The organism is Promicromonospora alba (assembly GCF_042654905.1).
Taxonomy (GTDB): domain Bacteria; phylum Actinomycetota; class Actinomycetes; order Actinomycetales; family Cellulomonadaceae; genus Promicromonospora; species Promicromonospora alba.
This window is the reverse complement of the sequence record NZ_JBHSFI010000008.1, coordinates 341,170-398,186: the sequence shown is the minus strand read 5'-3', so window position 1 is coordinate 398,186 and position 57,017 is coordinate 341,170. Positions and strand designations below refer to the sequence as shown.

Below are 57,017 nucleotides of genomic sequence, written 5' to 3'. Positions count from 1 at the left end.
TCGATGCGGTGCAGCCCCAGGAAGAACGCGTAGTCGATCGCCATCGCCACGCCTGTGGGGATGACGCCCCGGCCGGCCACGCTCTCGCTCACCCAGTACCCGATGCTCGCCGAGCACATCGATCCCCAGGTGATGGAGGAGACCGTCAGCTGCCCCACGAGCGCGCCGTCGAGCTCCACGCCGAAGGGGAGCGACGTCCCGGCGCGGGCCTGCGCGGAGAGCGAGCGCACGTACTCACCGAACGTCGAGGCGATGTACCGGTTCGCACCGGGCGCCGTCGCCTCCCAGCGCTCCAGCCAGGCCGCGTTCTCGGCCCGGAGCCGGGACCATTCGGTCGCGTCCCGCCGGCGGAGAGGGCGCAGCACGACTGCACCCGCCGACGTGTCCTCGCGCAGCGTCACCGGCCATGGCTTGGCCACCGTCCACCCCTTAACAAACTTTCCCGTCGTGCCTTCTGGCACGTCCGACTTGCTCGACGGCATCATCGTTCGCCCCTTGCCACGTCCCAAGACGAATCCCGGCGTTGGAGTGGGTCTACCACGCTCGGTGGTGTGGGACCCGTCGAGCAGCCGCTCGGTCATGTTCTCGCCTTCTTCGTACGCTGTTCGTAACAATCTTGTCTCGGAGTCTTGGCACAATAGCGGTCATGAGCGGCATCTCTGTTCCGACGCCACAGCCTTACCCCGTCATACCCGGGATGGAGACAGGTGACGCCAAGGAAGAGCTCCGCCGCGCCATCCGCGCACAACGCGGCCATCGGTCGGCCCGGCAACGGGCCCAGGCGGCTGAATCGCTAGCGGACATCATCGAGTCAATTCCCGACGTTCGCGATGCGGGCTGTGTTGCGGCCTACGCGGCGCGGAGCGCCGAACCCGGCATGCTGCCGCTCCTGGACCGCCTCATGGACCGCGGGGTCCGCGTGCTGCTTCCCGTGCTCGGGGCCGGCCTGGCCCGCGACTGGGCGGACTACACCGGCTCGCACGACCTCCTCGAACGTGCGCCGGGCCGGCCGCCCGAACCCGGCGGCGCCACGCTGGGCACCGACGCCATCAAGCTGGCCGACGTCGTCCTGGCGCCGGCTATCGCTGTCGACACCCGTGGGGTGCGGCTCGGGCAGGGCGGCGGCTGGTACGACCGGGCGCTCACGCACCTGCGGCCGGGGGCGAAGGTGATCGCCGTCGTCTTCCCGGAAGAGGTGTACGACGCCGCGGACCACCCGCTCCCGCTCGAGGAGCACGACATCCGCGTGGACGCCGTCGCGACGACGACGGACTGGCGCCTGCTCGGCGGCTAGGCCGCTCGCTCGGACGTCGTTGGTCGAGCTCGACGTCGTTGGTCGAGCTTGTCGAGACCCGGTTCGGCATACGGGGTCTCGACAAGCTCGACCAACGACGGGCGGGACTACCTCACGGGGTGAGGGTCAGCTCGTCCACCTGCGCGGCGGTCACCGCCTCGGGGCTGGACGGCCACGGGAAGGTCTCCCCCGCCGCCCACGCCTCGAGCTGGTCGTCGTAGTGCGCGGACGCCGGGTGCGCGGACGTGCCGGTCACCACCACCCAGGTGGAGGCGTCGAGGTCCGCGAGGTCGACGACCATGCGCATCGACGGGCCGCTCGTCACGTCGAAGCTGCCGCTGGAGGCGTCCCACGCGGTGGCGTTCACGACAGAGGATCCGCCGCCGACCTTGACCGGCGCCGGGTTCATGTACGCGGCCAGCGGCGTCGGGATGCTCGGCCCGCCGAGCACCAGGTGCTCCAGCTTGAGCTGGTGGAGCGTGCCCCACTCCCAGTCGCTGGTGTCCTTGCCGAGCTCGACCGTGAGGTCCTGGCGGGCGCTGACCAGCGCCTCCGTGAGCACCTGGTCGCGGCTCTCCACGACGGCCACCGTGGACTGGTCGTCCCAGAACGGGTCGCTCGGTTCGTCCAGCATGCCCTGGATCACGGCGAGCCAGCGGCTCCCGCCGTCGGGCCACATGGGCTGCGGCAGCTCGTCGTTGAACGTGATCTCCAGGAGGTTGCGCCACACCGCCGCGAAGTAGGCGGCGGCCGCTGAGTCCGGGTCCATGGTGTAGTCGGCCCAGTCGGCCAGGAGCTTCTGGCCGTCCGAGTCGTAGCCGGCCGGCAGCTCGACCTCGCGCAGCACCGGCACCAGGGTGTGGGCGAACACGCTCCACTGGTCCATCTGGATCTCCGACATGTCGGCGGCCGTGAGCTTGCGGCCCTCCGCGATCGCCTGGCTGATGAGCGTGCGGATGCGTTCCGACCGGTACCCGTAGTCCCAGTCACGGGTGATGAACGGCCCGGACCCGCTGGGCAGGACTGCCTGGTTGGCCGCGACGATGAACCCTTCCTTCGGGTCCACGACGCCGGGCATCTGTTCCGGAGCCACGTAGCCAGTCCAGTCGTAGCGGGCGTCCCAGCCCGGGCGCGGCCAGGAACCGTCGGACTCCACGGCGCCGGGGATGCTGGCGCGCACCGGGATCTTGCCCGGCGCCTGGTAACCGATGTGGCCGTCCGTGGTGGCGAAGACGATGTTCTGCGACGGGACCTCGAACTTCGCGGCGGCAGCCTTCATGTCCGCCGGGGTCTTCGCGCGGTTCATGTCGAACACGGCGTCGGCGGTGCGGCCCGGCTTGAGCGCCGTCCACTGCAGCGAGATCTCGTACTGGAGGCCCTGATCCGTGCCGATCTCGGTGGGTGAGTCGCGCACGGCGTCCATGGTGGCCTCGTCCATGACGGACGAGATGATCGGGCCGTGCACGGTCCGCTGAACCTCGAACTCGACCGGGCTACCGCCGTCGACCCGGATCACCTCGGTCTCCGTCTCCACGGGGACCCACTCCACGCCACGCAGGTAGCTCGGGCCCCCGTCGTAGGTGACCCGCTCGATGAAGAAGTCGGTGACGTCGGCGCCCATGTTCGTCAGGCCCCAGGAGATGTCCGCGTTGTGCCCGATGATCACGCCGGGGAAGCCGGAGAAGGAGAACCCGGAGACGTCGAAGGGGCACTCCGGGCCTACCTGGTTGCAGTGCAGGCCGACCTGCGCCCAGATACCGGGGGCGGCGAGGTCGAGGTGCGGGTCGTTCGCCAGGAGCGGCTTGCCCGACTCCGTGTACTTGCCCGCCACCGCCCACGAGTTCGAGCCGGTGCCCTCGCCGCGCGCGATCTGCACCGGAACGGCGTCCAGGGCCCGCTGCGCGGACTCCAGGGCCGCGGTGAGGTGCGGGCTCTCGTAGGCGACCCCGGTGCTCGACAACGTCTGGGTCGCCTGGCTCTCCTGGGTCTGCTGCGTCGACTGCGTGGCACCCGCCTCGGCCGGATCCAGGATCGGCGCGTTCTCGGTGACCGAGAATGCCGGGAACAGCTCGTTGACTCGCGACGCGTCGTCGAGCGTGCTGTAGGCCAGAGCCCGGTCCAGCTCGTCGTCGTAGTTGCTGCGCAGGTCCCAGGCCATGGCCTTGAGCCAGGCCAGCGAGTCGATCGGGGTCCACGTCTCCGGCTCGTTCACCTCGACGCTGACGTCGAGCACCGTGTACTCGAACGCCGTCTCGGCGGGGCTGCGGTTCTTGAGGTAGGCGTTGACGCCGTCCGCGTACGCCTGCAGGTACTGGCGCGTCGTGTCGTCGAGGATGTTGAACTCCTCCTCCGCGACGTGCCGCCAGCCGAACGTGCGGGTGACCATGTCCGCCTGGATCGCGTCGGGGTTGTTGCCCACGAGCTCGGCCAGACGGCCCGCGGTCACGTGCCGGCGGTAGTCCATCTCGAAGAAGCGGTCCTGCGCGTGCACGAAGCCCTGCGCGCGGAACAGATCCTCTGCCGAGTCGGCGTAGATCTGCGGGACACCCTGGGCATCGCGGCTGACGCGCACGTCAGAGCTCAGTCCCTCCACCTGGATCTCCCCGGAGTACTCCGGGAGCGGCCGGCGTGCGGTCAGCCAGCCGAAAGTCATCAGGGCGACGAGGACGAGCACCAGGATGACGGCGGTGCCGACGATGAACTGGCGGACACGAGTGGTACGAGTCCGACGGGGCTTGGTCGGTCCCGCACCGTCGGAGGTTGCTGTTTCGGCGGGCTCTACGGGCTCGGCGGCAGTGGTCGCGGACACGCACTGGAGACTACCGCTCGCCCCTGTGCTTGAGTGAACGCACGGGAGTGAACACACGCGGGACGTCCTGGGACTATCCCCCGCCACCGGGCCGTTACTATTGGCACTCGGAAACCCCGAGTGCCAGAGCCGGTTCCAGTGAGCGCGCGACGCTCCGCCCGGCCTGATGTCCAAGAGGAGTGCACGTGCCCACCTACGCGTACCGGTGTGCCGACTGCGGCCACGCGTTCGACATCCACCAGGAGTTCAGCGACTCTTCGCTGACCGTCTGCCCCGAGTGCCAGGGCAAGCTGCGAAAGGTGTTCAGCTCTGTGGGCGTCACCTTCAAGGGCTCCGGCTTCTACCGGACAGACTCGCGCAGCACGTCGACGAGCAGCACCGTGAAGCCGGGCAAGTCGGAGTCCTCCTCCGGCTCGTCGAGCGCCTCGTCCTCGGACAGCTCGGGGTCGTCGTCCTCGTCCTCCTCGTCGGGGTCGTCGAGCTCTTCCGGTTCGTCCGGGTCCTCTGGGTCGTCGTCGAGCGGGTCGAGCACGTCGAAGGCCGCCTCTGCCTGATCCCGCGGCCGGATTTCTTCGGCCGCGGCGCGGACCCGTTCGACGGGCCGCCAACGGTGCGAGCGTGACCACAGGTCGCGTTCTCCGCCTCTCGTGCACAGGCTGCCCGACGGCGGCGCCGTGCTCCCTCCCCTGCTGCATAACGTCGCAGGCATGGGACTTCTCGACACGATCGCCGAACCTGCCGCACGCCGCGGTTCGCCGCCCGGCTCCGACGTGCGCACGCCCTGGGACGTAGTCGTCGGAACCGCTCAGCCCACTGACCAGCCGGCTGGCCCAGGTGGTCTGCTGGCTCTGCCGGGCGGGTCCCGGTCACGTCCGGGCCGGCTGGGTCTGGTCCAACGGCGTCCAGGCGGGTCACGTCCGGGCAGGCCAGGACCGGGCGGCTCCCGTTCGACCGCGCTCCGGCGCGCCCGGCGGATCCTGTGGCGCTGGCGCTTCGCGCTGGCGGCCGCCCTGTTCGGTCTCGCGGCCTCGGTGACGGTGCACCTCCTGCGCCCGCCGCCCCCGCCCACGATCGACGTGGCGGTCACCGCACGGCCCGTCGCGGCAGGCACCACCCTCACCCGGGACGACGTCGTCGTGCGCTCCGTCGCCGCCGACCTCGCCCCGCCCGGCGTGCTGCACACCGTGCGCAGCCTGCTCGGTCGCGCGGCGGTCGTCGGGCTGCCAGCGGGCGCGCCGCTGCACGCCACCCTCGTCTCCGACGACGGCGTCTCCGACGCCGCACCGCACGGCACCGTCGTGGTCCCGGTCCGCCTGTCCGACGACGCGGTCGCCGCCCTCCTGCGCCCCGGCGACCGGATCGACCTGCTGGCCGGGACGACGTCGGGCAGTGAACCGGACGGAGCACCCCAGTACCTCGCGCGCGGCGCGCTGGTGCTGCCCGTCCCCCCTGGACGCGAGCCGGAGGCCCCGGGTGGGCTGCTGGGTCCGGCGTCGGACGGCGACCGTACAGTCACGCTCGTCGCCGTGGTCCCGGAGGACGCACCGGAGCTGTCGGCGGTCTCGGGCTGGGGCGCGGTGACGGCGGTACTGGTGCCGTAGGGCGGTACGGCCGCTAGCGCCCGGGCATAGCGGGGCAAACAGCGCCGCAATTCGGCAGAATGTCCATCCAAGGTGCGGAATGTTCGATGTCACCGCAGAATCCTTGACCGGGCCGGTCCCGGCGGCTCTCGACCACCGATGAACAACAGCAGGGGACACAGTATGTTTCAGGGTTTCAAGGAATTCATCATGCGCGGCAACGTGCTCGACCTCGCAGTCGCCGTTGTCATCGGCGCCGCCTTCTCCGGGGTCATCAACGGCCTCGTGGAGGGCTTCATCATGCCGCTCGTCGGGTGGCTCGTCGGCGCACCGGACTTCTCGGGTATCGCCTTCGACGTCCCGAACTGGCGCCACGAGACCACCAAATTCCCGATCGGGCTGTTCATCCAGGGCCTGATCATGTTCGTGCTGATCGCCTCCGCGATCTACTTCTTCGTGATCCTCCCGATCAACAAGCTGAAGTCCCTGCGCAAGACCTCGGAAGAGGTTGTCGAGGAGGCCGCCGCGGAGGAGGTCGTGCTGCTCACCGAGATCCGTGACCTGCTGCGCGCGCAGCAGGTCACGCAGTCACCCTCCCAGTCCAACTGACGGGTCCTGAGGTGCGGTGAGAACGGGGTTGTGTTCCGGAGCGAACGTGCTGCGAACATGACCCCGTTCTCGACTTGTCGGCAGCAGGGGGTCAGGCCCAGTGCGGCGGGACGTCCCGGCGGAGCTGCTCGTCGTTCGAGTCGTGGCCGGCGCCGGCCGCGCCGCCGCCGTCGGCCCCCTCGCTCCAGCCGGCCGGCCGCTCGTCGGCACTCACCCCGAGCACTGCCTCACGTTCGGTCCCGCGCCGCACGGCACGCCGAGGCCCGCGCCGCCGCGGGCCGGCGCCACCGGCTGTCGAGTCGACGCCGCTCGTAGCCGGGTCGGCGGACGCCGTCAGATCGGCGCCGCCCACGGCTGAATCGGCGGACGTTGCCGGGTCAGCCGATGTCGCCGAGTCAGCCGAGGACACCGGCTCGAACGGCTGGTTCACGGACTCGCTCACTCCACCATTGTCACCCGTGCGGATATGAGATCGGTCCGTTGCCCGGCCGGACAGGTGACTTCGGTCAGGTGCTCTGAGATCGGTCAATCGAATGACCGATCTCAGAGCAAGCGACCGAAGTCAGCGCTGCAGCCGTGCAACGGACCGAAGTCGGCCCACACAACCCAGCAACCGACCGAGCTCACGCAAGCCCGAGACCCGAACCCGCCCAGGGGTCAGTCGTCCAGCACCTGCGGGACCACCAGCTCCCCCGCCGGCGACACACCGCCCGAGACACCCACCCGGGCGTCCCGCACGGCAAGTACCACGCGGCGCACCCGCTCCGCCTCGGCGTCCGGGTCGAGGAACGCGGCGGCCGACCACACCTGCGCGACCACCCAGCCGAGTCGTTCGAGCTGCTCGGCGAGCTGCCTGTCGCGCACGCGGATCGAGGGTTCGGCCACGTAGGCGGCGTCGTCGGTCAGGACAGCGACCAGGAGCTCGCCCGGCAGGTCCGGATGCCCCACCGCGAGCGGGATGCGGTCGCCGCCGGGCAGTCCGTAGTCGGTCTCGACCACGAGACCCGAGCGCCACAGCCGCTCCCCCAGGTCCACGACCAGGCGGTCGACGGACCGCGCGACGTCCACGCCGTTGCCGATCTCGACCTGGTCGGCGAGGCCTGAGCGCTCCTCGGCGAAGGCCAGCACCTCCGCGAGCAGCTGCGGCCCAGGGCCGCGCAGTCGTTCGGGGTCGAGGTCGGCGGCGGGGAAGCACGACACGACGTGCAGCCGCTTGCGGGCTGCGCCCAGCGAGCCGAGCAGCATCGCGTCGCCGCCGCCGTCGCCCAGCACGCCGAACCGGTGCAGCACGCGGCCGTGCGGCGTCCGCCCGAAGCCGAGCGTCAGCACTATCGTGTCGCGCGCCAGCCCGGCGACGCCCGTGACGTCGGCGACGACCACCGGCTCGGGCCGTGACCCGGCAAAGAACGGCGCGAGCGCGGGGTTCGCGCGGACCTCGGCGAGCAGCCGCTCGCGGATGCGGTCGGCGTGCGCGGCGGTGACGGTGACGATGCCGAAGGTCTCCTCCGGCCGGGTCATCGCATGCTCGATCGCGAGGTCGACCACCTGCTCCACCTCGGCCTGCGTCGACTCGACGGTGCCGGAGACCGGGTCGGGCATCCCCGTGCCGTCCACGAGCGAGAAGTGCACGAGCGCCTCGGTGCGCGGCATGGGCGCGGGCCGCATGATGCCCTCGTACCCGTGGGCGGCCAGCAGGCCCGTGAGCTGCGGGTCCCGGCGCGCGGGCTCGGGCTGCAGCGTGACGCGCGGCAGGAGCCGCGCGAGGTCACGCACCGCGGTGCCCGACGCCGACCGCGGGTCACCGACCACGACGATCTGCCGGCCCCGGGCCAGCGCGGGCACGACCACCTCGACCGGCACGTGCTGCACCGCGTCGAGGATCACCAGGTCAGCGCTCCGCCCGGCGGGCAGCAGGTGCGGCACCATGGTCGGCGTCGACACCCAGGTGGGCCGCAGGCGCCGCACGGTGGAGCCGTGCCCGGACACGAGGTCGCGCATCGAGCTGAGCCCGCCCTCGACCAGCGTCGCGTAGAGGGCCTCGGCGTCCTCCCGCTCGTCGCGCATCGCCGCACCGAGGTGCGCACGCACTGCTGCCCGTACGGGCGCGGACAGGGACTCGATGTGCCGGCGGTCGAGCTCGCGGAACCGGCCGGCGAGCGCGTCCAGCCCGGCGCCGTCCTGTCCGGCGAGATCGGGTTCGGTCGAGAGGATCTGCTCGAACACCGACGACCACCACGACAGCTCCAGCTCCGGCCCCACGAGGTCGGTCTCCACGCGGCGGTCGCCGAGGTCGTCGACCAGCTCGCCGAGCCCGGCCTTCCTCAGCCGGCGCAGCACCGCGGTCCGCTCGGGCAGCGGGGTCAGCGCGTCCGCGGTCTCCGCGAGCGACGCGAGCCGCTGGACCAGTGCGAACAGGTCGAGGTCGAGCAGCCCGCCGCCCGCCTGCGACGAGCGCAGCACCGGCTCGAGCGCTTCGAGATCGATGCGGACCGCCTCGTAGGTCTCCTCCACCGCGGCCAGGCCTTCCGGCAGGGTCGGCCAGCCGCCGCGCGGGCACTGTGCCTGCCACACCTCGCGCTGCCGCTGCACCTCGACGAGGGCCGCGTGCATGTCGGGCACCCGGACCCCGGGACGAACCATCTCGCGGGCGCGCCGCTTCAGCCGGCGCCGGGTCAGCCAGCCCATCTCGACGCCCTGCTCGGCCCGCGTCCGGCTCGAGGCCGTTGCCTGCACCATGTCCGCGGCGGTGCGCTCGAAGACCATCGGCTGGAACACGTCGAGCGTGCCGCGCATGCCACCCAGCATCGTGAGCTGTTCGCCCCACTGGTTGGCCGTTGTGGCCTCGACCAGGCCGGTCACCTGGGCGACGTACTCGATCTGCTTGCGCAGCTCCGGCAGCGTGTGGTCGGCGAGGCGCGTGACCCGGGCCAGGGCCGAGCGGGCGTCCTCGTCGGTGAGGATGTGCGCACCGAACCACGGGCTCGACGCCGACCGAAGCGAGAACGCGCCGAGCTCGGCCGCCCGCTCGAGGTCGGCGGCGAGCTCGGCGCGACGCTCGGCGGCCAGGACGAGCACCGTCTCCGAGGCCAGCCGCACCCGGGTCGCCGGGGCGGGGCGCTCGGAGGTGAGCCGGGCCAGGGCCTGCAGGGCGTCGTACGCGGAGACCCGCCACGGGTCGCGCACCCGGTGCAGCGCCCCGATGTAGCCGGCGAGCTGCGCCCGCGAGCCGATCAGCGCGTCCCGGACACGGGCGACCCCGTCGGCGTCGATCCGTTCCTGTGCGGGCGCCATCGCCTCCAGCAGACGGCGCGCCGTCGACGTGCGCCAGGTCGGGACCGGCGCGATGTCGAGCAGCAGCCCGCCCAGGCCGAGGAAGTCGAGGCGCGCGGCCAGCGCGTCTGCGGCGCGACGGTGCCCCGGGACGTACAGCACGGACCGGCCGCTTGCGTTCGCCTCCGCGACGACGGCGGCCAGCGTGCCCGCGACGTCCGACCCGACAGGCGCGTCGACGAACAGGTGGCTGCCCGTGGCCAGGGCGTCCACGACGTGTCGCTGGTGCGGGTCCAGGTCGCCGACGCCGCGCTCGTGCGCCGGGTCCGCGTCGCCCACGCGCCGCTCCGGGAGCTCGACCTTGCCGAGCTGGGTCACCGAGTTGTCCACGCCACCGAGCGCCGAGACCACCTCGTGCCGCCCCAGGGCGGGGCCCAGTTCGTCGAGGTCGTCGACCAGCACCTGTCCGGGGTGGACGAACGTGCCGACCAGCACCCGCCGGTCGAGCTGGAACTCGCCGAGCACCGCCGAACCGAGGCTCGCCACGCGGTCCAGCACGTCTGACGGGTTGAAGCCTGCGAGCGTGAACGTCGCCTTGGCCAGCGCCGTCGGGTCGAGCAGTGCGCCGTGGGCGCGCAGCGTGCGCGCCACCACCGGGTTGATCTCGACCGTGGAGTCGAGCGTGATGTCGTAGTCGCCCTCGCCGTCGCTGCGCGGCGTGAGCATGACGGGCCGGAGCAGCACGGGTGCGCGCACCACGCGCGGCTCGTCCTCCTCGCCGTCCGACGGCGGCACGGGCCGGCCGGAGGGCATGGCCAGCGTCACGATGGGGACCGAACCGGTGAGCGCCGGCGCGTCGGCCGGGCTGTCGTCGGACTCGTGCTCGGGGGCGGACACCGTGCTCGCCGGGCCGAGTACCCGGGTGATGGCCTCCATGTCGCTCTGGTCGCCACCGGTCGTCGGCCGCTCGATCCACGTGGCCACGCCGATCGCCAGGTAGGTGGGCGACACCCCGTAGCGCTGCGCGTGCTCGGCGGAACGTGCGGCGACCGCCCGCGCCCGGCGGCGGGCCGCCGGCAGCGAGCCGGACTCCCGCACCAGGTTGGACAGGCGCGTGGGCCGCCCCGCGAAGAGCTGGGCGACTCCCGAGGGATGGGCGGTCGACAGGTCGATGACGGCCTCGCCCAGCAGCCCGACGTCGGCCAGGGAGGATCCCCCGGCGAGCCGGACCAGCCCGGCGCGCCAGCGCGCGACCGACTCGGCCATGGGGTCCCCTGTGGTCCTCGGAGCCTCCTCCGCTGCCAGCTCGGTGGCCGGGTCCGTTGTCTCGTCCTTCAGCGCGGCCGAGAGCTCCTCGGACAGATCGGCCGAGATCTCGGAGGCGGCTGCGGTCTGGCGGCGTGCAGCGTTCACACCAGCACGCTAACCGCGTCGCGTCCGCAAGGGTCGGACGCCACGCCGCGCGACACGCCGGGTGCTCCGAAGTCCCTGGCGTGTCCCGCGTGCAGGTCACCCGGTGCGCGCCGGGCGGACGGCGGAGTGCCGGACCGGGACGCGAGCGGCCGCGGTGATCGTCGTCGGGGAAATGCAAGAGCCCCTTCGGCAGGGGGTCCGAAGGGGCTTCGCAGACGGGCCGGAGCCCGACGGGGTATGACAGTGCGCACCGCGCAGGGGGCGGGCGATGCGCACCGTCTTGTGAGAGTCTGCACCTGTTCCCGGCGGACGTCAACACCGAGTCGGACGATCGTCCAACTGTTGAGTCGTGCGCTTCTAAAACGTTATCGAAGTGTCCGTTATATCCCATCTGCCGCCCGCTCGGCCGCAGGATCTCGCCGATCCCGCGTGTCCCCGCCGCCGCGCCGTCGACACCTGCCGAAAGGCCTTGATGAGCGCCGGAAAGCCCTGTCCCGCGCCGGTGATATCACCCCCTTCGACCGGCCCGACCCGACCGGAAGAAAAAAGCCTGGACGCCGTACCTAGACTCGAACGTTTGTGAGAGCACTCATCGAGGCGGTCTTCCCCCGCCGGCTCGGCCGGTCGTTCCGCTGGCTCGTGACCTCGTCCTGGACCAGCAACATCGGCGACGGCATAGCACTCGCCGCTGGACCGCTCCTCGTCGCGTCGCAGACCGACAGCCCGTTCCTCGTCGCGCTCGCCGCGATGCTCCAGTCGCTGCCGTGGCTCCTGTTCGGCCTCTGGGCCGGCGCCCTGGCAGACCGCCTGGACCGCCGCCGCATGGTGATGATCGCCAACGGCCTGCGCGTCGCGGTGATCGTCGCGCTGTGCGTCTTCATCGTCACGGACGTCGTGAACGTCGTCCTCGTGCTGGCGGTCATCCTCGCCCTCGGGGTGGCCGAGGTGTTCGCCGACTCCGCGAGCCAGACGCTCCTGCCGATGGTGACCCCCAAGGAAGACCTGGCGGTCGGCCAGGCCCGCCTCATGGCAGGCTTCGTGACGGCCAACCAGCTCGCCGGGCCGCCCATCGGCGCTTTCCTGTTCGCCGCCGGCATGGCCTGGCCGTTCGCCGTCCAGGCAGTCACGGCAACGCTGGCGATCGTGCTGATCTCGCGGATCTCGGTGCCCCAGGCCGCCGTTCGCAAGACCAGTACCCATATCCGCCAGGACATCACCGAGGGCCTGCGCTGGGTGTGGCACACCCCCGCCGTCCGCACGCTGATGCTCACCATCCTCACGTTCAACGTCGCCTACGCCGCGCCCATGGGCGTGCTCGTGCTCTACGCGACGGAACACCTGGGGATGAGCACGCTCCAGTTCGGCATGCTGACCACCGCGACAGCGGTGGGTGGTCTCCTCAGCACGGCCTTCTTCGACAAGCTGCAGAAGCGGGTCCCGTTCGCGACGCTGATGCGCGTGGTCCTGACCTGCGAGGTCATCTGGCACCTGGCGCTGGCGCTCAACACGACGGTGTGGGGCGCCTTCGTCGCGATGTTCGGGTTCGGCGTCTACGCGTTCGTGTGGGGCTCCATCTCCAACGCAGTGCGCCAGCGCGCCACCCCTCTCGACCTCCAGGGGCGTGTGGGTTCGCTCAACATGGTGAGCGTGTACGGCGGGATCCTCCTGGGCAACGCGATCGGCGGTTTCATCGCCGAGCAGTGGGGGCTGACCGCCCCGTTCTGGTTCGGGTTCGCGGGCGCCGGGATCACGCTGATCCTGATCTGGAAGTCCCTCGGCAGCATCGCCCACGCCGACTCGGGCGAGTAGGCGGCGCTGGCCGGACTCGGGCGAGCCGGGCTCCGGTCAGCGCGCCCTGACGATCGGGATCGAACCCGTCTCCGTGAACTCGCGCATGCGCTTGCCCACCGTCGACCGGCTCACGCCCACCTCCTCGGCGATCTCCCGGTACGTACGCCCCTTGGTGCGCAGCTGGATCATGCGCTCGGCGTCCTCGGTCCCGAGCCCCGTGTTGCGCCGGGGACGGCGACGCGGGGGCAACGCCTCCCGGACGTTCGCCGTGGCCCGGTCCGCCGCCTCCGCAGGCTCGGCGGCCGGCGTCTCCGCCTCGTCCGGATCGAGCTCGGGCGCGGGCGCGCGCTCGCTCACACCCTGGCGCGGCGTGTCGAGGGCTGCGCTGACGCGCGCGGACCGGCGATCGGTCTCGCCGTCGAACAGCTCGCCGTCGTACACCCCGCCGTCGTACACGTCTCGGTCGAGGAAGTCCTCGCCGCGCACGTCCCCGTCCCGGCCCCGCGCGACGGGACGGACGTCGGCGAACTCAGCGGCGACGGCGTCGGCGGCGCGGCGCTCGTAGTCGGGCGCACCCACCCCGACGCCGGCACGCGCGCCGTCCCGCGTGTCCGACGCGCGGCCGTCCATCAGCTCGTCGTCCACGAGGATGCCGGTCAGCCGCTGCCGGTCGGCGAGGTGCAGCCGGGCAACGTCGGCGGTGCCGTCCCCCACCGCGGCGAGCGCCTCGCACCAGGCGGCGACCTGCGCCCGCATCTCCATGGGCGGGACGGTGCGCAGGGCGACGGAGCGCGCCCTGCGGCGTCCGGCCTCGGCGCGGGCGAGCCGACGGCGCGCGGCCCGTGACCCGTCGTGCAGGCTCTGCGCCCGGAACAGGTCCTCGGTGGTGAGGAAGAGCGCGTGCATGCGCGCGGACTGCCGCATCGCCGACCAGGTCGTGCCGGTGGCGAGGTGCCGGTCGCCGATCAGCGCCAGGTGCCACATGAGGGCGGCGAGCAGTGGCACGATGAACCTGAACAGGATCGCGCCAACAGGGTGGCCGATGTACGCCTCGTGCCACGCGGCGAACACCCCGGACGCGGACGACAGGGCCCAGGTCAGGGTGAGCAGGGTGCCGCCGGGCCGGTTGTCCCGGGCGGCCTCGCGGGCGAGGAGGGCGACGGTGACGAGGGACAGCTCGAAGACGCCGGCCGTCGCGTACGCGGTGCCCTGGTTCATGGCGAGGACGTCGATGCCGAACTGGACCATCGCCAGGTACGCGGACCCGGTCGAGATGAGGGCGACGGATATCGCGCCGGTGAGGACCAGTCTGCGGGAACGGCGCGTCGGGACGGTCGTGACGGGGAACGTCCGGTCGGCGGGTGCCACGGGAATCTCTCCTTGATCGAGGGGTGCCGGGTGAGAATATCGAACAAGAGTTCGGATTCCCAGGGGTTAGGCGAAACCGAAGATATCGGACATAGATGTCGGGCCGGTATCGTCCGGTGCATGTCACGGAAGCTCTGGGCCTGGATCGCGGGCGGTTTAGCGGTCGCGCTGCTCGGGGCCGCGGCGTGGGTCGGCCTGCTGCCGCGCGACGAGCCCGCTCCGGCGGCGGCCACGCCGTCGGTGAGCCCGTCGCCGTCGCCGAGCCCCACGCCGAAGCCGTCGCCGACGCCGACCCCCGCCAAGTACTCCCTGCGGTCGCTGCCCCGGCCCGACATCGCCGAGATCCTGCCGGGCGCGCTGCCGCAGGCCGAGGTCGGGTCCCTGGAGGACCTGCCCGGTTCGGTGGCGCGGCCGAACGACCCCCGCATCCCGGTCTGGGCCAGCCCTGACGTGACCGAGGTGCCGGTCCTCGCCCTCGAGTCCCGCTACTACGACGCCGAGGCGCGCTGGCTCGTGCTGGACAGCCGGCCGGGATGGGTGCAGGTGCTCATCCCGTACGGGCGGAGTGCCCTGCCGTCGCGCGACCCGGATCAGGTCAACGGGACCGCGGGCTGGCTCCGCGGGAGCGACGTCCTGCTGATCCGGGAGAAGCGGTCGGTGGTGGTCGACGTGTCCGACCGCACGGTGACGGTGACGCAGGCCGACGGCTCCAGCGACCGGCTCCCGGCGGCGGTCGGCGCGTCCGCCACGCCGACGCCGCTGGGAATCACCCAGGTATTCACGGTCACGGAGGCGGTGAACACCGGGATGTCGGTGTTCCTGTCGATGCAGAGCGAGGCCCTCGACGGGTTCTACGGCACCGACTACGCCGCGACCGCCATCCACGTGGGCGTGGGCCAGGGGCAGGCGGTGAGCAACGGCTGCATCCGGCTCACAGCCGAGGACTTCGCGAAGCTCACCGACCTGACCCCGGGCGTCCCGATCCTGATCAAGTCCTGACCCCCCGTGGTCGAGCTTGTCGAGGCCCTATCTCGACGAGCTCGACCAGCGGGAGGGTCATGGCGCGGCCGGGCACGCCTCCTCCGCAGCCTTGCGGAAGCACCCCACGAAGTGTCCGGGTGCGTACTCGACCAGGCCGACGCCGTCGGGCGTGCCGTCGGCGGCCTCCGCCTCCTCGCCCAGGGCCCGGCCCTGTGCGGTGATCGCCTCGTGGTAGAGGCAGCGGCCCGCCAGACGCCTGGTGCGCTCGGCCTCCTCGGCCTCGACCTCGTCCCACGTCCGGTCCAGGTGCGGCACCGAGGCGAGGAGGTCGCGGGTGTAGGGGTGCAGCGGGTCGTCGAAGACGGCGTTCGTCACGCCGCGCTCCACCACGCGCCCCTTGTAGAGGATGACCACGCGGTCGGAGACGTAGTTGCCGAGCGAGAGGTCGTGCGTGACGAACAGGATGCCGAGGCCACGCGCCTTGAGCTCACCCAACAGGTTCAGCACATCGATGCGGGTCGACGCGTCGAGCATCGAGATGATCTCGTCCGCGACCAGCAGCTCGATGTCGAGGAGCAGGGCCCGCGCGATGAGCAGGCGCTGCAGCTGCCCGCCGGAGAGCTGGTGCGGGAACTTGCCGAGGATGTCGTCGGGCTCGAGCGTCACCGCGGCGAGCGCGTCCTCGAGCCGCGTGCGCCACTCCCCCGACGAGACCCGGGAGAAGTAGGAGCGACGCAGCGTCTCGAACGTGCGGTCCACCTTGTAGATGGGGTTGAACGACGAGAACGGGTCCTGGAACACGCCCTGGACCTTGCGGTAGTAGTCGCGGCGGGCGCGGAACGAGAGCTTGGTGACGTCCTGCCCGTCGAACGTGATGGTGCCGCCCGAGGAGTCGAGCAGGTGGAGCACCAGCTTGCCGATCGTCGACTTGCCGCTGCCCGACTCGCCGATGAGCGACACGACCTCGCCGCGCTGGACGTCGAGGCTCACCTGCCGCACCGCGTGCAGGTCGGAGGTGCCGAAGGTGCCGGTCCGGTAGACCTTGTCGAGGTGGTCGAGGGTCAGCATCAGCTCACCGCCCAGCAGGCGACGTGGTGCCCAGGGGCCACTTCCCGGAAGGGTGGCGCCTCCGCGCACCTGTCGTGCGCCAGGGGGCAGCGGGCGCGGAACCGGCAGCCGGCGGGCGGTTCGAGGAGCGACGGCGGCCGCCCCTCGATGCCTTCGAGCTGCTGCTCCTCGTACCGGTCGCCGACCTTGGGCAGCGCCCCGATGAGCATCTTCGTGTAGGGGTGCAGGGGGTCGCTGATGATCGTCCTGGCCGGCGCCTTCTCGGCGAGGTGCCCCGCGTACATGACGAGGATGGTGTCGGCGACCTGGAACAGCACGGAGATGTCGTGCGTGATGACGATCATCGACTTCACGAACCCGTGGTCGCGGAACTCGACGAGCGCCCGGGCCACCGCCTTCTGCGAGGAGACGTCGAGCGCCGACGTCACCTCGTCGCCGATCAGGAGCGACGGGTTCAGCAGCGTGGAGAGCACGAGCACCACACGCTGCTTCATGCCGCCGGACAGCTCGATCGGGTAGCGCTTCAGCACGTCCGGCTCCAGCCCGACGAGCTTGAGGCGGCGCTCCAGCTCGGGCAGCACGTCGCCGTACCGGACGTTGTGCGCCCCGAGGAGGTCCTTGATCATCCGCCCGATCTTGCGGGTCGGGTTCATCGCGGACATCGCGTACTGCGGGATGAGGGACACCTCGCGGTAGCGGTGGCGCCGCATGGCGCCGTCGTCGGCCAGCGGCAGCTCGTCGTCGTCCAGGACCACCGTGCCGCCCACGTGCCGCATGCGGGTGTCGAGGCGGATCAGGGCCTTGCCGAGCGTCGTCTTGCCGCACCCCGACTCGCCGGCCACGCCCATGATCTCGCCGTCCGCCACCTCGAAGGTGACGCCGTCGAGGGCCTTCACGTCGCCGCGCCGCGTGCGGTACCAGACCTTGAGGTCGTTCACAGCCAGGGCCATGTCACATCTCCCGCAGCTTGGGGTTGAAGACCTCGTCGAGGCCGACGTTCATGATGTAGAGCGAGCCGACGATGAGCGTGATCCCCAGCCCCGGCGGGATGAACCACCACCACAACCCCAGATGGAGCGCACTCCACTGCACCGCCTGGTTCATCATCAGGCCGAGCGACATCGCGTTGGTGGGCCCGAGCCCGATGAAGTCGAGCGACGCCGCCGTAAGGATCGACCCGCCGAACAGCAGCACGAACGTCATGAAGAGGTAGGAGTACATGTTGGGCGCGACCTCGCGCCGCAGGATCGTGCCCACCCCCACCCCGGACAGCCGCGCCAGGTCGATGAAGTCCCGCGAGCGCAGCGACAGGGTCTGCGAGCGGACGGCACGCGCCACCCACGGCCAGCTGAAGACGCCGATGTACAGCGCCTGCATCGGGACGCTCCGCACGCCCAGGTAGGCGTTGATGATGATCAGCACCACGAAGCCCGGGATCACGAGCACGACGTTGGTGAGCATGTTGAGCAGCTCGTCGATCAGGCCGCCGCGGTAGCCCGCGACGAACCCGATGGTCATGCCGATCACCGCGGACACCGCGCCGCCCAGCACGCCCACGAGGAACGTGGACCGCAGGCCGGCGACGAACTGCGCGAAGACGTCCTGGCCGAACGTGGTGGTGCCGAACGGGAAGTCTGCCGACGGCGGCGCCATGGGCGGCCCCGCGTAGTCCATGGGCGCGTACTTCAGGAACGCCGGCCCGATCAGCCCGAGCAGCAGGAACCCGAGCACCACCACCATGCCGATGATGACCTTGGGGTTGCGCAGCGCGAAGTACAGCGTCTCGCGTGCGTCGCCGCCGGGTTTGCGGCCCGCTACGGGGCCGGCCGCACCGGGTTCGGTCGCCTCGGTCCCCGGCCCTGAGACCGGTTGAGTCGCCGTCATGCCGTTCCCCCTGTCAGTCCGGTCCTGGTGCGGGGATCGACCAGCACGTAGACGATGTCGATCACGAAGTTGGCGACCAGCACGCCGATCACCACGAACAGCAGGGTGCCCTGCAGCAGGAAGAAGTCCTGGTTCTGGATGGCGGACAGCACGAGCTTGCCCAGGCCCGGGTAGGCGAACACGATCTCGGTCACCAGGGCGCCGCCCAGGATGGTGCCGAGCTGGAGCGCGAGACCCGTGATCTGCGGCAGCTGCGCGTTGCGGAACGCGTACTGCCGGATGAGCCGCCTCGGCGCACCGAGCGCGGCGAGGTAGTTCGCGTAGTCCGACTCGAGCTCGTAGATGATCAGGTTCCGCATGCCGATCGCCCAGCCGCCGAGCGAGACGAGGAAGAGCGACAGGAACGGCAGCACCCAGTGCTGCAGCAGGTCGAACGCGAACGACCACGACCACTGCGGCACGAGGCCGAAGTCGTAGCCGCCTGCCACGGGGAACCAGCCGAGTGCGACACCGAAGCCCCACGCGAGCAGGATCGCCAGCCACATGTACGGCATCGCCGTGACCAGGTAGCCCACCGGCAGCGCCACGTTGTCGAGCCAGCGGCTGCGCGCCGCCATCGCGCCGACGGTGTTGCCGACCACGAAGCTCAGCAGGATCGCCGGGATCATGATGCCGAGCGTGTACGGGACGGCGTCGAGCACCACCTCGCTGACCGGCGTGGGGAACAGCCACACGCTCGTGCCCAGGTCACCGCGGAACAGCGAGCCCCAGTAGTTCAGGTACTGCTGCCAGATCGGTAGGTCCAGACCGAACATGCGCTCGTAGTAGTCGGTCATGGCCACGATCGTCTCGGGGTGCTGGACGGCGGTGCGCGCCACCATCCGCTGAACCGGATCCCCCGGCATGAGCCGGGGGATCAACCAGTTCAGCGTCACCGCCACGACGAAGGTCAGGCCATAGACCAGCGTCTTACGAGCGAGATAGCCGCCCATACGTCAGGAGGCCGGCTCGAGTGCGAGCAGCGCGTTGAGGCCACCCATCTGCACGTACCCGTTCCACATCACCGGGAAGTACGCGTCCTCGCGCCCCTCCTTGGGCCAGTTGGTCCACTGCGACTCGTTGTACTGCGCCCACGCGCCGTTGTACCAGAGCGGGATCGCCGGCAGGTCCGTCATGAACTTCTCCTGGACCTGGGACAGCGTCTCGGAGAACTCCGGTGTGCCGCTCTCGGTCCGGGACAGGTCCTGCACCAGCTCCCAGGCTTCCTCGTCCTCGTACCGGCCGAAGTTGCCCGCCAGCATCTGCTCCTGGACGGGCTGGTAGAACGCGTAGTTGTAGTAGGTCCAGGGCGTGTTGCTGATGCCCGCGTTGCCGTTGATCAGCAGGTCGAAGTCGCCGGTGGCCCGGGCGTCGTCCACGGCGCCCGCGTCGGGGAAGTCCGCCGTGACCTTGATGCCGGCCGCCGAGGCGTCCTCCGCGATGACGCGCGCCGCCTCCATCCAGTCGGTCCAGCCGGCGGGGACGATGAGCTTGAGGTCGATCTTCTCGCCGTCGGGCGTCTCGACGAACCCGTCGCCGTCGGTGTCCTCGTAGCCGGCGTCGGCCAGGATCGACTTGGCCTCCTCCGCGTCGAACGTGAACCCGTGCTCCGCGGCAACGTCCTCGTCGTAGTACTGCTCGAACGCCGGGACCAGACCCGACGGGTGGGCCTTCGACACGAGGCCGCCGTAGGCGTTCGAGACGATCTTGTCGACGTCGATCGACCGCGCGAGTGCCTGCCGGAAGTCGACGTCGTCCATCGGGGCCCGCGTCTGGTTCGGGATCAGGTTGGCCGACGCCGCCGCCAGCATGTACGGCTCGCCGTCGTAGTAGGTGCTGACGGAACCCTGGTCCACGAGCGTGTTCACGCCGGGCAGGAAGTTGTTGCTCAGGTCGAGGCTGCCGGACAGCATCAGGCCGAGCGCCACCTCGTTGGAGGTGTTCACGACGTCGACGATGTACTTCATCGGCATCTCGAGGCCGAGCTCGCTCTTGGCCCACCAGTCGTCGTTGCGCTCCCAGACCATGCGGTCCTGCCCGACGGCGGAGAACTTGAACGCCCCGGAACCGATCGGCTCCTCGTTCGGGTTGGACAGCAGCTCGTCGTCCGACCACTCACCCATGATGTGCTCCGGCACGATCATGGTCGTGTAGAGCCAGTTGTCCCACTCCTGGAAGCGGGGGTCGGAGAACGTGAACTCGACGGTCGTGTCGCTCGTCGCCTCCGCCTTGTCCAGCCAGGTCCACAGGTTGCTCCACGGCACGGCGTCGACCTTGCCGAGCTCCGCGGTGAAGACCACGTCCTCGGCGTCGAGCGCCTCGCCGTCCTGCCAGGTGAGGCCCTCGCGGAGCGTGAGCTCGTAGGTGTCGTCGCCGGTCCACTCGCCGCCCTCGGCGAGCCAGGGCTTCAGCTCGAGGGTGATGGGGTCGAACTGGAACAGCGGCTCGTAGAGCAGGCCGCCCAGGCCGGTGGCGCCACCGGCACCGGGAATCGGGTTCCAGGATGCGGGCGGGCCCCACTGGGTGCCGCTGGTGAAGAGCGTCTCCTCGCGCGGGTACTCGCCGATGAGCTCGGTCGCCGACTCCATCCCCTCGGCAGTCGCGTAGGGATTCGGCGCAGCCGTGGGTGCGCTCCCACCGCCTCCGGAGCAGCCTGCCAGCAGCAGGCCCGCGGCTGCGGCCGTCGCCAGGGCCAACGCGCCCCGGGACCTGTTCTGTCGAAGGAACATCATCGATCCTCTCGTCCGGCCCCCGCACGGTCGTCGTGCGGACCGGCGCATCGTTACACCGGGTTGGTGAGCATCGTTCTGCCCCACGAGAGATTGGTCAAGGTTTGTGACCGATGTTGCTAAATCGACACCTGCGCCTGAACGTGGCACTTCGCGCATCGGGCCGCGCTGCCGCTAGGCTGTGTGCGCCGGTCCGGGCATCGCCCGACGCCGGACGCGCTCCTCCGTACGGAGAGGCGCGAGCGCCTGTAGCTCAGTGGATAGAGCACCGCTCTCCTAAAGCGGGTGTCGGCAGTTCGAGTCTGCCCAGGCGCACATCTTTGCGGTGGCCCCGATCGACGAGCTCGACCGACGGTGTCAGACCCAGGCCGCCGGGTCGGCGAGCACCGCCTGCAGCACCTCGCGTGCGCCGCCCGTGAGCGCCGCCTGCGGCCCGGCCTGCGCGGCGCGGACGTCCAGGTCGACGAACGGCGCGGCGAGCACCCGGTCGGCGAGCACCTCCTCGACGTCGGCCCGGAGCCAGGGCAGCAGCTCGGTGTAGGCGCCGCCCAGCACGATGGTGGAGACGTCGAGCAGGTTGACGAAGTCGGCGAGGGCGGAGCCGAGCGCCCGCCCGGCCGGCAGCGTGGCCATGGCGCTGCCCGACACGGCGGGGCCCGCGCCGTCCCGGGTCAGCCGGGCGAGGAGCGCGTCCAGCGGGGAGTCCGGCGGCAGGCCCGCCGCGCGCATCATCGCCTCCTTGCCCGCGTACTGCTCCAGGCAGCCGAACGCGCCGCACGAGCAGCGGGGCCCGGCCGGGTCGACGACGACGTGCCCGATCTCGCCGTTCCACCCGCGCTCCCCCAGGAACAGCGCGCGGTCGACGACGATGGCCGCGCCGATGCCGACGTCGCCCGAGACGAAGATGAAGGAGTCGGGTGCCGCGACGTCGGAGCCGCCGGCCAGCTCGGCGAGCGCCGCGAGCTTGGCCTCGTTGGCGATGCGGACTTCGAGGTCGCCGAGCCCCAGCAGCGGGACCGGGTCGAGCGTGGACCAGCCGAGGTTGGGTGCCACCTCGAGGAGCCCGGTACGCGGGTCGACCAGGCCGGGGAGCGCCAGGCGGGCCCCGGCGACGGTCATGCCGGACGCCGCGACGCCGTCGGACACCTCGCGAGCGAGCCTGCCGAGGCGGCCGAGCACCTCCGTCGGGTCGCTGTCGTGGAAGGCGCCGGGAATCACCTGCTCCGCCACGACTTCCCCGGTGAGATCGAGCACGCGCGCGCCGAGGTAGTCCACGTTCACCTCGAGCCCGAGGCCGACGACGGAACGGGGTGCCGGGACGAGCGGGACCGCGGGTCGGCCGGCTCTCCCGCCGGTCACCGCGGGCAGCTCCCGCACGAGCCCGGCGGCTACCAGCTGGTCGACGAGCGTCGACACGGTCGCCCGGGCCAGGCCGGTCGCGGCGGCGACGCCGGCGCGCGATAGCGGTTCGGAGACCTCGAACACGGCGCGCGCGACCAGCTCGAGATTGCGTTCGCGCAGGGTGTGCTGCCGGGCCGCGCCAGGGCCCGTCCACGTGGTGCTCTCGCGTGCGGTCCCGGCGGTGGTCACGCCTTGACTGTAGCCGAACCTCGCGCAATAGTTCATCCGTACAACAAATGCGGCGCCGCATACCGGGGCCGCCTCGATGAGGAGACCTCCGTGAGCGACATCAAGTACTCGTTCGGCCTGTGGACCGTCGGCTGGCCTGGCGCCGACCCGTTCGGCACGGCGACCCGCCCCGACCTCGACCCCGCCGAGTCCGTCCGCAAGCTCGCCGACCTCGGTGCCTGGGGCTTCACGTTCCACGACAACGACGTCTACCCCTTCGGTTCGGACGACTCCGCCCGCCAGAAGCACATCGACTCCGTCAAGCAGGCCGCCTCGGACACGGGCATGGTCTGCGAGATGGTCACGACCAACACGTTCACGCACCCCGTCTTCAAGGACGGCGCGTTCACCTCCAACAACCGCGACGTGCGCCGCTTCGGCCTGCGCAAGGTGCTGCGCAACGTGGACCTGGCCGCCGACATGGGCGCCTCCACGTTCGTCATGTGGGGTGGCCGCGAGGGCACCGAGTACGACAACTCGAAGGACCTCAACGCCGCGCACGCGCGCTACGCCGAGGGCATCGACACCGTCGGCTCCTACATCAAGGAGAAGGGCTACGGGCTCAAGATCGCCCTGGAGCCCAAGCCCAACGAGCCGCGCGGCGACATCTTCCTGCCGACGATCGGTCACGCCATCGCGCTGATCGACTCGCTCGACAACGGCGACATCGTGGGCCTCAACCCGGAGACCGGCCACGAGCAGATGGCCGGCCTCAACTACACCCACGGCATCGCCCTGGCGCTACACCTGGGCAAGCTGTTCCACATCGACCTGAACGGCCAGCACGGGCCGCGCTACGACCAGGACCTCGTGTTCGGTCACGGCGACCTGCTGTCCGCGTTCTTCACGGTCGACCTGCTGGAGAACGGGTTCCCCAACGGCGGCCCGCGCTACGAGGGCCCGCGCCACTTCGACTACAAGCCGTCGCGCACCGAGTACCTCGACGGCGTGTGGGAGTCGGCCAAGGCCAACATGGAGACCTACGACATGCTCGCGGCCAAGGCCGCCGCATACCGTGCCGACTCCGAGGTACAGGCCGCGTTCGAGCACGCGGGGATCTTCGAGCTGGGCCAGTCGACCCTCGCCGAGGGCGAGACGTTCGACTCGTTCCTCGCCGAGGCCGACCCCGACGTCGACGCCCTGGCCGAGAAGGACTACGGCCTGGTCCGCCTCCACCAGCTGGCGCTGAAGCACCTGATCGGCTGACCTCCCCGCGCGCCTGAACTGTCAGAACCTCAGCCACGTGTCAGACGTACAGGTCACTCGAGTGACCTGTACGTCTGACACGTCCGCGAGGTTCTGCGGCGACGTTCAGCCTGCGAACTCGACGCGGTAGCGTGGCCAGCCGCGTCCCTTCCCCTTCATTCTCTTCCTGGAGCATCGATGCCCCTCGTCGCCGGCGTGGACACGTCCACGCAGTCCTGCAAGATCGTCGTGCGCGACGCCGAGACCGGAGCGCTGGTCCGCACCGGTTCCGCCAAGCACCCGGACGGCACGGAGGTGGACCCGCGGCACTGGTGGGACGCCTTCCAGGAGGCCGCCGCCGCGGCGGGCGGCCTGGCCGACGTCGCAGCGCTCTCCGTGGGCGGTCAGCAGCACGGCATGGTCGTGCTCGACGCCGACGGCAACGTCATCCGGCCCGCGCTGCTCTGGAACGACAACCGTTCCGCGCCGTCGGCCGAGGCCCTGATCACCGAGCTGGGCGAGGGCAGCCGCGAGACGGGCGCCCAGGCGTGGGCCGACGCCGTCGGCTCGGTGCTCGTCGCCTCCCTCACCGTCACCAAGCTGCGCTGGCTGCACGACAACGAGCCGGAGAACGCGGCGCGCGTCGCCGCGGTGGCGCTCCCCCACGACTGGCTGTCCTGGCGCATCGCGGGCTACGGGCCCGCCGACGACCCCACGGCCCCGCTGGGCCCGCAGCTGGACAAGCTGTTCACCGACCGGTCGGACGCGTCGGGCACCGGGTACTACGACGCCGCCGTCGGCGAGTACCGCCTCGACCTGCTCGAACGCGGCCTCGGGCGGACCGACGTCGTGCTGCCGCGCGTGGTCGGCGTGGCCGAGGCGGGCGCCGTCGCGCACCCGTCCGTCGCGGGCTCAGCGGTCGACCCTTCGACTGGCTCAGGGACCGGTTGTCTCATCGGGCCCGGCGCCGGCGACAACGCGGGCGCGTCCCTCGGGCTCGGCATGACGTCCGGCGACATCGCCATCTCGATCGGTACCTCAGGGGTCGTCTCCGCCGTCGCGCCGAAGCGCACCGCCGACGGGTCGGGCGCGATCAACGGCTTCGCGGACGCGACGGGCAACGCCCTCATGCTCGCCGTCACGCTCAACGCGGCGCGTGTGCTGGACGCCGCCCGCGAGGTGCTCGACGTCGACTTCGACGGCCTCGCCGAGCTCGCGCTGCAGGCCCCGCCCGGTTCGGACGGACTGGTGCTCGTGCCGTACCTGGAGGGCGAGCGCACGCCCAACCGCCCCGACGCGACGGGCACCCTGCACGGCATCCGCCTCGCGACGTCGACCCGCGCGCACCTCGCCCGCGCCTACATCGAGGGCATGCTCTGCGGGCTCGCCGACGGCCTCGACGCGCTGCGCGCGCAGGGCGTCTCGGTGGACCGCGTGATGCTGATCGGCGGCGCGGCGCAGTCGCCGGCCGTGCAGCAGATCGCGCCGCAGGTCTTCGGGCTGCCGATCGGTATCCCCGAGCCGGGCGAGTACGTGGCCGACGGCGCCGCGCGCCAGGCCGCCTGGACCCTTGCGGCCGCGGGCGATCCGGAGGCCGCTGCCCCGGCGTGGTCCACGACGATCGCCACGACGCTCGACGCCGACCCGAAGCCGGCGATCCGCGAGCAGTACGCCGCCGTCCGCGACCTGGTCTGACCGCAGAACGCGGCTCCGCCAGGACGGTCGAGCCAGCCGGAGAACTAGTACGTCCGCGGGGTGTGTTGCGCACGGTAGACAACGTCTACGCTGCGCAACACACTCCGCGAACCTGGGTTCGCCCTGAGGAGGTACGCGTGCCGGACATCTTCGTCGGCGACCTGATCGCCGCGCTCGGCCGCCGGGCGCATGCGCTCGGCATCGCCCTGCACACCGTCCAGGTGAGCGTCCGCGGCGAGACCGTCGCGCACGCCGTGAGCGAGCCGATCGACCTGGACACGCCGCAGCGGATGTACTCGGTGTCCAAGACGGTCACGGGCCTGGCCATCGGGCTGCTCGCGGACGAGGGGTTGCTGAGCCTCGACGACCCCGTGACGAAGCACTTCCCCGAGATGGGCCCGGTGCATCCGTGGCTCGAGGCGACGACGATCCGGCACATGCTCGCCATGCGCGGCCCGCACCGGTCCACCACGTACAAGCGCACGGACGACGGCTGGCTGGAGTCCTACTTTCGCGTGCCGCCAACACATCCGCCGGGCACGGTCTTCACCTACGACACGAGCGCCTCGTACACGCTCGCCGCACTGGTGGAACGCCTTACGGGCGCCTCGCTCCCCGACTTCCTGCGCCCCCGGCTGTTCGACCCGCTGGGCATCAGCCCTGACCTGCGGTTCCTCACCGGGCCGGAGGGCATCGCCCACGGCGGCTCGGGGCTGATCTGCACCCCGCGCGACCTGCTGCGGCTGGCGCACCTCCTGCTCGACGACGGCGTGCACGACGGCGTCCGTCTGCTGCCTGCCGACTACCTCCGGGATGCCACGAGCCCGCAGGCGGACACCGCACTGCAGAACTCCGCCGCCGCACTGCGTGGCGGCTACGGCTACCAGCTCTGGCTCCCACGTCCGGGATGGTGGCTCATGTTCGGGCTCGGCGGCCAGCTCGTCTACGGCAACCCCGCCCGGGGCCTCGCGGTTGTGGTCACCGCGGACTTCCAGGCCTGCCCGAGCGGCGACCGGTTCATCGACGACGTGCTCGACCTGCTGATCGACCCGCTGGTCGAAGCGCTCGACGCCGGCCGTGGCCTCAGCGGCGCGCACGGCACCGCCGTCGAGCTGCCCTGGCCCGCGCCTCGTCATGACCCAGCACATGCACAGCCCGTCGCTGAGCGCTACGCGAACGTCGTCGACGGCCCCGGCCCTGCCGAACTCGTGCTCTCACTGGACACCGGCGGCGGTCGGCTGACCAGCGCCGACGGCCGGACCGCAACCGGCTGGGACGTCGAGCTGCGGTTCGACCGTCCGGTACGGACCGTCGTCGACGACCAGCCCGCCGTCGTCACTGCCGGTTGGACCAGCCCCGACACCTTGGACGTGCGCTGCTCGCTGCTCGGCGACAACCTCACGACCTGGCGGACCCGCCTCGCGTGGGCACCGGACGGCACCCTGACCGTGCAGTCCCAGGTGTTCGGCGAGACCGCTGACCACGCGTGGAACTTCCACGCGGCCTATCGCGCCGCCATCCCCAGCTGACCACTCCGTCAGCCCTTGACCGAACCGATCAGCGCCCCCTTCACGAAGTACCGCTGGATGAACGGGTAGACCAGGAGCATCGGCAGCGTCGCCACGACGATCACCGCCATCTTCACGGACTGGGCCGGCGGCACGACGTCGACCACCGAGGCGTCCGCGTTCATGCCGCTCGCGACGATGACGATCTGACGCAGCAGGACCTGGATGGGCCACTTCTCGGAGTCGTTGATGTACAGGATCGCGTTCTGGTAGGTGTTCCAGTAGCCGACGGCGTAGAACAGGCCGATCGTCGCGATCGAGGCGAGCGACAGCGGTAGCACGATGCGCAGGAACACCCCGAGGTCGGAGCAGCCGTCGATGCGGGCCGCCTCCTCGAGGCTGTCCGGGATCGCCTGGAAGAAGCTGCGCATGATGACGAAGTTGAACGCGTTGATGGCCACGGGCAGGATCAGCGCCCACAGCGAGTCGATGAGCCCCAGGTTCTGCACCACGATGAACGTCGGGATCATGCCGCCGCTGAACAGCATCGTGAAGATGACGAGGAAGTTGATCACCCGCCGCCCGCGCAGGTAAGGCTTCGAGAGCGCGTACGCCATGAACGACGTGAGCAGCAGGCTCACGAAGGTCCCCATCGCCGTGACGAACACGGAGACACCGAGCGCCCGGAAGATGGTCGACGTCGACAGGATGTAGCGGTACGCGTCGAGCGTGAACGTCTCGGGGATGACGACGAAGCTGCGCGTCGCGAGCTCACCCGGCGTCGCGAACGAGCTGCCGAGGACGTTGAGGAACGGCAGCAGGCAGAGCGCGGCGAACCCGCCGAGCACCACCACGTTGACGATGCGGAATGCCCGCACCGCAGGTGTCGGACGTCGGAAGCCGGGCGTGCGGCCGACCAGCCGCTCCAGGGGCACCCGGGGTGCGGTGTCTGTCGGGTTCATCGTGTACTCCCAGGGTCGGGCCCTCGGTCGGGCCGTCGATCGGGCCGCCGCAGCGCGAACAGCCCCGCGCCGGCGAAGAACAGGAAGGCGACCGGGTAGAGGACGAGCTGGCTGCCCACCAGGCAGACCAGGCCTGCGGTCGCGAAGAACCACCCGGTGCTGCGTCGCCCCGGCCGGCGTCTGGCCACGAAGATCCCCGTGATCCCGAGCAGGAGTACCACCATGAGCGTGAAGCCGAACCAGGCGGCGAGGGTCCGCGCGGCGTCGTAGGGATCGCCGGCGACGCCGCTCGCCGTCAGGTCCAGGCCGATTCGCTGCATCTCGGGGTACAGGGTGGCGGCGAACTCCGCCCGGTCGAGCCGGTTCATCACCACCGTGAACGCGTCGAGGAACACCGTGGACAGGGCCATGCCGGCCACTGCCGACCAGACCTCCACGGTGCGCCGCAGGGCAGGTTCCGCCGGAGCCGCGACCCGCTCAGTCGCCGTCGCCATCGGACCCCACCTCCTCGCGGCGCAGCGTCGGGCTGTCCTCGACGTGGAAGGCGGGACCGTCGGCGCCGTCGACCCGGACCCGGCTGAGGTCCGAGTCCGCGACGTTCCCGAGGTGGAACCCCTGCCGCACCATGAGGTCCACGCCGTCCGCCATCGCGGGTCGGCCCGGGACGGCGTCGGCGGCGAACGAGACGGCGATGTCGTCGAGGGTGAGCTCCGTCAGGGGCTGCTCGGGCAGTCCGAAGATATGCCCGGCCGCCGCGTGCACCCCGCGCGCGGTGATGTGCGCGAGGTGGATGCGGCGGAAGACCGGCGTGGAGTCGTCGACCGGGTGCGCGCTCCGGTCGCCGACGCGCGGCTCGTCGCCGTCCGGGCCGCAGAAGTAGTGCGGGTTGACGACGATCGGGCACATGACGTCGGTCATGACGAGGTTGGTCACCCGGATGTCTTCGACCGTGCCGCCCCGGCCTCGCCGGGACTTGATCCGGATCCCCCGGTCGGTGCCCTGGAAGACGCAGCCGGTGATGACGACGTTGCGTACGCCCCCGCTCATCTCGCTGCCGATGACGACGCCGCCGTGCCCGTGCACCATCGTGCAGCCCGTGATCGTGATGTTCTCGCACGGGACCCGCTCCGGCGAGCTCTCGGTGCCCGACTTGATGGTGATGCAGTCGTCGCCGACGTCGATGTGGCAGTCGCTGATCCGGACGTTCCGGCACGACTCCGGGTTGATGCCGTCGGTGTTCGGCGAGTCGGGCGGGTTGGTGATCCGCACCCCCGTGACGCTGACGTCCTGGCAGAGCAGCGGGTGCACCGTCCAGGCCGGCGAGTCGCGCAGCGACACGTCCCGGATGGTCACGCGTTCGCACCCGTGCAGCCCGATCAGGGTCGGGCGCGGGTACGCCAGAGCCTCCCGGTCGTCGCGGAACGTGTCCCACCAGCGCTGTCCCTGACCGTCGATCGTGCCGAGCCCGGTGATCGCGACGTCGGTCTCGCCGCCGGCGTAGAGGCACGGCGAATGGATCAGGCTGGGCGCCCCCTCCCAGCGTGCCTCGACCGGCGGGTACAGGTCGGGGTCGGGCACGAACTCCAGCCGGGCGCCCGCCTCGAGGTGCAGCTCCACATGGCTGCGCAGGCGCAGCGCGCCCGTGCGGTGCACGCCGGACCGGACGACCACGGTGCCGCCACCGGCCTGTGCGGCGGCGTCGATCTCGGCCTGGAGTGCTGCGGTCTCCAGGAGACCACCTGCTTCCGGAGCTTCAGGGCCGGCGTGCACCGTCATCAGCCGTTCACCTCGGCGTACGCCGCCGTGAACTCCTCGATGATCTGGTCGAGCCCCTGGCCGCGCAGGCTCTCGATCGTCGCCTCGAAGTCGGCCATCTCGATGGCCCCGGTGATGTACTGGTTGTAGGAGTCGGTGACCTGCTGCTCGATGGTCGACCACCGGCTGTCGTACGTCTCGGACGTGAGCGACTGGGCCGGGTTGGTGATGACGTACTCCTCGTTCTCCGCCATGAGCTCGTTGCCCTCGTCCACGTACGGCGTGGTGCTCTTGTACGTGACGACCTTCTCGGACGGACGGGAGGACGCGTAGGGCTGGACCTCCTGCTCCCACGCGGTCTGGTCGGTGACCGTGACGACGCCTTCGCCGTCGACCTCGTAGTGGGTGCCCTCGACGCCGTTGGTCATGAGGCCGAACGCCTCCTCGTCCATCAGCTTGTCGATGAACCCGAGCACCTTCGTCAGTTCCTCCTCCGACTCCACCTCGGACTTCGGGATGGCGAGCCAGCCACCCATGCCGCCACCCGTGTCCGTGAGGATGCGACGGGGCACGTCCTCATAGGTGATGTCGTTGACCAGCGCCCACTCCATCGGGGTCTCGGGGTCAGCGCTCTCGGCGAGGGCGAGGTAGTTCTTCGCCTCGAACAGACCCGTGACGACGATGCCGCCCTTGCCCTGCGCGATGCCGTCCTGCTGGTTCTGCTTCTGGACGGTGACGAACTCCTGGTTCACGCCGCCGTCCTCGTACACGCCGCGGTACCACTCCATGGCGTCCTTGTAGGCGTCGGTGGTGAAGGTCGGCACGACCTGCCCGTCGTCGGTCACCTCGAACTGGCTGCCCGCGCCGAAGTACCCGGTCAGGGAGCGGAAGCCGACCTTGAAGCTCTCCTCGCGGTCGTAGAACCCGGTCGTGTCGTCCTTGCCGTTGCCGTCGGGGTCGTCGTGGGCGAAGGCGTGCGCCACCTTCGTGAGGTCCTCGATCGTGTGGGGCACCTCGAGACCGAGGTTGTCCAGCCAGTCCTGCCGGACGACGACGCCGTAGCGGGCCTTGATCTTCTGGAACGGCACGCCGTAGAGCTCGCCGTCGATCCGGGCGGAGTCGAGGGTCACGGGGTCGATCTGGGACAGGTTCGGGAAGTCCGCGAGGTAGTCCTCGACATCCCAGAACATGCCGGAGGTGAGCGCCGTCCGGACGGTGGTGCTGTCGCTCTGCGTGAGCGAGACGATGTCGGCCAGCTCGCCGGAGGCGAGGGCGGCGTTCATCTTCTCCTCCTTCGAGGCGTCGGGTACCCACTGCACGTCGAACTCGGTGCCCGTGTGCTCCTCGAGCGCCTTCTCGATGACACCGTCCTTCTCCGGCGTCGTCGGGGTGTGCAGCATCGCCATCCAGGTCACCGGTCCGTCCGCGGCGGCGTCGCCGTCGCCGGACCCGCCGCCGCAGGCGGCGAGCGTGAGCGCGAGCACCGTCGCCGACGCGACCGCCGTGCCGTTCCTTCGTGAGTTCATGAGCTGTCCCTTCAGTGGTGTGAGGTCGTCACCCGTCCGCGACGTTGCGGGCGGGCGGGTAGAGCTACCGAGATGCGACGGCTCGCGGTCTCGCCGGTTCCGCCTCTCCGTCGGTGTCCGTGGCCGGGTCGATGGCCGGTTCCGCCGTCAGGCCGCGGAACACGGCACGGGTGACGAGGGCGACGGCGTACGCCGGGATGCCCATCCCGAACAGGACGAGCAGCGGCAGCGCGAACTGCCACAGCACCCACCAGGTGGCCCCGACGACCGTCGCGCCGAGGATCGTCCAGTGCAGCGAGCCGAGGCCGATCATCAGCGCCCCGCCGAGCTGCCGCGGGATCGTGGCAAGGTCCGTCGCGGCCAGGACCGGGTAGACGTAGGCCGCGGTGATCGCGAGCACCACCAGCGCGCCGACGTTGAGGACCTGGACGTACCAGCTCTCCACCAGGAAGACGTTGGTGACGATGACGCCGCCGGCCGCCAGCAGGATCCACGAGACGACCATCGATCTCCCGGCCCGCTCCCTGGCGTACCGCCAGAAGACGCGGGCGGGCGGCGGGGTCTCGCCGGCGCGCAGCCACCGGTCGAGGTACTTCGCCAGCGCGTACGACGCCGGGCCGACGCCGAGCACGCCGAGGCCGAGGAGCGTCGTCGTCAGCCAGAGCAGGTTGAGGAACGCGACGCGGTACACGCCGGTCAGGAACGTGTTGATCCGTACGAAGCCTTCGAACGAGAACACCGTGCACCTCCCTTCGCTGCCCGGTGGGTGCCGACGGGGCGCATCAGTAGACGCCCTCTTCGCCGAAGCGCTTGGCGAGCCGGTTGGCCATGATCACGAGCAGCAGGCCGACGAGGCCCTTGAAGAGTCCGACGGCGGCCGCGTAGCTGAGCTGCCCGTTCTGGATGCCCGTCGTGTACACGTAGGTGTCGAAGATCTCGCCCACCTCGCGGTTCAGGGAGTTCATCACCAGGAACATGTGCTCGAAGCCGAGCTCCAGGAAGTCGCCGATGGCCAGGATGAACATGACGATGATCGTCGGCCGGATCGCGGGCAGCGTGATGTGCCAGGACTGGCGCAGCCGGCCTGCGCCGTCGAGCTCCGCCGCCTCGTAGAGCTGGGTGTCCACCGCGGTGATCGCCGCGAGGTAGACGATCGTGCCCCAGCCCGCGCCCTTCCAGATCTCCTGGCCGATGTAGAGCGGCCGGAGCCAGTCGGGGTCGGTGAGGAACGGGACGGGTTCGCCGCCGGCGTCGACGATCAGGTTGTTGATGCTGCCGCCGTCCGTGGACAGCAGCACGTAGAAGATCGAGGCGACGATCACCCACGACAGGAAGTGGGGCAGGTAGATGACCGACTGCACGCTGCGCTTGAAGTACCTGCCCCGCAGCTCGTTGAGCAGCAGCGCCAGGACTATCGGCACCGGGAAGGCAAAGACCAGCAGCATGAGGGAGATCACCAGCGTGTTGCGCAGCAGCAGCACGAAGGTGTCCTCGGTGAACAGCCGCACGAAGTGGTCGAGACCCACCCAGGGGCTGCCGCCGATACCGAGGAACGGCATGTAGTCCTGGAACGCGATGACCAGCCCGCCCATCGGGGCGTACTTGAACACCAGGAAGTAGACGATGCCCGGCACCGCCATCAGGTAGAGCGTCCGGTGCCGCAGGAGTGCGCCGCGCGGACGACGGCGCTCCCGCTGACGGTCGGTGCCCGGGCTCACCTGGGGCGGCCCCGGCGCCTCGGTGGTCGCCGCGGTCATCCCCGCGTCCTCACGGTCCTCGTCGCTACCACCATTGGTATGCCTCCCGCTCGCCGTTGAGCCACGCCCGATTGTGAATCCATACAGCAACCGGTTTCCGGGACCGTACCCGACGACCCCGACGGTCCGCAAGGCCCCTTTTGCCTCGCTCGTCTCCGATCGGGTGCGCACCTACCGCGAGCGGGAAACCGGTTGCTAGGGTGACCCCCACCGCACCGCGAGAAACGAACCAAGAATCGGTTTCTCGCGTTTCACGACGATGTGACGGACGAAAGGCAGGCGATGGCGCTCTACTCGAACCCGGTCCTCGACGCCGACTGGCCCGACCCGGACGCGATCCGGGTCGGCGACGACTTCTGGCTGGTCGCGTCGAGCTTCAACCGGGCTCCGGGGCTCCCGGTCCTGCACTCACGGGACCTCGTGACCTGGGAACACGTCGCCAACGCACTGCCGCACGTCCCACCCGTCGACCACTACGCGCTCCCCCGCCGCGGCTCGGGCGTCTGGGCGCCGAGCCTGCGGCACCACGACGGACGCTTCGTGATCGTGTACCCCGACCCGGACCACGGCATCTACGTGCTCACGGCCACCGACCCCCGCGGTCCGTGGTCCGAGCCGTGGTGCCTGCTGCCGGGCCGGGGCCTGATCGACCCGTGCCCGCTGTGGGACGACGACGGCCAGGCGTACCTCGTGCACGGCTGGGCCGGCAGCCGCGCCGGGATCAAGAACCGGCTGACCGTGGTCGAGGTCGACCCGGGCCTGCGGCAGGTGGTCGGGGGCCCGCGCACCGTCGTCGACGGCGAGGAGCTGCCCGGCTTCCGGACCCTGGAGGGCCCGAAGCTGTACAAGCGGGACGGCTGGTACTGGATCTTCGCCCCGGCGGGCGGCGTGGCGACCGGATGGCAGACCGTCTTCCGGTCCCGCTCCGTGTGGGGCCCGTACGAGCACCGGGTGGTGCTCGAGCAGGACACCACGCCGGTCAACGGCCCGCACCAGGGCGCATGGGTGGACGCGCCGGACGGGTCCGACTGGTTCCTGCACTTCCAGGACCGCGGCGTCTTCGGCCGCGTGGTGCACCTGCAGCCGATGCGCTGGGTGGACGGGTGGCCCCAGATCGGTGAGCCCCTGGGGCACGGCCGCGGCCGGCCCGTCGCCGTGCATCCCCTGCCGGTGCCGGCTGCGGAGCCGGTGCCGGCGGGGGGCGACGGGCGGCGCGAGCCCGTCCGCAGTGACGACTTCACCATCCCCGGGCCGGCGGTGCGCTGGCACTGGCAGGCGAACCCGCAACCCGGCTGGGTCGAGGCGTCCGGCGACGGCGCGCTGCGCCTCCGGGCACAGGTCACGGCCCGCGGCGACCTCCGGGAGCACGGCGCGGTCCTGTGCCAGCAGCTCCCCGGCCGGCCGAGCACGTGGACGACCCGGGTGACGCTCCAGGGCGACTCGCCGGGTGTCCGGGGCGGGCTGGTGCTGCTCGGCCGGGAGTACGCCTGGTTCGGCCTGGTCCGCACGCCGACCGGTGTCGACGTCGCGCTCCGGCGCAGCACCCCGGCAGGGGCGGCGGCCGTCGAGGAATCGCTGGCCCAGGCCCCGGCGCCCGGCGACACCCTCGACGTGCGGCTCGCGATCGACGACTCGGGCACCGCATCGTTCTCGTGGTGCGCCCTCGGCACAGGAGCCTGGCAGGACCTCGGGCCGACGTGGACAGCGGTGGCCGGGCACTGGATCGGCGCGGAGGTCGGCCTCTTCGCCGCCGCCCCGCCGGGCACGCCCGCCGCGGAGCGCGGCGGCGCGCTGTTCGGCCCGGTCCGGGTCACCGTCGCCGGAAAGGACGCCTGATGGCCCGGGCCGCGCGGAACGGCGTCACCATCGCGCAGGTGGCCACGGCCGCCGGCGTGTCACGCGCGACCGTCTCGCGCGTCATGAACGGCCAGTCGTCGGTCGCCGCGGACATCGCCGAGCGCGTGCGCGCCGCGGCCGCCGACCTGCAGTACCACCCCAGCAACCTGGCGCGCGGCCTCTCCCTCGGCCGGACGAACACCGTCGCGCTCGTCGTACCGGACCTCGCGAACCCGATGTTCCAGCAGATCCTGCGCGGGGCCATCGCCGCGGCCGAGCCGTTCGGCTTCCGGTTCCTGGTCGCCGAGACCGCCGAGCACGCCGAGACCGAGGCCGAGATCGCCCTCGAGGCCCGGCGGCGCTGCGACGCCCTGATCCTCGCCGCGCCGCGCAGCCCGGAGAACGTCCTGCGCGAGCTGCTGCCCCAGGTCGAGCCGGTGGTCCTGATCAACCGCGACGTCCCGGGCCTGGACGTACCGGCGGTCCGCGTCGACTACGGCGCGGGGGTGCACAGCATCGTCGACCACCTGGTCTCGCTGGGGCACCTCGACCTCGCCTACGCCGCCGGCCCACGCGCCAGCGCGTCGCACGCGCTGCGCGTCCGCGCACTCGAGGAGGCCCGCGAGCGCCACCACAGCCTCCGCGTCACCACTGTGCCCTGCGGCTCGACGGTCGACGACGGCTACCGGGTCGCCGACGAGGTGCTCCGGAGCGGGGCGACGGGGGTCGTGGCGTTCAACGACCTCGTCGCGTTCGGCCTGCTCGCGCGCCTCAACGAGACGGGGGTCGACGTCCCGGGGGACATCTCGATAGCGGGTTTCGACGACATCGAGCTCGCGCACTACGCGACGCCGTCCCTGACGACGGCGGCGGTGCCGCAGGCGGAGCTCGGCAGGCGGGCCTGGGGGCTCCTGCACCAGATCGTCGTGGCTCGCGGCAGTGCGGCGCAGGGCGGGGACAGGCCTGTTCCCGCCCGGAGCCGGCCGGTCATGCCGGGCCTCGTCGTGCGGTCGAGCACGGGGCCTGTGCCCCCTGCGCGGCGGCTCCCGACGACGTCGTCCGACCGGGCGGGCCGGGCGCGGACCGTCCGTTCGGGCGGGCGCGCCACCTGGTCGGCCACCAGTGACGGCTGGGCCCTCACCGCGGACGACCAGCCGCTGGCCCGCTACGCCGACGGCGAGACCATGCCCGGCGTGCACAGCCCGCGCCCTCACCTGCACCCCTTGCACTCGCTCGAGGGTGTGGCGATGGCCCAGACGGCGCCGACCGATCATCGGCACCACTACGGCGTCTCGATGGCGGTGGCGGACGTGAACGGCACCACCTACTGGGGCGGCCGGACGTTCGTCAGGGGTCAGGGCCCGACGCTGCTCTCCAACCACGGCAGGCAGCGCACCGTCTCGGACGAGGTGGTCGACGGCGGAGCCACGCTGGCCGGTCAGGTCAGCTGGACGGACGAGCGCGGCTGGGAGCAGCTGGTCGAGCGGCGCCGGCTCACGGGGGTGCTGCTCCCGGAGGTGGGGGCCTGGGCCCTCGGCTGGTCGAGCAGCCTGCGCGCCACCGACTCGGACGTGGTGATCGCCAGCCCGGCGACGAGCGGCCGGCCGGGGGCCGGCTACGGCGGGATCTTCTGGCGCCTCCCGTTCGCCGACGAGAGCGTCGTGCTCACGGCGGACGCCGACTCCGAGGCGCGGGCGCACGGCTCCCGCTCGCCGTGGATCGCCGTCGCGCGGCGCACGGGTGACGCGTGGACGACGCTCCTCCTCGTGCAGCCCGCCATGCAGCCAGACAGGGTGGACCCCTGGTTCGTCCGGGTCACCGACTACATCGGAGCCGGACCGGCCCTCGCCTGGGACACGACGCGCCGGATCGAGGCGGGGACGTCCATCGACGTCGACCTGGTCGCCGCGGTCGCCGACCGGCGGCTCTCCGCCGTCGACGCCGCCGACCTGGCCGACTTCGCCGTGGCGCGGGTCCGTCAGGTGCGGGTGTAGGTCAGGTGCCGGAACCGGAGGCCGGACGACGACGTCGTCCACTCGGTCGACGCGGTGACCGCCCACTCGGGGCCGATCTCGGGCGCGAAGACGTCGCCCTCGACCTCCTTGTTGATCTCGGACACCTCGAGCACGTCGGCGACAGGCAGCATCTCGCTGTAGATCTGTGCGCCGCCCATGATCCAGATCTCGTCCCCGCCGGGCGCGTTCGCCGCGATCTCGAGCGCCTCGCCGATGGTCGCGGCCGGCACGGCGTCCGCGTCCGCCACGCTGTCCAGGCCGCGCGACGAGACGACGACGTTGGTGCGGCCGGGCAGCGGACGCTTCGGCAGCGACTCCCAGGTGAGCCGTCCCATCACCACCGGATGGCCCGCGGTGATGCGCTTGAAGTGGGCGAAGTCCTCGGGCACGCGCCACGGGATGTCGCCGCCGGCGCCGATCACCGGCCGTCCGCCGCCGTCGCGTGCCTGTCCCCAGATGAGTCCGATCATCAGACTGCGATCGGTGCCTTGATCGTGGGGTGCGAGACGTAGCCCAGCACCTCGACGTCCACGAACTCGTAGTCGAAGATCGACTCCCGCGGTGCCAGCCGCAGCGAGGGGTACGGGTACGGGTCCCGTTCGAGCTGGGTGCGCACCTGCTCCACGTGGTTGTCGTAGATGTGGCAGTCGCCACCGGTCCAGACGAACTCGCCGACCTCGAGGCCTGCCTGCGCCGCGACCATGTGCGTGAGCAGCGCGTAGGAGGCGATGTTGAACGGCACGCCGAGGAACAGGTCGGCCGACCGCTGGTAGAGCTGGCAGCTGAGCTTGCCGTCCGCGACGTAGAACTGGAACAGGGCGTGGCACGGCGGCAGCGCCATGTCGTCCACCTCGGCGGGGTTCCACGCCGTCACGACGTGCCGCCGCGAGTCCGGGTTGGTGCGGATCTGCTCGACCACCTTCGCGATCTGGTCCACGTGCCCGCCGTCGGGCGTGGGCCAGGAGCGCCACTGGACACCGTAGACCGGCCCGAGCTCGCCCGACTCGTCGGCCCAGTCGTCCCAGATCTTGACCCCGCGCTCCTGCAGCCACCGCACGTTGGAGTCGCCACGGAGGAACCACAGCAGCTCGTACACGACCGACTTCAGATGCACCTTCTTGGTCGTGATCAGCGGGAAGCCCTTGGCCAGGTCGTACCGGATCTGCCGCCCGAAGACGCTGCGCGTCCCCGTGCCGGTCCGGTCGCCCTTGTGGGTCCCGTTCTCGAGCACGTCGCGCAGCAGGTCCTCGTACGGGGTGTCGATCGCGGTCATGCGGCAAGCCTACGTCGAGCGCTCGGGCGGCCCACGACGCGCACCGCCGTCAGTTCTGCTTCGCCCGGAGCTGCTTGAGCTGGGTGCCGCGGCGCCGGTACAGCATGCTCATCGTCACAATCGTCAGCGCGACGAGGCCGCCGATGACCGCACCCCATGCGGTCCCGCCGCGGAACGCCGGCCCGTCGACGTCGAGGATGCGCTCGCCGGCGTGCGCCGCTGCCGACGTGCCGAGGACGATGCCCAGCGTCAGGAGGTTCGGCACCGCGAGCAGGACCGCCAATATGAGGAACCCGCTGCGCACCCGCAAGGACTTCCTGGTGAGGACCGCCTGCGCCAGGAGCAGCACCGGCGCCAGCGTGAACACGCCGCCGATCAGGAGACCCCACCAGGCGCCCGCGGTGAACGACCCGTCCACCGCGTTGCCGATCACCTGGGCCCACCACCGCGGCAGGAACGCGTCGAGGAACAGGTAGATCAGCCAGACGGCCACGATCACCGCGACGACGCCGACGAGCCGCTTCACGAGGTCGCGCCAGTCGGGCCGCCACCGTGCGGCGGCCGACGGCGTCGGCTGTGCTGCCGCGGGGTCGGTGGGCGCCGGGCCGGTCGGCGTCGGGCCGGTCGGCGTCGGGCCGGCCGCCTCGGGGCTGTCGCTCGGGTTCTGCGCCATGAGCACGATCGTCGCAGCGTCGGGTGCACTCTGCGCGGTGAACGGGAACGTCCCGGGCCCTGTTCGCGTTGTGCACTAGTCCGACCGAGCGGGACGCGTTGGCCCTCACTCCGTGACCGTGTCGGTGACCAGTGGAAGGATGATCCTCATGACGGAGCAGATCACCACCTCGAGCGCCACGAGCGCCGCAGACGCCGTGACCCCCTCGCCCACCGACCCGCTCTGGGTGGAGCGCAACGGCATCCGCACCTACACGGGCTTCTCGGCCCGCGGTGCGCGCGTCGAGATCGGTCCGGCCGAGGCGGGAGCCGTGTTCACGCCGGGTGAGCTGATGAAGGTCGCCCTCGCGGCGTGCGCCGGGATGAGCAGCGACAGGGCGTTCGCGCGGCGGCTCGGCGACGACTACAAGACCACCATCCGGGTCGAGGACCCGAAGGACATGGCCGAGGACCGGTACCCGGTGCTCACGGAGAAGTTCGAGATCGACCTGTCCATGCTCGACGACGAGGACCGCGCGAAGCTCCTCACCATCGCGCAGCGGTCGATCGACAAGGCATGCACGGTGGGCCGCACGCTCAAGGCGGGCGCCCAGATCCCGAACGCGCAGTTCGAGCAGCCGACGGAGGACTGACATGGTCGACGACAAGCAGAAGCTGACGGCACCGGAGTCCGACAAGCAGCCGACTCCTGGCGACGCGGTACTGAAGCCGGACAACGGCGTCGAGGTCACACCAGCAGACTGGGTCCACTACAAGCCCGACAGCCCGCTCGACCACCTGGTCGACAAGGCGGTGACCATCCCGTCCGCGAGCATCCACAAGCATGTGGACAAGGTGCGGGCGCGCAACCCCGACGCCAGCCCGGCCGAGGTCATCAAGCTCCTGGAGAAGGAGTACATGCGGGTGATCCAGACGACGGGCACCGCGGTCGGCGCCGCCGCGGCGATCCCTGCCGTGGGCACCGCCGCGAGCGTCGCCCTGTCGACGAGCGATGTCGCGACGTTCTTCGCCTCGTCGGCCGCGTTCTCCCTCGCGGTGGCGGACGTGCACGGCATCGAGGTCCAGGACGTCCCGCGCCGGCGGGCCCTGCTCCTGGCCACGGTGCTCGGCGACCAGGGTGCACAGGACGTCGAGAACGCCATCGGCGGTTCCGGCGTCGCCTGGGGCAAGGTGCTGCTCACGAGCATGCCGCGCACCACGCTGTACAAGGTGAACAAGGCGCTCACGCACCGGTTCATCCAGAAGCAGGTCGCCAAGCAGGGCAGCCTGCTGCTGGGGCGCATCCTGCCGTTCGGCGTGGGCGCGATAGTCGGTTGGGTCGGCGCACGCGCCCTCGGCCACACCGTGATCGCCCAGTCCCGCGTCGCGTTCGGCGCACCTCCGGAGCGCTTCCCCCGGGTCATCGAGCAGAAGTAGGCACGGCTGGGCAGCGCATATACGCATCTGCTCGGCGGGATGGCATGACCCGCCCTAGGCTGCGGGTCATGGCGGACACGACCCACGGCGCACTCGCCCCGACGTACGACCCACTGCCGATCACTATCGCGCGGGCGCACGGTACGCACGTATGGGACACGGACGGCAACGAGTTCCTCGACTTCTTGTCGGGGTACTCGGCCCTGAACTTCGGGCACCTGCACCAAGGCCTCGTGGCCGCGGCGATGACGCAGCTGCGCCAGGTCACTCTCACGACCCGTGCGTTCGACCACGACCGGCTGGAGGAGTTCGCCCAGCGGCTCGTCGAGGTGGTGGGGGTACTGACCACCGGCGGCGAGGACAGCCTCGTGGTACCGATGAACACCGGCGCGGAAGCCGTCGAGACCGCGGTCAAGGCGGTCCGCAAGTGGGGGTACGACGTGCGCGGCGTGCCGGAGGACGAGGCGACGATCATCGTCGCCGCCGGCAACTTCCACGGCCGCACCACCACCCTCGTCGGCCTCTCCGACAACCCGACCGCGCGCGACGGGTTCGGACCCTTCGCCCCGGGCTTCCGACGGGTTCCGTTCGGGGACCTGGACGCCGTGGCCGCCGCCGTCGACGACACCACGGTGGCCGTCCTGATGGAGCCGGTGCAGGGCGAGGCAGGTGTCGTGGTGCCGCCGGACGACTTCTGGCCCGGCCTGCGGGAGCTCACCGCCAAGCAGGACATCGCCCTGGTGGCCGACGAGGTCCAGTCGGGGCTCGGCCGCACCGGAACCACCCTGGCCTGCGAGCTCTGGGACGTGCAGCCCGACCTGGTCTGCCTGGGCAAGGCGCTGGGCGGCGGGATCATCCCGGTCTCGGCGGTGGTCGGCAAGCCGGAGATCCTCGGCGTCCTGACCCCTGGCACGCACGGTTCGACGTTCGGCGGCAACCCGCTGGCGTGCGCTGTCGGCATCGCCGCGCTCGACCTGCTCTCGACGGGTCAGTACCAGGCCCGTGCGTCGGCGTCGGGCAAGGTGCTCACGGAACGGCTCGAGGCACTCGTCGAACGAGGTCTGCTGGCTGAGGCCCGCACCATCGGGCTGTGGGCGGGCATCGACCTGGACCCCGCGCTGGGCACCGGGCGCGAGCTGTGCGAGGCGCTGCTGGAACGCGGCGTCCTCGCCAAGGACGCGCGTACCGAGACGGTCCGCCTGTCACCACCGCTGTCGATAGTCCAGCCCGAGCTGGAGATGGCCCTGGACATCCTCGAGGAGTCCCTGGTCGCGCTCCGCGGCGAGCACTCAGCGGCCGCCGCCAACGAGATGGCGAATGCGGCAGCCGAAGAGGCTGCGCGCACGGCACCGGACTCGGCGACGGACAGCACGGCAACGGACGAGGCGACGGACACCGCGGCAGACGACGCGACGGACGACACCTCCGGCGAGGAGCCGGGCGAGGCACCGGGCGAAGACCCCGCCCAGGACGCCGGAGCCGAGGCCGTCGCAGAACCCGTCCCGGACCCTGCTGACGCCGAGGACCCTGCGGCAGAGACCGAGGACGCTGCGGCAGAGACCGACGTGCCTGCCTCGGCGGCCGGCGATCCGGCCGACGTCGTCGAGGACGAGGCCGCCGCGGAAGGCAAGGACGGACGCTCCGAACTGTCACCGACCGCCGGCTGAGCGTAGGCTCCGGGAGGTGACCACTACGACGTCGTCCCCCACCGTCATGCTCCCGGCGCTCCCCGAGCTTCAGCAGGCCTACGCCGAGCTTCAGGCCAAGAACCTGAAGCTGGATCTCACGCGTGGCAAGCCGTCGGCCGAGCAGCTCGACCTCGCCGAGCCGATGCTGGCCCTGCCTGGCGTCGGCGTGCACGCCGACGACACGGGCACCGATGCACGCAACTACGGCGGGCTCGACGGCGGGCTCCCGATCCGGCGTATCTTCGCCGAGCTGCTGGACGTGCCGGTCGAGCAGCTCCTCGCCGGCGGTAACGCCTCGCTCACGACCATGCACGACGTCGTCGCGTACGCCGAGCTGTTCGGGTTCCCCGAGTCCCCGAAGCCGTGGGCGCGCGAGGAGAAGGTGCGCTGGATCTGCTCGGTCCCGGGCTACGACCGGCACTTCACGATCTGTGAGGCGCTCGGCATCGAGATGATCTCGGTGCCCATGACGCCGGACGGCCCCGACGCCGAGGCCGTGGCCGCGCTCGTCGCCGAGGACCCCACCATCAAGGGCATGTGGGTCGTCCCCACCTACTCGAACCCGGACGGCGCGGTCATCACCGACGACGTCGCCCGCGCGCTGGTCTCGATGCCCGCCGCCGCGCCGGACTTCCGCATCCTGTGGGACAACGCGTACGCGGTGCACCACCTGACCGACGACGAGGTGACCAGCCCGAACGCCATCGCGCTGGCCGCGGAGGCCGGGAACCCGGACCGCGTGATCATGTTCGCCTCGACGTCCAAGGTCACGTTCGCCGGTGCGGGCGTCTCCTTCCTCGCCAGCTCGGCGGCCAACATCGCCTGGTACAAGAAGCACCTGTCGGCGGCCTCGATCGGCCCGGACAAGATCAACCACCTGCGGCACGCCCTGTTCTTCGGCTCGGCCGACGGCGTGCGCGAGCACATGCGGAAGCACCGCGAGATCCTGGCGCCCAAGTTCGAGGCAGTGGCGCAGATCCTGAACGAGCGTCTGGGCGGGTACGGCATCGCGTCGTGGACGGAGCCCAAGGGCGGCTACTTCGTGTCGCTCGACGTCGCCCCGGGTACCGCGTCCCGCGTGGTGCAGCTCGCCAAGGAGGCGGGGATCGCGCTGACGCCGGCGGGCGCCACGTACCCGTACGGCAAGGACCCGGAGAACAAGAACGTGCGCCTCGCGCCGTCGATGCCCCCGCTGGACGAGGTCCGCACCGCGATGGACGGCGTGGCGACCTGCGTCCTCCTGGCCGCCGCCGAGGCCGGGTCCGCGAAGTAGGCCGCGAAGTAGAGCGCCTGTCCGAGTCTCGCGGTGGCAACCAGGGAGACTCGGACAGGCGCTCTACTTCGCGGACCTAGTCCGTGCAGTGCTTGTTGACCACGAGCACCGGGCACGCCGCGTGGTGCAGCACCGCCTGGCTCGTGGAGCCCAGCAGGAGCCCGCGGAACCCGCCTCGGCCGCGCGACCCCAGAACCACCAGGTCCGACGCCGTCGAGAACTCCGTCAACAGCTCCGCACCGGTACCGTCCAGCACGATCCGCCGGATCCGCAGGCCGGGGTTCTGCGCCTCGTACTTGTCGACCAGGACGTCCATGCCGGCTCCGATGTCGGCAAGCACCTGCTCACGGTCGATGTTGGACGGCAGCCACGCGAGCATCCCGCTGTTCCCCACGGGCACACCGGTGACGGCGGTCAGCTCCGCGCCCCACGCGTTCGCCTGCAGGATCGCGTGCTGCAGCGCCCGCTCGGCCTGCGGCGACCCGTCCACGCCGACGACGATGCGGCGCACCTCCCGGATCTCGGCCGCCCCTGACGTCGTCGTGCTCGTCTCGGCGTCCGCCGCCGGCCCAGAGCCCGGCACGGTCCAGGAGACGCCCCTGTTCGCCTCGGCGCGCAGCGGGACCACGACGACCGGGCACCGCGCGTGCGCGGGCAGCGCGGACGACACCGTGCCCAGCAGCCGCTCCGTGAACCCGCCCCGGCCGCGCGTGCCGACGACGGCCAGCCCGTAGTCGCCGGACAGCTCCACGAGCACGCCCGCCGCGTCGCCGGTCGCGACCTCGGTCGTGGCGCGCACGCCGGCGTCCGCCACGCGCGCCTCCGCCTCGGCTAGAACCGACTTGGCGCCCTCCTGGATGGTCGTGTCGTCGAGGGCGGCGTATCCGCCGTCGAGCGACGCGGCCGTGAAGGACGGCAGCGAATAGCTGCACACGATGTGCAGTGCCCAGCCCACGCGGTGCGCGTAGGCGGTGGCCCAGTCCAGTGCGTGGAGGCTCGCGGCCGACCCGTCCACCCCGACCAGTACGACCTCGGATCGCGTCATCGCAAGACCTCTCTTCGCCCAAGCACCATTGCACTCCAACGCTACCGGCGGCGCGCGCGTTATGGGTAACCAGCGAACGATGGCAAAGCAGAGATTCGCGAAGTAGAGCGCCTGTCCAGATCTCCCTGGCGACACCAGGGAATTTCGGACAGGCGCTCTACTTCGCGAATCTCTGCTTGCGGTACTACGTGGCTGGGATCAGCCCAGGCGGATGAACGTGGGGTTCGACTGCCAGATGGTGCGGAAGTCGACGACGGTGCCCGGCTTGGACGCGTCGATCATCGTGTTGCCACCGGCGTAGATCGAGACGTGCCCGGGGGTCCACATGAGGTCGCCCGGCTGAGCCTCGGACGCCGGCACCTGGGTGCCGTAGCTGGCCTGCGACGACGACGAGTGCGGCAGGTTGATGCCGAGCTGCCCGTAGACGTACTTCGTGAAGCCGGAGCAGTCCATGCCACTAGGGCTGGAGCCACCGGAGACGTACGGCACGCCGATGTAGCGGCTCGCGATCGAGATCACGGAGTTGCCGATCGCCGATGCGGGGATGTCGACCGAGCTGGAGGCGGTGCTGGCGGCTGCCTCGGCGGCCTCAGCAGCCTCGGCGGCGGCAGCCTCGGCTGCCTCCTCGGCCTCGGCGGCGGCGAGCTCCGCCTGGTAGTCCTCGTTCTCGGCGGCGGAGACCACGGAGACCGCGGACTTCTCGACGTTGAGCTCTGCGTCGGGTGCCACCGACACGACGGGTGCGTTGGAGAGCGCCTCACGGGCCTGCGTCGCCAGCGCGTTGAGGTCGACCGAGTTCATCTTCGCGTGGCCGGTCTCCACCGGAGCCGCCTGGGCGACCAGCGCGCCACCGAAGGTCGAGACGAGGAGCGCGCCACCAGCGGCTGCGACCGCGGTGCGGCGGCCTACTGCGGCGTTCTGAGCAAGTTCGGTGAACGGAGTCACTGGTCGTCGCGCAGCCCGATGGCGAGCGCGAGTCGTACGTGCAGTCACGTAGTACCTCTCCTTGAACGCCTTCGAGGTCAGCTGTCGGGTTCGGGTGGGAGAAATCACCCGGCCGAGCATCCCGAAGGAATACCCGGCTTCACCCCGAGGACGCGCCCTGGCGCCCGTTGGTGGGTCCCCCGCCTCTGTCATGCGGTCGTCTTGGGGCCCCGGCCGGTGACAGAGTTCGGCGTCCGTCCGAGGACCCCCACGAATAACTCCGTGGGAGCGGTCCGAACGTACCGGACCTCACCCTCGATGTCACGTTCCGGCAACGAGTGCCAGAGCGTGTCGCGCGAGGGGTGCTACCTTTCGGGCAAATCGGACGGAAAACGGGACTGCCGCAGGGCCCGCGAGGGTCCGTTCAGGCTGTGCCCGTGCCGCCTGAGGCTGCGACTCCGCTCCGGGCGGGTGCCTCGTTCCTCGACCCCCACCCTGCGCTGCGCCTCAGGCGGTCGCGACGAAGAGGTGGCGGGCCACGTCCTCACCGAGCTCGAGCGCCGTACCTGCGCCGTCGACCGCCACCGTGTAGGTCCCGCCGCTGTGCTCCGCCGTGATGCGGGAGCCGGGCACCAGGCCGGCCTCGGACAGGCGAGCGAGCAGCTCGATGTCCGTCTGCAGCGGCTCGGCGATGCGGGTGAGCGACGCCGCGAGCGGCTCGCCCTTGACGCCCTTCTTCGCCGCCGCCTCGAACGCGGAGGGCAGCGAGATCACGCCGGTCAGGAACGGCACGTCGGTGTATTCCTCACCGAGCTCCGACAGGCCGGGGATCGGGTTGCCGTACGGGTCGTGGTGCGGGTGGTCGAGCAGCCCCACGAGGCGCTTCTCCACCAGGTCGCTCATCACGTGCTCCCAGCGGCATGCCTCGACGTGCACGTGCTCCCAGTCGAGCTTGATGACGTCGGTCAGCAGCCGCTCCGCGAGGCGGTGCTTGCGCATCACGCGCATCGCCTTGTCGTGGCCCAGCTCGGTGAGCTCGAGGTGCCGGTCGCCCGTCACGATCACGAGACCGTCGCGCTCCATGCGTGCGACGGTCTGCGACACCGTCGGACCGGAGTGCCCCAGCCGTTCCGCGATGCGCGCGCGCAAGGGCGTGATGCCCTCCTCGTCGAGCTCGTAGATCGTCTTGAGATACATCTCGGTGGTGTCGATCAGATCCGTCACGTCAGCTCCCGTCATGCGCACAGCCGCCCAGTCGCCCTGGACACGTGCGGCCCGGGCGTCGGCCCAGGTTCTAGTCTAGTTCTGTGCCACTGACAATCCCGCCACACCTGCTGCCCGCCGACGGACGATTCGGCTCCGGCCCCTCCAAGGTGCGCCCGGGACAGGTGGATCATCTGGTGGCGAACGCGCACGTGCTCGGCACGTCACACCGGCGGGCGCCCGTGAAGAACCTGGTGCGCCGTATTCGTGAGGGTGTCACGGAGCTGCTCGGCGCGCCCGACGGATACGAGGTGGTGCTCGGCAACGGCGGCGCCACCGCGTTCTGGGACGTCGCCACGCTGTGCCTCGTGGACCGCAAGGTGCAGCATGCGGCGTTCGGCGAGTTCGGCGGCAAGTTCGCCGCCGCAACGTCGCGCGCCCCGTTCCTCGAGCCCTCCCAGGTAATCTCGGCCGAGCCCGGCGCCGTCGCCTACCTCGAGCCCGCCGGCGACGTCGACACCTACGCCTCCCCACACAACGAGACCTCCACGGGCGCCATGGCGCCGGTGCGGCGCCCGTCGGGGCCGGACGGCGCCGTCGTGCTCACCGACGCGACGTCCGGGGCCGGGGCCCTGCCCGTCGACCTGAGCCAGACCGACGCCTACTACTTCGCGCCGCAGAAGGCCTTCGCCGCGGACGGCGGCCTGTGGCTCGCCGTCCTGTCCCCCGCTGCCGTCGAGCGCGCCGCACGCGTCGAGGGCTCGGGGCGCTGGGTGCCGGAGTTCCTGTCGCTCACGACCGCGATCGAGAACTCGCGCCAGGACCAGACGCTCAACACGCCCGCCGTCGCGACCCTGCTGCTCCTGGCCGACCAGGTCGAGTGGCTGATCGACCAGGGCGGGCTCGAGTGGTCAACGAAGCGCTGCGCGACGTCCGCCGAGATCCTCTACTCCTGGGCCGAGTCACGGGAGTGGGCGACGCCGTTCGTCGCGCGCCCCGAGGAGCGGTCCGCGGTGGTCGGCACCATCGACCTCGCCGAGGAGATCGACGCGGGGCGAGTGATCTCCGAGCTGGCCGCCAACGGCGTGCAGGACGTGTTCGCGTACCGCAAGCTGGGGCGCAACCAGCTCCGGGTGGGCATGTTCCCCGCGGTCGACCCGGACGACGTCGCGGCGCTCACCGCGTGCGTCGACTACGTGATCGAAGCAGTCTGACCAGCGCGATCACGTCCGCAATATCCCTTGGACGGGGAGTTCAGCCTATTGTCCGAGCCGTGGGGACTCTGTAACGTTTCGGCATCCTAGGGAACCATTCGAGGGGCTGTTCAACACCATGCCAGTGATCGACCACTTCACCTTCGGGATCGTGACGCCGCTGCTGGCGTACGCGATCTCGTGTACCGGCGCAGCGACGGGCCTTGCGTGCACGTCTCGCGCCCGAGCAGCATCGGGCGGCACGCGCGCGGCGTGGCTCGTGTTCGGCGCCATTGCCCTAGGCGGTACCGGCATCTGGGTGATGCACTTCGTCGCCATGCTGGGTTTTTCCGCATCCGGTGTAACCATCCGGTACGACGTACCCGAGACCCTCCTCAGCGCGGCGATCGCCATCGTCGTCGTGGGTGCGGGCCTCTTCATCACGGAGCTGGGCAAGCGCAAGCTCCCGGCGATGCTCGTCGGTGGTGCCCTCGCGGGCGCCGGCGTCGCAGCCATGCACTACATGGGCATGGAAGCGATGGAGATGTCGGCGGAGGTCGTCTACAACCCCGTCTACGTCATCGCCTCGATCGTCATCGCCGTCGTCGCGGCCACCGCGGCACTGTGGTGCACGGTGCACATCCGCGGCACGCTCGCCACGATCGTGGCCACACTGGTGATGGGGCTTGCCGTGACCGGCATGCACTACACCGGGATGGCCGGGGTATCCGTGATCAACCCGATCAACAACGTTCCCGCCGGCGCCTCGACGATGCAGCTGCTCGTGCCGCTCGTCATGGCGGTGAGCGTCGTGACGTTCCTGCTCATCCTCGGCATCGGCCTCTGGCCCACCGAGGACGAGCTGCGCACCCAGGCCGAGTTCGAGAGCCGGCTCAAGGCGCACAGCGAGCAGGGCCAGCGGTTCGAGAACGTCCAGCAGGACCTGCAGCCGGGTCCCGCTCAGTTCGCGCAGACGCACCGCGCGCTCTGACCCTCGGCAGGTCCGCGAAGTAGAGCGCCTGTCCGAGTCTCCCCGGTTGTCGCCGGAAGACTCGGACAGGCGCTCTACTTCGCGGACCTCAGTGTGACCGCACGCACGTACCGTTAGCAAGGCTAATGATCTAGACTGGCGGGGTGTCGAGCTCCCGCAGATCCAGCCGAAGCCCGGCCACAGTAGGGGGCGACCTCCGCGTCGCCCTGACCCGCGTCTCCCGCCGCCTGCGTGCGGAGCGCGGTGAGGCCGACCTCCCTGAGGGCCAGTTCGGCATCCTCACGGTGCTGCACAAGCACGGCGAGATGTCCCCTGGTTCCCTCGCCGAGCACGAGCGCGTCCGGCCGCCGTCGATGACCCGAGCCGTGAACACCCTGACCGAGCTCGGTCTCGTCGAGAAGGTGGAGCACGCGACGGACCGCCGGCAGGTGGTCGTCCGGCTCACCGCCGCGGGCTCGCGCGAGGTCGCCGAGACCCGGCGTCGCCGTGACGCCTGGCTCACCAAACAGCTGTCCACCCTGACCGGAGAGGAGAGAGAGATCCTTGCAGGAGCCAGCGAGCTCCTGATCCGGATCGCCGCTCGATGAGCGCAACTTTCGCCAGCCTGAAGTACCGCAACTATCGCCTCTGGTTCGCCAGCGCTCTCGTCGCCAACATCGGCACCTGGATGCAGCGCGTGGCACAGGACTGGGTAGTACTGACCGTCCTGACCAACAACTCCGGTGTCGCCGTCGGCATCGTCACCGCCCTGCAGTTCATCCCGCACATCTTCCTGTCCGCGTGGGCCGGCCTGCTCGCCGACCGCGTCGACCGCCGCAAGCTCCTGATGCTCACGCAGGGGGGCATGGGCGTGCTGGGCCTCGGGCTCGGTGCGCTGGTGCTGTCCGGCGCGGCCGAGCTGTGGCACGTGTACGTGTTCGCGACCCTGCTGGGCGTCGTGAGCGCGATCGACGGCCCCGTACGGCAGACCTTCGTCGCCCAGCTCGTGCCGACCAAGCGGCTCGCGAACGCCGTCGGCCTCAACTCGACGAGCTTCAACGCCGCGCGGCTCATCGGGCCAGGTGTGGCGGGTCTGCTCATCGCCGTCGTCGGCACCGGCTGGGTGTTCGTCATCAACGGCATCGCGTTCGGCGCCGTCATCATCTCGCTCACCCGGATGCGCGACCTGCGCGCCCTTCCGGTCGCCTCGCGCGCCAAGGGGCAGATCCGCGAGGGTCTCGCCTACATCCGCGGCCGCAGCGACATCGTCGTGATCATGGTCGTCATGGGCGTGGTCTCCATGTTCGGCCTGAACTTCCAGCTGACGTCGGCCATGATGGCGCGCGTCGAGTTCGGCCGGGGCGCGAGCGAGTACGGCATCCTCGGGTCGGTCCTCGCGATCGGCTCGCTCGCGGGAGCGCTCCTCGCCGCCCGGCGGGAACGACCGCGGGTACGGCTCGTGCTGGGTGCCGCGTTCGCGTTCGCGTTCGCCATGGGGATCCAGGCGGTCATGCCGACCTACCTCGGCTACCTGCTGATGTGCATCCCGGTCGGCTTCGCGTCCCTGACGATGCTGACCTCGGCCAACGCGGCGATCCAGCTCTCGGTCCCCCCGGAGCTGCGCGGCCGGGTCATGTCGATCTACGTGCTGGTGGTGCTCGGTACGACGCCCCTCGGTTCCCCGGTGGTGGGCTGGGTCGGCGAGACGTTCGGCCCGCGGTACGCCGTGCTGATCGGCGCCGTGGCGACCCTCCTGGTAGCCCTGGTCGCGACCGTGTGGGCGTACCGGACCTGGCACGTGCGCGTGCGCGCCCGGCTCTCCCGCTCGCACCGCATCCCGCGCCCGTACCTCCAGGTGACCTACCCGGACGTAGAGCCGGAACCGACCCGCCAGGCCCTGGCGGCCTGACGACGCTCCGCCTCGACCTGGTGCGCGCGTCTACCCAGGGATTAGGCCCGAACTCGCACTGAGTTCGGGCCTAATCCCTGGGTAGAAGCGTGCATTCGATGACCCCTGCGCAGCACGCCGAGATCGACCACAGGGGGCATCGGTCAGCAGTTGTGCACAGGCCCGCCACGGCGGCACGACGCGGCCGACTCCGCGCTGCTGAAGTAGGTCCTGTGCCAAAGACCTTCGAGATCCCCCGGGCGGCGGAGCCGCTGCTCCGGCGGCAGGCCGGACTCCTGTCCACGCTCCAGTGCGAGGAGCTCGGCATCGGCCGCGAGACCCGGCGCCGCCTGGTCCGGCACCAGCGCTGGACCAGCCCCGCACGGACTGTCTACGACACCGACCCCGTGCCGCTCGCGCACCGGGTCAGGGACGACTTGTTCGCTCACGCCGCGAGGTGGCGCACCTGGTTCGCCCTGCTGGTGCACGGTCCGGACACCATAGCGACGGGAGCCTGCGCCCTCGTGCTCCACGGTGTGTCCGGGCTGCCCCGCGGCTTTCCCCTGGAGGTGGCCCGCGCGGACCGTTCGCCGCGGCTCCGCCGGCACGGCGTCGCCGTCGTCGACTACCTGCCCTTTCCCACGGTGTCGATCGACGACCGCCAGGTCGCGCGTATCGACCACGCCGCCGCGCAAGCGATAGTCAAGCTTCCGCGCCAGAACGTCCTCGCCGTGCTCGACGACCTCGCGCGACGTCACCGGTTCGGCCCGGTCGAGCTCGCCGCCCTCCACGACCTGGTCCGACGTCGGCACGGTGCCGCCCGGCTCCACGAGCTGTTCGGCCTGGTCGTCACGCGCTCGGAGTCGCCCGCCGAGTCCTCCGCCCGGCTGTCGTGCCACGACAACGGGGTGCCGCCGGACGACATCCAGGCCCTGATCGTGATCGACGGCAAGGCCGTGGCACGCGTCGACTTCATCTGGCGGCTGCCCGACGGACGCTGGCTCGTGGTCGAGATCGACGGCGTCGGGCCGCACAGCACGCCGCAGGCGCTGGTCCGCGACGCCCCTCGGCAGAACCAGCTGCTGGCGTCCGGGCAGGTGATCATGCTGCGCTTCAAGCCTGCCGACAACGACAGACCGGGTGGCGTCGGCGCGCAGATCGCCAAGGTGCTGGCGGCCCACGGCTGGACCCCTGGCCGCTACCCGGATGCGGGGTCCCGCATCGAGCTGGGCTCTCCGGCAGCTTCCCGGTGACCCGCGTACCGCGGGTTCGCGTGCCGCGGGTTCGCGTACCGCGAGTTCGCGTGCCCAGTGATTAGGCCCGAACTCAGCGCGAGTTCGGGCCCGATCACTGGGTAGAAGCGTGCATTCGCTGACCCGCTCAGCGGGTCAGATACCTACCGCCGCGCGGATGGGCCCCAGGAGGAAGTAGACGACGAAGAGGGCCCCCGCGACCCACAGCAGCGGGTGCACGACACGCACCTTGCCGACGGCGACCTTGAGCAGCACGTACGAGATCACGCCCGCCCCGATGCCCACCGTGATCGAGTACGCGAACGGCATGAGCACCATCGTGAGGAACGCGGGGATCGCTACCTCGAGGTTCTTCCAGTCGATGCCCGTCACCTGGACGACCATGAGGAACCCGACGATCACCAGCGCGGGCGTGGCCGCCTCGTGCGGCACCACGGTCACGAGCGGCGCCAGGAAGGTCGTCAGCAGGAACGCCACACCCGTGGTGACGGCGGCGAGACCGGTGCGGGCGCCGTCGCCCACGCCGGACGCCGACTCGACGTACGCCGTGTTGGACGACACCGACCCCATGCCGCCCGCCGACGCGGCGATCGAGTCGACGATCAGGATCTGGGTGGTGCGCGGCGGGTTGCCCTTCTCGTCGAGCAGCCCGGCCTCGCCACCGATGGCGACCATGGTGCCCATCGTGTCGAAGAAGTCGGCGATGAGGAGCGTGAACACCAGCAGGATGACGGCGATCGGGCCGATCTTCTCGAACGAGCCGAACAGCGAGAACTGCCCGATGAGCGAGAAGTCGGGCAGGGCCACCGCCGAGTCGGGCAGCGCCGGGACGTTGAGGGACCAGCCACCCGGGTTGTCCTCGGCGCGCCTGCCGATCTGCGCCACGGCCTCGATGACCACGGCGAGCACGGTCGAGGCGATGATCGCGATGAGGATGCCGCCGCGCACCTTGCGCACCATGAGGACGGCGGCCAGCAGCACACCGAACGCGAACACGAACAGCGGCCAGGCGCCGAGCGAGCCGCCCATGCCGAGCTCCGTGGGCGTCGCCAGCGAGGCGGGGATGCGCACGAAGCCGGCGTCGTACACACCGATGAACGTGATGAACAGGCCGATGCCCACGCTGATCGCGATCTTGAGCTCGCGCGGCACAGCCCGGAACACGGCCTCCCGGAAGCCCGTGACCACCAGGATCAGGATGACCAGGCCCTCCAGCACCACGATGCCCATGGCGTCGGCCCAGGTCATGCCCGGCAGGGCCGCCACAGAGAACGCGACGACGGCGTTCAGGCCGAGCCCCGCCGCGAGCGCCAGCGGGAAGTTCGCGACCACGCCCATGAGGATGGACATGACGCCGGCGACCAGTGCCGTCGCCGCGGCGATCGCGGCAAGGTCGCCGCCAGTGGTGCCGCCGCCCAGGTACTGGCCGGTGCCGTCGGGCACGTTGCCGAGGATGAGTGGGTTCAGCACGACGATGTAGCTCATCGTGAAGAAGGTGACGAGTCCGCCGCGCACCTCCGTCCACACCGTGGACCCGCGTTCGCTGATCTTGAAGAACCGGTCGACGGCGCCCCGCGCCTGGGCCTGGTCGTGAGCCATGGTCCGATGTTGCCCTTCGTTACCCGATGGTGCTCGACGACGTGCCGCGGACTGCGGTCTTGAGCATCTGCTCCACCGACCGCACCTGGGTCAGCACGTAGTCGCGGCTGAGATGGTGATAGTCCCGGTAGACGGGGTGGTCGATGTCGCCGATGCCGCAGCTGTTCGCGTCGCACGTCTCCGACCAGACGCCGTCCCAGGTGGGAACACCGTACTTGCTCCAGATCTCTGCGCTGATCCGGGGGAAGTCGCCGTTCGAGCTCTCGGCCTCGGCGCGCGACATGCTGCAGTCACCGAGCCGGTCCAGCGGCCGGGTGAGGCAGTCGAGCGGGTCGACGTCGAGCTGGGGGTTGTCCTTGACCGCCACCACGGTGGGCGTCGCGGCGGTGAGGTGGGCGAACAGCTTGTCGTTCGCGCTGGTCCAGGCGGCGCGGGCCTCGTCGCCGGTCATCCGGGTGCCATCGGTGTGCAGCATGCGGTCGCCGTAGATCTGCGCCTGACTGACGACGACGGCGTCGGGCCGCAGCTCGTCGACCACGTGCCGGGTCTCGGTCTGGAAGCGGGCGCACGACCCGCGTCCGGCGCGCTGCTCGACGTCGACCTGGGCCGCGGGGCAGCCGTGCCGCCAGCGGAGGACGAGGCGCAGGCCGGCGTCGGCCGCCGCGGCGTCGAACGCGGGGGCCCACTGCGCGGCGTGCGAGTCGCCGAGGAGGAGCACGGTGGTGGTCGCGGAGACGTCGCCGAACAGGCACAGCTCGGCGCCCGACGCCGTCTCGGCGGTCTCGGTGCAGTCGTACGGTTCGGGTTGGGCGCCGGCTGCTACGGCAGTGGCGTAGGGCTCCTGCTGCAGCACGGCTCCGGTGGCCACCCGGGTGCCGACGCTGAGGGTGCCCACCGCGAGGCCGATGACGAGGGTCACCGCGGCGGTGCGGCGCCACGACTTCATGGCGCTGCTGAACCGGATCGGGTTCTCGACCCAGCGGTAGGTGGCGACGGCGGCACCGAGCGCGGCGAGCGTCGCGAGCACCTTGATCCAGATCGCGTCGTCCTGCACCGCCGCGGTGGTGAGCACCACGAACGGCCAGTGCCAGAGGTACCAGGAGTAGGAGACGTCGCCTATCCGCTGCAGCACCGGCAGGCCGAGCACCCGGTCCACCCAGGTCCCGTCCGCGGGGATGCTGCCGGCGGCGAGCACGAGCAGCGCGCCGCCCACGGGCAGCAGGGCCACGGTGCCGGGGAACGGGTCGGTCTCGTGCACGAACGCGAACGAGAGCGCCAGCAGCAGGACCCCCGCGGTGCCGAGCAGGGCCCGGAGCAGCCGCGGCCGCAGCCGGGAGAGCTCGGCGAGCCGGCCCCAGGGCAGGGTCGCGACGAGCGCGGCGCCGGCGAACTCCCAGGCGCGGGTCGGCAGCACGTAGAACGCCCAGTCGGGGGCGGCCGTCGTCAGCCAGACGGAGGTGGCGAGCGATACGACGAACGTTCCGGCGAACAGGAGCTGCAGCATGCGGCGGGCCGGCACGCGGGTGCGGCGGGCCACGGCGACCGCCAGCAGGATGAGCAACGGCCAGAAGATGTAGAACTGCTCCTCGATACCGAGCGACCAGGTGTGCAGGTAGGGGCTCGGGGTCACGGAGTCGGAGAAGTAGTCCTGCCCCTGGTACGGGAACAGCAGGTTGGAGACGAACAGCATCGCCGACGCGGCGTGCCAGGCGAGGCGCCCCCAGACCAGCGGCGACAGGACCAGGACGCTCGCGAGCAGCGTGACCGTCACGACCAGCGCGAGCGCGGGCACGAGGCGCCGCATGCGGCGGGTCCAGAACTCGACGAGGTCGACGCCCCCGGACCGGTCCACCTCGCGCAGCAGCAGCGAGCTGATCAGGTAGCCGGAGATCACGTAGAAGATGTCGACGCCCGTGAAGCCGCCGGGGATCGCGATCCCCGCGTGGAACACGACGACGGCGAGCACGGCGACCGCCCGGAGACCGTTGATGTCCGTGCGGAACGGGTGGCCGGCACCCGCGGCGGCAGGAGCCGCGTCGGTCCCGGGGCTGCGGGGTTCCGGAACCAGTTCGTCGGGTCGCTCGACGGCGGTGGTCGTCGCCTGCGCCATTTTTCTCCTGCGGTCGTTCCGGACGGGTGCGCGGCTCACGATAACGGGCGCACCAGGTTACCTCGACCGGGTATCGAGGAGGGTGTGGGGAGAGTCAGGCTCTGCCGCTATCGGTTGAGCCTGCGGTCCCGCTCCAGGCGCGTGACCTCCGGCTCAACCGAGGAACACGTGGGAGCACGTCAGCAGGGGCATCGCGGGCGTGCCGCCGGCCCTGACGCACCCGATCGCGCCGCGCAGCAGCTCGGGGTCCACGAGGTTCTCCCGGTGCGACGGCGAGTCGATCCAGGCCTGCACGACGTCCTGCGGCGGCTGGTCGGTGCGGCTGAGGTTCTCGGCGGCGAACGCGCTGCCCGGGCAGGTCTCCTGCACGGGCTCCAACGGCGCGTGAACCAGCTTCGGCGCACCGATCAGCGCCCCTGCCCGCTCGACGGCCACGGCGGCGAGACACTCGTCGTGCTCCACCGGTGGTACGTCCCGCTGGGCACGGGCCGCGTTCACGCCTTCCTCCAGGGCTGCCGCGTACTGCTCCGGATCGGCCAGGTCCACACTGCCGGACGGGGTCCAGGTCGGCGACGGACCGGGCGTCGCCTCGACACCCCGGGGGTCGCCGGACGGCCCCGCCCCACAGGCGGTCAGCAGTGCGGTGGCGAGCAGGAGCGGGATCGCGAGGCGGGTCAGGGCGCGGAGCACGGGGTCGATTCGACACCGCGTTGCCCGGGCACACAAGCCGAGGCGCCGCGCCGCTCGCCCGCCGAGCCCTTGTCACCGCCGCCTGGCTCAGCCCAGGAACACGTGGGCGCAGATCATGACGGGCGCGGCGGGGTCGCCGCCGTCGGGCACGCAGGCCACGGCGCCCCTGGTCAGGTCGCCGTTCAGGATGTTGGCGCGGTGCCCCTCGGAGTCCATCCAGCCCTGGGCCGCCTCGGGTGGTGACCACCCACCCTTGGCCAGGTTCTCCGCCACGGCAGAGGTGGGGCAGGTCTCGAAGATCGGCTCGAGCGGCGCGTGCGCCAGCTCCTTGCCGATCAGCGCCTCGGCCCGCTCGAGCGCGACGTCGTAGGCGCAGGTGTCGTGCGCCAGGGCGGCCAGGCCGTTGGCGGTGCGATGGCCGTTGACCGCGTCCTCCAGGGCCGCCGCGTACTGCACGGCGTCGGTCAGGTCCGGCTCGGCGCCGCCGGCGCCCCCGTCACCGCCGGTCCCGCCCGTTCCGTCATCGTCCCCGCCGGAACCACCGCCTCCGCTGCCGCCCGCTCCCGCCTCGTCGTCCGACCCGGGAGGCGGCGTACGGTCCGCGCTGCGCGACGCCGAACCGCTCGGCGCCGGCTGCACGTCCACCGCCGCGGCCTCCTGGGTGTGCTTTCCCCGGATCGGGCCCACCGAGGACGGCCCAGGATCAGGCGCCAGCCGGACGGGCACCGCCTCCGCGACCACCCCGGGTGCGATCCCCGGCGCGGGCATCGGCTCGGCGCCGGGGTCGAGGAGCCCCGCGCACGCCGTCAGGCAGGCGGCCACCGCGACGCCCAGGACCGCGCGGGTGACCGCCCCGCGCAGGGCAGGCCCTGGCCGGGACGCGGACGACGTCGTACAGCGCGCTGGGGACACAGGTTCGGACAATACCGGCGATCGCTACCGCACGGAATGCCCCGAAAGCTACCGAGATCGGTCAGGGGAGCGGGCAGGAGCCCCGTTCACGCCCACAGGTCGAGCGGGAAGGCGGCCAGCAGGGCGTCGCCGTCCCACACGGGTGGGCGGACGCCGCCCAGCTCCACCGCCTCGTCGACGGACGCCGCGACACGGAACTCCTCGC

At 71.0% G+C, this 57,017-nt stretch carries 47 protein-coding genes, 1 tRNA gene, 1 pseudogene and 1 riboswitch (1 of these 50 running past the window's edge); of the genes and pseudogenes, 21 read left to right on the top strand and 28 right to left on the bottom strand.

The annotated features are described in order from the left end of the window. Positions 1 to 419, bottom strand: the 5' portion of a protein-coding gene (locus ACFO6V_RS24365) for a GNAT family N-acetyltransferase (protein ID WP_377140595.1). Its footprint begins 193 nt before the window's first position; only the first 419 of its 612 coding nucleotides appear in the window; it begins with the start codon at positions 417 to 419; its stop codon lies off the left edge, out of view. 227 nt (positions 420 to 646) lie between these two features. Here ACFO6V_RS24365 and ACFO6V_RS24360 point away from each other — a divergent pair, with 227 nt between their 5' ends. After that, positions 647 to 1,294, top strand: coding sequence for a 5-formyltetrahydrofolate cyclo-ligase (locus ACFO6V_RS24360; protein WP_377140592.1), 648 nt, complete (start codon positions 647 to 649; stop codon positions 1,292 to 1,294). A gap of 112 nt (positions 1,295 to 1,406) precedes the next feature. Here the strand turns inward: ACFO6V_RS24360 and ACFO6V_RS24355 are convergent, their stop codons facing one another. Next, positions 1,407 to 3,947, bottom strand: coding sequence for a penicillin acylase family protein (locus ACFO6V_RS24355; protein ID WP_377141158.1), 2,541 nt, complete (start codon positions 3,945 to 3,947; stop codon positions 1,407 to 1,409). Between the two features lie 335 nt (positions 3,948 to 4,282). On the opposite strand from ACFO6V_RS24355, the pseudogene ACFO6V_RS24350 reads away from it, so the two are divergent. After that, positions 4,283 to 4,429 (top strand): annotated as a pseudogene (locus tag ACFO6V_RS24350) (FmdB family zinc ribbon protein); the annotation flags it as partial. A 14-nt stretch (positions 4,430 to 4,443) separates the two neighbouring features. Here ACFO6V_RS24350 and ACFO6V_RS24345 read toward each other — a convergent pair. Further along, entirely contained in the window at positions 4,444 to 4,635 is a 192-nt protein-coding gene (locus ACFO6V_RS24345; protein ID WP_377141190.1) for a hypothetical protein, read from the bottom strand. A 175-nt stretch (positions 4,636 to 4,810) separates the two neighbouring features. On the opposite strand from ACFO6V_RS24345, the gene ACFO6V_RS24340 reads away from it, so the two are divergent. Next, positions 4,811 to 5,704: an SAF domain-containing protein gene (locus tag ACFO6V_RS24340; RefSeq protein ID WP_377140590.1), complete on the top strand. Its 894-nt coding sequence runs from the start codon at positions 4,811 to 4,813 to the stop codon at positions 5,702 to 5,704. Positions 5,705 to 5,842: 138 nt separating this feature from the next. Further along, complete coding sequence (gene mscL / locus ACFO6V_RS24335) at positions 5,843 to 6,292, top strand: large conductance mechanosensitive channel protein MscL (RefSeq protein ID WP_377140588.1); 450 nt, start codon at positions 5,843 to 5,845, stop codon at positions 6,290 to 6,292. A 91-nt stretch (positions 6,293 to 6,383) separates the two neighbouring features. Here mscL and ACFO6V_RS24330 read toward each other — a convergent pair whose 3' ends face one another. Further along, positions 6,384 to 6,734, bottom strand: a complete 351-nt coding sequence (locus tag ACFO6V_RS24330; protein ID WP_377140586.1) for a hypothetical protein — start codon at positions 6,732 to 6,734, stop codon at positions 6,384 to 6,386. A 215-nt stretch (positions 6,735 to 6,949) separates the two neighbouring features. Further along, positions 6,950 to 10,975 carry a hypothetical protein gene (locus tag ACFO6V_RS24325; protein WP_377140583.1) on the bottom strand — a complete coding sequence of 1,342 codons (4,026 nt, stop codon included), beginning with the start codon at positions 10,973 to 10,975 and terminating at the stop codon, positions 6,950 to 6,952. 579 nt (positions 10,976 to 11,554) lie between these two features. On the opposite strand from ACFO6V_RS24325, the gene ACFO6V_RS24320 reads away from it, so the two are divergent. Beyond that, the gene (locus ACFO6V_RS24320) at positions 11,555 to 12,784 is read left to right on the top strand and encodes an MFS transporter (protein ID WP_377140580.1); all 1,230 of its coding nucleotides are present in this window, start codon (positions 11,555 to 11,557) and stop codon (positions 12,782 to 12,784) included. 36 nt (positions 12,785 to 12,820) lie between these two features. Here the strand turns inward: ACFO6V_RS24320 and ACFO6V_RS24315 are convergent, their stop codons facing one another. Continuing rightward, entirely contained in the window at positions 12,821 to 14,134 is a 1,314-nt protein-coding gene (locus tag ACFO6V_RS24315; protein ID WP_377140577.1) for a winged helix-turn-helix domain-containing protein, read from the bottom strand. A 120-nt stretch (positions 14,135 to 14,254) separates the two neighbouring features. Here ACFO6V_RS24315 and ACFO6V_RS24310 point away from each other — a divergent pair, with 120 nt between their 5' ends. Continuing rightward, a complete protein-coding gene (locus ACFO6V_RS24310; protein WP_377140575.1) occupies positions 14,255 to 15,133 on the top strand; it encodes a L,D-transpeptidase in 879 nt (292 codons plus the stop codon). 57 nt (positions 15,134 to 15,190) lie between these two features. Here ACFO6V_RS24310 and ACFO6V_RS24305 read toward each other — a convergent pair whose 3' ends face one another. The 5 genes from ACFO6V_RS24305 to ACFO6V_RS24285 are packed head-to-tail and all read right to left on the bottom strand — an operon-like array spanning position 15,191 to position 20,835. Then, the gene (locus ACFO6V_RS24305; RefSeq protein ID WP_377140573.1) at positions 15,191 to 16,183 is read right to left on the bottom strand and encodes an ABC transporter ATP-binding protein; all 993 of its coding nucleotides are present in this window, start codon (positions 16,181 to 16,183) and stop codon (positions 15,191 to 15,193) included. Further along, the gene (locus tag ACFO6V_RS24300) at positions 16,183 to 17,133 is read right to left on the bottom strand and encodes an ABC transporter ATP-binding protein (RefSeq protein ID WP_377140570.1); all 951 of its coding nucleotides are present in this window, start codon (positions 17,131 to 17,133) and stop codon (positions 16,183 to 16,185) included. The genes ACFO6V_RS24305 and ACFO6V_RS24300 overlap by 1 nt, the downstream gene beginning before the upstream one ends. 1 nt (position 17,134) lies before the next feature. Beyond that, complete coding sequence (locus ACFO6V_RS24295) at positions 17,135 to 18,067, bottom strand: ABC transporter permease (protein ID WP_377140567.1); 933 nt, start codon at positions 18,065 to 18,067, stop codon at positions 17,135 to 17,137. After that, a complete protein-coding gene (locus ACFO6V_RS24290; protein WP_357508839.1) occupies positions 18,064 to 19,059 on the bottom strand; it encodes an ABC transporter permease in 996 nt (331 codons plus the stop codon). The genes ACFO6V_RS24295 and ACFO6V_RS24290 overlap by 4 nt, the downstream gene beginning before the upstream one ends. A 3-nt stretch (positions 19,060 to 19,062) precedes the next feature. After that, positions 19,063 to 20,835 carry an ABC transporter substrate-binding protein gene (locus ACFO6V_RS24285; RefSeq protein ID WP_377140564.1) on the bottom strand — a complete coding sequence of 591 codons (1,773 nt, stop codon included), beginning with the start codon at positions 20,833 to 20,835 and terminating at the stop codon, positions 19,063 to 19,065. Positions 20,836 to 21,077: 242 nt separating this feature from the next. Here ACFO6V_RS24285 and ACFO6V_RS24280 point away from each other — a divergent pair. Continuing rightward, a tRNA-Arg gene (locus tag ACFO6V_RS24280) sits at positions 21,078 to 21,150 on the top strand. 42 nt (positions 21,151 to 21,192) lie between these two features. Here ACFO6V_RS24280 and ACFO6V_RS24275 read toward each other — a convergent pair. Then, positions 21,193 to 22,425, bottom strand: coding sequence for an ROK family transcriptional regulator (locus ACFO6V_RS24275; protein WP_377140561.1), 1,233 nt, complete (start codon positions 22,423 to 22,425; stop codon positions 21,193 to 21,195). Between the two features lie 90 nt (positions 22,426 to 22,515). Here ACFO6V_RS24275 and xylA point away from each other — a divergent pair, with 90 nt between their 5' ends. From xylA to ACFO6V_RS24260, 3 genes are all read left to right on the top strand, one after another. Further along, positions 22,516 to 23,670 (top strand): xylose isomerase, encoded by a 1,155-nt coding sequence (gene xylA / locus ACFO6V_RS24270; protein WP_377140558.1) that lies wholly within the window; start codon positions 22,516 to 22,518, stop codon positions 23,668 to 23,670. Positions 23,671 to 23,847: 177 nt separating this feature from the next. Beyond that, entirely contained in the window at positions 23,848 to 25,344 is a 1,497-nt protein-coding gene (locus ACFO6V_RS24265; RefSeq protein WP_377140556.1) for a xylulokinase, read from the top strand. Positions 25,345 to 25,481: 137 nt separating this feature from the next. Beyond that, on the top strand, positions 25,482 to 26,873 hold the full coding sequence (locus ACFO6V_RS24260; RefSeq protein WP_377140554.1) for a serine hydrolase domain-containing protein: 1,392 nt from the start codon (positions 25,482 to 25,484) through the stop codon (positions 26,871 to 26,873). An 8-nt stretch (positions 26,874 to 26,881) separates the two neighbouring features. Here ACFO6V_RS24260 and ACFO6V_RS24255 read toward each other — a convergent pair whose 3' ends face one another. From ACFO6V_RS24255 to ACFO6V_RS24230, 6 genes are all read right to left on the bottom strand, one after another. After that, positions 26,882 to 27,814: a carbohydrate ABC transporter permease gene (locus ACFO6V_RS24255; protein WP_377140551.1), complete on the bottom strand. Its 933-nt coding sequence runs from the start codon at positions 27,812 to 27,814 to the stop codon at positions 26,882 to 26,884. Next, positions 27,811 to 28,308: a hypothetical protein gene (locus ACFO6V_RS24250; RefSeq protein WP_377140549.1), complete on the bottom strand. Its 498-nt coding sequence runs from the start codon at positions 28,306 to 28,308 to the stop codon at positions 27,811 to 27,813. Before ACFO6V_RS24250 ends, ACFO6V_RS24255 begins: the two co-directional genes overlap by 4 nt. After that, positions 28,292 to 29,590 carry a glycoside hydrolase family 28 protein gene (locus ACFO6V_RS24245; RefSeq protein WP_377140546.1) on the bottom strand — a complete coding sequence of 433 codons (1,299 nt, stop codon included), beginning with the start codon at positions 29,588 to 29,590 and terminating at the stop codon, positions 28,292 to 28,294. The genes ACFO6V_RS24250 and ACFO6V_RS24245 overlap by 17 nt, the downstream gene beginning before the upstream one ends. Continuing rightward, positions 29,590 to 31,095 carry an extracellular solute-binding protein gene (locus tag ACFO6V_RS24240; protein ID WP_377140543.1) on the bottom strand — a complete coding sequence of 502 codons (1,506 nt, stop codon included), beginning with the start codon at positions 31,093 to 31,095 and terminating at the stop codon, positions 29,590 to 29,592. The genes ACFO6V_RS24245 and ACFO6V_RS24240 overlap by 1 nt, the downstream gene beginning before the upstream one ends. A gap of 64 nt (positions 31,096 to 31,159) precedes the next feature. Next, a complete protein-coding gene (locus ACFO6V_RS24235) occupies positions 31,160 to 31,834 on the bottom strand; it encodes a YesL family protein (protein WP_377140541.1) in 675 nt (224 codons plus the stop codon). A gap of 43 nt (positions 31,835 to 31,877) precedes the next feature. After that, complete coding sequence (locus tag ACFO6V_RS24230) at positions 31,878 to 32,852, bottom strand: ABC transporter permease (protein WP_377140538.1); 975 nt, start codon at positions 32,850 to 32,852, stop codon at positions 31,878 to 31,880. A gap of 261 nt (positions 32,853 to 33,113) precedes the next feature. On the opposite strand from ACFO6V_RS24230, the gene ACFO6V_RS24225 reads away from it, so the two are divergent. Continuing rightward, entirely contained in the window at positions 33,114 to 34,688 is a 1,575-nt protein-coding gene (locus tag ACFO6V_RS24225) for a glycoside hydrolase family 43 protein (RefSeq protein WP_377140536.1), read from the top strand. Continuing rightward, complete coding sequence (locus ACFO6V_RS24220; RefSeq protein WP_377140534.1) at positions 34,688 to 36,682, top strand: DUF6807 family protein; 1,995 nt, start codon at positions 34,688 to 34,690, stop codon at positions 36,680 to 36,682. The genes ACFO6V_RS24225 and ACFO6V_RS24220 overlap by 1 nt, the downstream gene beginning before the upstream one ends. On the opposite strand, the gene ACFO6V_RS24215 is transcribed toward ACFO6V_RS24220, so the two are convergent. From ACFO6V_RS24215 to ACFO6V_RS24205, 3 genes are read right to left on the bottom strand one after another with little or no spacing between them, the layout of a single operon-like run. Further along, positions 36,667 to 37,173, bottom strand: coding sequence for a dihydrofolate reductase (locus ACFO6V_RS24215; protein ID WP_377140532.1), 507 nt, complete (start codon positions 37,171 to 37,173; stop codon positions 36,667 to 36,669). The two genes, ACFO6V_RS24220 and ACFO6V_RS24215, sit on opposite strands and share 16 nt — an antisense overlap. Continuing rightward, positions 37,173 to 37,976, bottom strand: coding sequence for a thymidylate synthase (locus ACFO6V_RS24210; protein ID WP_377140529.1), 804 nt, complete (start codon positions 37,974 to 37,976; stop codon positions 37,173 to 37,175). Before ACFO6V_RS24210 ends, ACFO6V_RS24215 begins: the two co-directional genes overlap by 1 nt. Before the next feature lie 49 nt (positions 37,977 to 38,025). Beyond that, positions 38,026 to 38,649 carry a hypothetical protein gene (locus ACFO6V_RS24205; protein WP_377140527.1) on the bottom strand — a complete coding sequence of 208 codons (624 nt, stop codon included), beginning with the start codon at positions 38,647 to 38,649 and terminating at the stop codon, positions 38,026 to 38,028. A gap of 148 nt (positions 38,650 to 38,797) precedes the next feature. Here ACFO6V_RS24205 and ACFO6V_RS24200 point away from each other — a divergent pair, with 148 nt between their 5' ends. The 4 genes from ACFO6V_RS24200 (at position 38,798) to ACFO6V_RS24185 (ending at position 43,025) form a co-directional block, all read left to right on the top strand. Then, complete coding sequence (locus ACFO6V_RS24200) at positions 38,798 to 39,280, top strand: OsmC family protein (protein ID WP_357508857.1); 483 nt, start codon at positions 38,798 to 38,800, stop codon at positions 39,278 to 39,280. A 1-nt stretch (position 39,281) separates the two neighbouring features. After that, positions 39,282 to 40,064: a hypothetical protein gene (locus tag ACFO6V_RS24195; RefSeq protein ID WP_377140524.1), complete on the top strand. Its 783-nt coding sequence runs from the start codon at positions 39,282 to 39,284 to the stop codon at positions 40,062 to 40,064. 68 nt (positions 40,065 to 40,132) lie between these two features. After that, positions 40,133 to 41,731 carry an ornithine--oxo-acid transaminase gene (rocD, locus tag ACFO6V_RS24190; protein WP_377140521.1) on the top strand — a complete coding sequence of 533 codons (1,599 nt, stop codon included), beginning with the start codon at positions 40,133 to 40,135 and terminating at the stop codon, positions 41,729 to 41,731. Positions 41,732 to 41,777: 46 nt separating this feature from the next. After that, positions 41,778 to 43,025 carry an aspartate aminotransferase type Ic gene (locus ACFO6V_RS24185; RefSeq protein WP_377141155.1) on the top strand — a complete coding sequence of 416 codons (1,248 nt, stop codon included), beginning with the start codon at positions 41,778 to 41,780 and terminating at the stop codon, positions 43,023 to 43,025. 76 nt (positions 43,026 to 43,101) lie between these two features. Here ACFO6V_RS24185 and ACFO6V_RS24180 read toward each other — a convergent pair whose 3' ends face one another. From ACFO6V_RS24180 to ACFO6V_RS24170, 3 genes are all read right to left on the bottom strand, one after another. Continuing rightward, complete coding sequence (locus ACFO6V_RS24180) at positions 43,102 to 44,070, bottom strand: universal stress protein (protein WP_377140519.1); 969 nt, start codon at positions 44,068 to 44,070, stop codon at positions 43,102 to 43,104. A 198-nt stretch (positions 44,071 to 44,268) separates the two neighbouring features. Then, positions 44,269 to 45,015, bottom strand: a complete 747-nt coding sequence (locus ACFO6V_RS24175; protein WP_377140517.1) for a C40 family peptidase — start codon at positions 45,013 to 45,015, stop codon at positions 44,269 to 44,271. Positions 45,016 to 45,065: 50 nt separating this feature from the next. Then, a riboswitch (cyclic di-AMP (ydaO/yuaA leader) is annotated at positions 45,066 to 45,252 on the bottom strand. 249 nt (positions 45,253 to 45,501) lie between these two features. Then, on the bottom strand, positions 45,502 to 46,218 hold the full coding sequence (locus ACFO6V_RS24170; RefSeq protein WP_377140515.1) for a metal-dependent transcriptional regulator: 717 nt from the start codon (positions 46,216 to 46,218) through the stop codon (positions 45,502 to 45,504). 83 nt (positions 46,219 to 46,301) lie between these two features. On the opposite strand from ACFO6V_RS24170, the gene serC reads away from it, so the two are divergent. The 5 genes from serC (at position 46,302) to ACFO6V_RS24145 (ending at position 51,501) form a co-directional block, all read left to right on the top strand. Continuing rightward, positions 46,302 to 47,411, top strand: coding sequence for a phosphoserine transaminase (gene serC / locus ACFO6V_RS24165; protein WP_377140513.1), 1,110 nt, complete (start codon positions 46,302 to 46,304; stop codon positions 47,409 to 47,411). A 118-nt stretch (positions 47,412 to 47,529) separates the two neighbouring features. Beyond that, positions 47,530 to 48,381, top strand: a complete 852-nt coding sequence (locus ACFO6V_RS24160) for an MHYT domain-containing protein (RefSeq protein ID WP_377140511.1) — start codon at positions 47,530 to 47,532, stop codon at positions 48,379 to 48,381. Between the two features lie 143 nt (positions 48,382 to 48,524). Further along, the gene (locus tag ACFO6V_RS24155) at positions 48,525 to 48,968 is read left to right on the top strand and encodes a MarR family winged helix-turn-helix transcriptional regulator (protein ID WP_357467506.1); all 444 of its coding nucleotides are present in this window, start codon (positions 48,525 to 48,527) and stop codon (positions 48,966 to 48,968) included. Further along, positions 48,965 to 50,269: an MFS transporter gene (locus ACFO6V_RS24150; protein ID WP_377140509.1), complete on the top strand. Its 1,305-nt coding sequence runs from the start codon at positions 48,965 to 48,967 to the stop codon at positions 50,267 to 50,269. Before ACFO6V_RS24155 ends, ACFO6V_RS24150 begins: the two co-directional genes overlap by 4 nt. Before the next feature lie 212 nt (positions 50,270 to 50,481). Next, on the top strand, positions 50,482 to 51,501 hold the full coding sequence (locus tag ACFO6V_RS24145; RefSeq protein ID WP_377140506.1) for a hypothetical protein: 1,020 nt from the start codon (positions 50,482 to 50,484) through the stop codon (positions 51,499 to 51,501). A gap of 135 nt (positions 51,502 to 51,636) precedes the next feature. Here the strand turns inward: ACFO6V_RS24145 and ACFO6V_RS24140 are convergent, their stop codons facing one another. From ACFO6V_RS24140 to ACFO6V_RS24125, 4 genes are all read right to left on the bottom strand, one after another. Then, positions 51,637 to 53,100 carry an NCS2 family permease gene (locus tag ACFO6V_RS24140; protein ID WP_377140504.1) on the bottom strand — a complete coding sequence of 488 codons (1,464 nt, stop codon included), beginning with the start codon at positions 53,098 to 53,100 and terminating at the stop codon, positions 51,637 to 51,639. A gap of 19 nt (positions 53,101 to 53,119) precedes the next feature. Further along, entirely contained in the window at positions 53,120 to 55,210 is a 2,091-nt protein-coding gene (locus tag ACFO6V_RS24135; protein WP_377140502.1) for an acyltransferase family protein, read from the bottom strand. 153 nt (positions 55,211 to 55,363) lie between these two features. Further along, on the bottom strand, positions 55,364 to 55,900 hold the full coding sequence (locus ACFO6V_RS24130) for a CAP domain-containing protein (protein ID WP_377140500.1): 537 nt from the start codon (positions 55,898 to 55,900) through the stop codon (positions 55,364 to 55,366). A gap of 87 nt (positions 55,901 to 55,987) precedes the next feature. Beyond that, complete coding sequence (locus tag ACFO6V_RS24125) at positions 55,988 to 56,812, bottom strand: CAP domain-containing protein (RefSeq protein ID WP_377140498.1); 825 nt, start codon at positions 56,810 to 56,812, stop codon at positions 55,988 to 55,990. Between the last annotated feature and the right edge of the window lie 205 nt (positions 56,813 to 57,017).

What these genes read in the sequence shown, in the direction of transcription:
- ACFO6V_RS24285 (WP_377140564.1), bottom strand. Translation starts at nt 20,835, where the DNA reads ATGTTCCTTCGACAGAACAGGTCCCGGGGCGCGTTGGCCCTGGCGACG.
- ACFO6V_RS24220 (WP_377140534.1), top strand. Translation starts at nt 34,688, where the DNA reads ATGGCCCGGGCCGCGCGGAACGGCGTCACCATCGCGCAGGTGGCCACG.
- ACFO6V_RS24305 (WP_377140573.1), bottom strand. Translation starts at nt 16,183, where the DNA reads ATGCTGACCCTCGACCACCTCGACAAGGTCTACCGGACCGGCACCTTC.
- ACFO6V_RS24340 (WP_377140590.1), top strand. Translation starts at nt 4,811, where the DNA reads ATGGGACTTCTCGACACGATCGCCGAACCTGCCGCACGCCGCGGTTCG.
- ACFO6V_RS24210 (WP_377140529.1), bottom strand. Translation starts at nt 37,976, where the DNA reads ATGACCGCGATCGACACCCCGTACGAGGACCTGCTGCGCGACGTGCTC.
- ACFO6V_RS24150 (WP_377140509.1), top strand. Translation starts at nt 48,965, where the DNA reads ATGAGCGCAACTTTCGCCAGCCTGAAGTACCGCAACTATCGCCTCTGG.
- ACFO6V_RS24135 (WP_377140502.1), bottom strand. Translation starts at nt 55,210, where the DNA reads ATGGCGCAGGCGACGACCACCGCCGTCGAGCGACCCGACGAACTGGTT.
- ACFO6V_RS24250 (WP_377140549.1), bottom strand. Translation starts at nt 28,308, where the DNA reads ATGGCGACGGCGACTGAGCGGGTCGCGGCTCCGGCGGAACCTGCCCTG.
- ACFO6V_RS24185 (WP_377141155.1), top strand. Translation starts at nt 41,778, where the DNA reads ATGCTCCCGGCGCTCCCCGAGCTTCAGCAGGCCTACGCCGAGCTTCAG.
- ACFO6V_RS24255 (WP_377140551.1), bottom strand. Translation starts at nt 27,814, where the DNA reads ATGAACCCGACAGACACCGCACCCCGGGTGCCCCTGGAGCGGCTGGTC.
- ACFO6V_RS24355 (WP_377141158.1), bottom strand. Translation starts at nt 3,947, where the DNA reads ATGACTTTCGGCTGGCTGACCGCACGCCGGCCGCTCCCGGAGTACTCC.
- ACFO6V_RS24195 (WP_377140524.1), top strand. Translation starts at nt 39,282, where the DNA reads ATGGTCGACGACAAGCAGAAGCTGACGGCACCGGAGTCCGACAAGCAG.
- rocD (WP_377140521.1), top strand. Translation starts at nt 40,133, where the DNA reads ATGGCGGACACGACCCACGGCGCACTCGCCCCGACGTACGACCCACTG.
- ACFO6V_RS24265 (WP_377140556.1), top strand. Translation starts at nt 23,848, where the DNA reads ATGCCCCTCGTCGCCGGCGTGGACACGTCCACGCAGTCCTGCAAGATC.
- ACFO6V_RS24360 (WP_377140592.1), top strand. Translation starts at nt 647, where the DNA reads ATGAGCGGCATCTCTGTTCCGACGCCACAGCCTTACCCCGTCATACCC.
- ACFO6V_RS24290 (WP_357508839.1), bottom strand. Translation starts at nt 19,059, where the DNA reads ATGGGCGGCTATCTCGCTCGTAAGACGCTGGTCTATGGCCTGACCTTC.
- mscL (WP_377140588.1), top strand. Translation starts at nt 5,843, where the DNA reads ATGAACAACAGCAGGGGACACAGTATGTTTCAGGGTTTCAAGGAATTC.
- ACFO6V_RS24205 (WP_377140527.1), bottom strand. Translation starts at nt 38,649, where the DNA reads ATGGCGCAGAACCCGAGCGACAGCCCCGAGGCGGCCGGCCCGACGCCG.
- ACFO6V_RS24200 (WP_357508857.1), top strand. Translation starts at nt 38,798, where the DNA reads ATGACGGAGCAGATCACCACCTCGAGCGCCACGAGCGCCGCAGACGCC.
- ACFO6V_RS24230 (WP_377140538.1), bottom strand. Translation starts at nt 32,852, where the DNA reads ATGACCGCGGCGACCACCGAGGCGCCGGGGCCGCCCCAGGTGAGCCCG.
- ACFO6V_RS24295 (WP_377140567.1), bottom strand. Translation starts at nt 18,067, where the DNA reads ATGACGGCGACTCAACCGGTCTCAGGGCCGGGGACCGAGGCGACCGAA.
- ACFO6V_RS24215 (WP_377140532.1), bottom strand. Translation starts at nt 37,173, where the DNA reads ATGATCGGACTCATCTGGGGACAGGCACGCGACGGCGGCGGACGGCCG.
- ACFO6V_RS24245 (WP_377140546.1), bottom strand. Translation starts at nt 29,590, where the DNA reads ATGACGGTGCACGCCGGCCCTGAAGCTCCGGAAGCAGGTGGTCTCCTG.
- ACFO6V_RS24300 (WP_377140570.1), bottom strand. Translation starts at nt 17,133, where the DNA reads ATGGCCCTGGCTGTGAACGACCTCAAGGTCTGGTACCGCACGCGGCGC.
- ACFO6V_RS24310 (WP_377140575.1), top strand. Translation starts at nt 14,255, where the DNA reads ATGTCACGGAAGCTCTGGGCCTGGATCGCGGGCGGTTTAGCGGTCGCG.
- ACFO6V_RS24160 (WP_377140511.1), top strand. Translation starts at nt 47,530, where the DNA reads ATGCCAGTGATCGACCACTTCACCTTCGGGATCGTGACGCCGCTGCTG.
- ACFO6V_RS24140 (WP_377140504.1), bottom strand. Translation starts at nt 53,100, where the DNA reads ATGGCTCACGACCAGGCCCAGGCGCGGGGCGCCGTCGACCGGTTCTTC.
- ACFO6V_RS24180 (WP_377140519.1), bottom strand. Translation starts at nt 44,070, where the DNA reads ATGACGCGATCCGAGGTCGTACTGGTCGGGGTGGACGGGTCGGCCGCG.
- ACFO6V_RS24240 (WP_377140543.1), bottom strand. Translation starts at nt 31,095, where the DNA reads ATGAACTCACGAAGGAACGGCACGGCGGTCGCGTCGGCGACGGTGCTC.